45 protein-coding genes (2 of these 45 cut by a window edge) are annotated in these 57,671 nt (G+C 44.7%); 15 read left to right on the forward strand and 30 right to left on the reverse strand.

Translation table 11 applies throughout. The annotated features are described in order from the left end of the window. A protein-coding gene (locus tag PBAL39_RS19890; RefSeq protein WP_157274125.1) for a mechanosensitive ion channel family protein crosses the window boundary here: on the forward strand, nt 1–1,187 show its 3' portion. 1,171 nt of this gene lie to the left of the window's left edge; the window shows 1,187 of its 2,358 coding nt (coding positions 1,172–2,358); the start codon falls outside the window, past its left edge; it ends in the stop codon at nt 1,185–1,187. A 2-nt stretch (nt 1,188–1,189) separates the two neighbouring features. Here the strand turns inward: PBAL39_RS19890 and PBAL39_RS19895 are convergent, their stop codons facing one another. Genes PBAL39_RS19895 through PBAL39_RS19910 form a run of 4 tightly spaced genes read right to left on the reverse strand, consistent with a single transcriptional unit; the run spans nt 1,190 to nt 3,932 of the window. Continuing rightward, nucleotides 1,190–1,753, reverse strand: coding sequence for an NADPH-dependent FMN reductase (locus PBAL39_RS19895; protein ID WP_039867250.1), 564 nt, complete (start codon nt 1,751–1,753; stop codon nt 1,190–1,192). A 37-nt stretch (nt 1,754–1,790) separates the two neighbouring features. Beyond that, nucleotides 1,791–2,288 (reverse strand): DUF2314 domain-containing protein, encoded by a 498-nt coding sequence (locus PBAL39_RS19900; RefSeq protein WP_008244929.1) that lies wholly within the window; start codon nt 2,286–2,288, stop codon nt 1,791–1,793. A 50-nt stretch (nt 2,289–2,338) separates the two neighbouring features. After that, the gene (locus tag PBAL39_RS19905; protein ID WP_008244930.1) at nt 2,339–2,923 is read right to left on the reverse strand and encodes a hypothetical protein; all 585 of its coding nucleotides are present in this window, start codon (nt 2,921–2,923) and stop codon (nt 2,339–2,341) included. Nucleotides 2,924–2,930: 7 nt separating this feature from the next. After that, nucleotides 2,931–3,932, reverse strand: coding sequence for a hypothetical protein (locus PBAL39_RS19910; protein WP_008244931.1), 1,002 nt, complete (start codon nt 3,930–3,932; stop codon nt 2,931–2,933). Between the two features lie 359 nt (nt 3,933–4,291). On the opposite strand from PBAL39_RS19910, the gene PBAL39_RS19915 reads away from it, so the two are divergent. Further along, on the forward strand, nt 4,292–4,915 hold the full coding sequence (locus tag PBAL39_RS19915) for a hypothetical protein (protein WP_008244934.1): 624 nt from the start codon (nt 4,292–4,294) through the stop codon (nt 4,913–4,915). 83 nt (nt 4,916–4,998) lie between these two features. Here the strand turns inward: PBAL39_RS19915 and PBAL39_RS19920 are convergent, their stop codons facing one another. Further along, nucleotides 4,999–5,568 (reverse strand): hypothetical protein, encoded by a 570-nt coding sequence (locus PBAL39_RS19920; RefSeq protein WP_008244937.1) that lies wholly within the window; start codon nt 5,566–5,568, stop codon nt 4,999–5,001. A 508-nt stretch (nt 5,569–6,076) separates the two neighbouring features. Here PBAL39_RS19920 and PBAL39_RS19930 point away from each other — a divergent pair. Further along, complete coding sequence (locus PBAL39_RS19930; RefSeq protein ID WP_008244951.1) at nt 6,077–6,865, forward strand: glucose 1-dehydrogenase; 789 nt, start codon at nt 6,077–6,079, stop codon at nt 6,863–6,865. A 69-nt stretch (nt 6,866–6,934) separates the two neighbouring features. Here the strand turns inward: PBAL39_RS19930 and PBAL39_RS19935 are convergent, their stop codons facing one another. The 3 genes from PBAL39_RS19935 to PBAL39_RS19945 form a co-directional block, all read right to left on the reverse strand. Further along, on the reverse strand, nt 6,935–9,208 hold the full coding sequence (locus tag PBAL39_RS19935) for a GH92 family glycosyl hydrolase (protein WP_157274126.1): 2,274 nt from the start codon (nt 9,206–9,208) through the stop codon (nt 6,935–6,937). A 159-nt stretch (nt 9,209–9,367) separates the two neighbouring features. Beyond that, nucleotides 9,368–10,957 carry a SusD/RagB family nutrient-binding outer membrane lipoprotein gene (locus tag PBAL39_RS19940; protein ID WP_157274127.1) on the reverse strand — a complete coding sequence of 530 codons (1,590 nt, stop codon included), beginning with the start codon at nt 10,955–10,957 and terminating at the stop codon, nt 9,368–9,370. A gap of 23 nt (nt 10,958–10,980) precedes the next feature. Then, nucleotides 10,981–14,085 carry a SusC/RagA family TonB-linked outer membrane protein gene (locus PBAL39_RS19945; RefSeq protein ID WP_008244957.1) on the reverse strand — a complete coding sequence of 1,035 codons (3,105 nt, stop codon included), beginning with the start codon at nt 14,083–14,085 and terminating at the stop codon, nt 10,981–10,983. A 388-nt stretch (nt 14,086–14,473) separates the two neighbouring features. Between PBAL39_RS19945 and PBAL39_RS19950 the strand changes: the two genes are divergently transcribed. Genes PBAL39_RS19950 through PBAL39_RS19965 form a run of 4 tightly spaced genes read left to right on the forward strand, consistent with a single transcriptional unit; the run spans nt 14,474 to nt 20,948 of the window. Next, nucleotides 14,474–15,142, forward strand: a complete 669-nt coding sequence (locus tag PBAL39_RS19950) for an RNA polymerase sigma-70 factor (protein WP_157274128.1) — start codon at nt 14,474–14,476, stop codon at nt 15,140–15,142. A gap of 31 nt (nt 15,143–15,173) precedes the next feature. Further along, nucleotides 15,174–16,190 carry a FecR domain-containing protein gene (locus PBAL39_RS24850; RefSeq protein WP_008244961.1) on the forward strand — a complete coding sequence of 339 codons (1,017 nt, stop codon included), beginning with the start codon at nt 15,174–15,176 and terminating at the stop codon, nt 16,188–16,190. A gap of 60 nt (nt 16,191–16,250) precedes the next feature. Beyond that, complete coding sequence (locus PBAL39_RS19960; RefSeq protein ID WP_008244963.1) at nt 16,251–19,346, forward strand: SusC/RagA family TonB-linked outer membrane protein; 3,096 nt, start codon at nt 16,251–16,253, stop codon at nt 19,344–19,346. A gap of 6 nt (nt 19,347–19,352) precedes the next feature. Next, nucleotides 19,353–20,948 carry a SusD/RagB family nutrient-binding outer membrane lipoprotein gene (locus PBAL39_RS19965; protein WP_008244965.1) on the forward strand — a complete coding sequence of 532 codons (1,596 nt, stop codon included), beginning with the start codon at nt 19,353–19,355 and terminating at the stop codon, nt 20,946–20,948. Nucleotides 20,949–20,966: 18 nt separating this feature from the next. On the opposite strand, the gene PBAL39_RS19970 is transcribed toward PBAL39_RS19965, so the two are convergent. Beyond that, nucleotides 20,967–21,902 carry a hypothetical protein gene (locus PBAL39_RS19970; RefSeq protein WP_008244970.1) on the reverse strand — a complete coding sequence of 312 codons (936 nt, stop codon included), beginning with the start codon at nt 21,900–21,902 and terminating at the stop codon, nt 20,967–20,969. Nucleotides 21,903–22,078: 176 nt separating this feature from the next. On the opposite strand from PBAL39_RS19970, the gene PBAL39_RS19975 reads away from it, so the two are divergent. Together PBAL39_RS19975 and PBAL39_RS19980 are read left to right on the forward strand one after the other, a co-directional pair. After that, nucleotides 22,079–22,327, forward strand: coding sequence for a hypothetical protein (locus PBAL39_RS19975; RefSeq protein ID WP_008244972.1), 249 nt, complete (start codon nt 22,079–22,081; stop codon nt 22,325–22,327). A gap of 90 nt (nt 22,328–22,417) precedes the next feature. Continuing rightward, nucleotides 22,418–24,244, forward strand: coding sequence for a hypothetical protein (locus tag PBAL39_RS19980; RefSeq protein WP_008244974.1), 1,827 nt, complete (start codon nt 22,418–22,420; stop codon nt 24,242–24,244). Here the strand turns inward: PBAL39_RS19980 and PBAL39_RS19985 are convergent. Next, nucleotides 24,226–26,121, reverse strand: coding sequence for a gamma-glutamyltransferase family protein (locus PBAL39_RS19985; RefSeq protein ID WP_039867220.1), 1,896 nt, complete (start codon nt 26,119–26,121; stop codon nt 24,226–24,228). The genes PBAL39_RS19980 and PBAL39_RS19985 overlap by 19 nt on opposite strands. 129 nt (nt 26,122–26,250) lie before the next feature. Between PBAL39_RS19985 and PBAL39_RS19990 the strand changes: the two genes are divergently transcribed. Beyond that, nucleotides 26,251–26,832: an alkylphosphonate utilization protein gene (locus PBAL39_RS19990; RefSeq protein ID WP_008244978.1), complete on the forward strand. Its 582-nt coding sequence runs from the start codon at nt 26,251–26,253 to the stop codon at nt 26,830–26,832. 126 nt (nt 26,833–26,958) lie between these two features. Here PBAL39_RS19990 and PBAL39_RS19995 read toward each other — a convergent pair whose 3' ends face one another. Next, the gene (locus tag PBAL39_RS19995) at nt 26,959–27,828 is read right to left on the reverse strand and encodes a flagellar motor protein MotB (protein ID WP_008244980.1); all 870 of its coding nucleotides are present in this window, start codon (nt 27,826–27,828) and stop codon (nt 26,959–26,961) included. Nucleotides 27,829–28,283: 455 nt separating this feature from the next. On the opposite strand from PBAL39_RS19995, the gene PBAL39_RS20005 reads away from it, so the two are divergent. Continuing rightward, nucleotides 28,284–28,466: a hypothetical protein gene (locus tag PBAL39_RS20005; RefSeq protein WP_008244985.1), complete on the forward strand. Its 183-nt coding sequence runs from the start codon at nt 28,284–28,286 to the stop codon at nt 28,464–28,466. Here the strand turns inward: PBAL39_RS20005 and PBAL39_RS20010 are convergent, their stop codons facing one another. Next, nucleotides 28,467–29,447, reverse strand: a complete 981-nt coding sequence (locus PBAL39_RS20010; RefSeq protein WP_008244986.1) for an AraC family transcriptional regulator — start codon at nt 29,445–29,447, stop codon at nt 28,467–28,469. After that, nucleotides 29,447–30,103, reverse strand: a complete 657-nt coding sequence (locus PBAL39_RS20015; RefSeq protein WP_008244989.1) for a Crp/Fnr family transcriptional regulator — start codon at nt 30,101–30,103, stop codon at nt 29,447–29,449. The genes PBAL39_RS20010 and PBAL39_RS20015 overlap by 1 nt, the downstream gene beginning before the upstream one ends. Nucleotides 30,104–30,448: 345 nt before the next feature. On the opposite strand from PBAL39_RS20015, the gene PBAL39_RS20020 reads away from it, so the two are divergent. Continuing rightward, the gene (locus tag PBAL39_RS20020) at nt 30,449–31,030 is read left to right on the forward strand and encodes a hypothetical protein (protein ID WP_008244993.1); all 582 of its coding nucleotides are present in this window, start codon (nt 30,449–30,451) and stop codon (nt 31,028–31,030) included. Between the two features lie 151 nt (nt 31,031–31,181). Here the strand turns inward: PBAL39_RS20020 and PBAL39_RS20025 are convergent, their stop codons facing one another. The 10 genes from PBAL39_RS20025 to PBAL39_RS20070 all read right to left on the reverse strand — a co-directional run bounded on the left by PBAL39_RS20025 (nt 31,182) and on the right by PBAL39_RS20070 (nt 46,516). Beyond that, nucleotides 31,182–33,728 carry a zinc-dependent metalloprotease gene (locus PBAL39_RS20025; RefSeq protein ID WP_008244994.1) on the reverse strand — a complete coding sequence of 849 codons (2,547 nt, stop codon included), beginning with the start codon at nt 33,726–33,728 and terminating at the stop codon, nt 31,182–31,184. A gap of 158 nt (nt 33,729–33,886) precedes the next feature. After that, nucleotides 33,887–34,333, reverse strand: coding sequence for a protein-disulfide reductase DsbD N-terminal domain-containing protein (locus tag PBAL39_RS20030; RefSeq protein ID WP_008244996.1), 447 nt, complete (start codon nt 34,331–34,333; stop codon nt 33,887–33,889). Between the two features lie 213 nt (nt 34,334–34,546). Beyond that, nucleotides 34,547–35,953 (reverse strand): efflux transporter outer membrane subunit, encoded by a 1,407-nt coding sequence (locus PBAL39_RS20035; protein ID WP_369750749.1) that lies wholly within the window; start codon nt 35,951–35,953, stop codon nt 34,547–34,549. Nucleotides 35,954–35,986: 33 nt separating this feature from the next. Further along, the gene (locus tag PBAL39_RS20040) at nt 35,987–39,181 is read right to left on the reverse strand and encodes an efflux RND transporter permease subunit (RefSeq protein WP_008245000.1); all 3,195 of its coding nucleotides are present in this window, start codon (nt 39,179–39,181) and stop codon (nt 35,987–35,989) included. An 8-nt stretch (nt 39,182–39,189) separates the two neighbouring features. Next, on the reverse strand, nt 39,190–40,326 hold the full coding sequence (locus PBAL39_RS20045; protein ID WP_008245001.1) for an efflux RND transporter periplasmic adaptor subunit: 1,137 nt from the start codon (nt 40,324–40,326) through the stop codon (nt 39,190–39,192). 161 nt (nt 40,327–40,487) lie between these two features. After that, on the reverse strand, nt 40,488–41,087 hold the full coding sequence (locus PBAL39_RS20050; protein WP_008245003.1) for a TetR/AcrR family transcriptional regulator: 600 nt from the start codon (nt 41,085–41,087) through the stop codon (nt 40,488–40,490). A gap of 134 nt (nt 41,088–41,221) precedes the next feature. Then, nucleotides 41,222–42,580 carry a hypothetical protein gene (locus PBAL39_RS20055; RefSeq protein ID WP_157274129.1) on the reverse strand — a complete coding sequence of 453 codons (1,359 nt, stop codon included), beginning with the start codon at nt 42,578–42,580 and terminating at the stop codon, nt 41,222–41,224. A gap of 3 nt (nt 42,581–42,583) precedes the next feature. Then, nucleotides 42,584–44,572 carry a hypothetical protein gene (locus PBAL39_RS20060; protein ID WP_157274130.1) on the reverse strand — a complete coding sequence of 663 codons (1,989 nt, stop codon included), beginning with the start codon at nt 44,570–44,572 and terminating at the stop codon, nt 42,584–42,586. A 90-nt stretch (nt 44,573–44,662) separates the two neighbouring features. After that, complete coding sequence (locus tag PBAL39_RS20065; RefSeq protein WP_008245009.1) at nt 44,663–45,340, reverse strand: hypothetical protein; 678 nt, start codon at nt 45,338–45,340, stop codon at nt 44,663–44,665. A 54-nt stretch (nt 45,341–45,394) separates the two neighbouring features. Beyond that, nucleotides 45,395–46,516: a glycoside hydrolase family 18 protein gene (locus tag PBAL39_RS20070; protein WP_039867228.1), complete on the reverse strand. Its 1,122-nt coding sequence runs from the start codon at nt 46,514–46,516 to the stop codon at nt 45,395–45,397. Between the two features lie 116 nt (nt 46,517–46,632). Here PBAL39_RS20070 and PBAL39_RS20075 point away from each other — a divergent pair, with 116 nt between their 5' ends. Then, a complete protein-coding gene (locus PBAL39_RS20075; RefSeq protein ID WP_008245013.1) occupies nt 46,633–47,670 on the forward strand; it encodes a LacI family DNA-binding transcriptional regulator in 1,038 nt (345 codons plus the stop codon). Here PBAL39_RS20075 and uxuA read toward each other — a convergent pair. Both uxuA and PBAL39_RS20085 read right to left on the reverse strand, forming a co-directional pair. Then, nucleotides 47,667–48,848 (reverse strand): mannonate dehydratase, encoded by a 1,182-nt coding sequence (uxuA, locus tag PBAL39_RS20080; protein ID WP_008245014.1) that lies wholly within the window; start codon nt 48,846–48,848, stop codon nt 47,667–47,669. The two genes, PBAL39_RS20075 and uxuA, sit on opposite strands and share 4 nt — an antisense overlap. 313 nt (nt 48,849–49,161) lie before the next feature. Beyond that, nucleotides 49,162–49,500 carry a helix-turn-helix domain-containing protein gene (locus PBAL39_RS20085; protein WP_008245017.1) on the reverse strand — a complete coding sequence of 113 codons (339 nt, stop codon included), beginning with the start codon at nt 49,498–49,500 and terminating at the stop codon, nt 49,162–49,164. 310 nt (nt 49,501–49,810) lie between these two features. Here PBAL39_RS20085 and PBAL39_RS20090 point away from each other — a divergent pair, with 310 nt between their 5' ends. Then, complete coding sequence (locus PBAL39_RS20090; protein WP_008245022.1) at nt 49,811–50,068, forward strand: hypothetical protein; 258 nt, start codon at nt 49,811–49,813, stop codon at nt 50,066–50,068. A 21-nt stretch (nt 50,069–50,089) separates the two neighbouring features. On the opposite strand, the gene PBAL39_RS20095 is transcribed toward PBAL39_RS20090, so the two are convergent. From PBAL39_RS20095 to PBAL39_RS20110, 4 genes are all read right to left on the reverse strand, one after another. Further along, a complete protein-coding gene (locus PBAL39_RS20095) occupies nt 50,090–51,805 on the reverse strand; it encodes a GMC oxidoreductase (protein ID WP_008245024.1) in 1,716 nt (571 codons plus the stop codon). A gap of 9 nt (nt 51,806–51,814) precedes the next feature. Further along, nucleotides 51,815–52,312 (reverse strand): gluconate 2-dehydrogenase subunit 3 family protein, encoded by a 498-nt coding sequence (locus PBAL39_RS20100; protein ID WP_039867231.1) that lies wholly within the window; start codon nt 52,310–52,312, stop codon nt 51,815–51,817. Nucleotides 52,313–52,475: 163 nt separating this feature from the next. Continuing rightward, nucleotides 52,476–55,895: a DEAD/DEAH box helicase gene (locus PBAL39_RS20105; protein WP_008245027.1), complete on the reverse strand. Its 3,420-nt coding sequence runs from the start codon at nt 55,893–55,895 to the stop codon at nt 52,476–52,478. A gap of 62 nt (nt 55,896–55,957) precedes the next feature. After that, complete coding sequence (locus PBAL39_RS20110; protein WP_008245028.1) at nt 55,958–56,509, reverse strand: 5'-3'-deoxyribonucleotidase; 552 nt, start codon at nt 56,507–56,509, stop codon at nt 55,958–55,960. Between the two features lie 156 nt (nt 56,510–56,665). Between PBAL39_RS20110 and PBAL39_RS20115 the strand changes: the two genes are divergently transcribed. Then, complete coding sequence (locus tag PBAL39_RS20115; protein WP_008245029.1) at nt 56,666–57,415, forward strand: DeoR/GlpR family DNA-binding transcription regulator; 750 nt, start codon at nt 56,666–56,668, stop codon at nt 57,413–57,415. A gap of 52 nt (nt 57,416–57,467) precedes the next feature. Here PBAL39_RS20115 and PBAL39_RS20120 read toward each other — a convergent pair whose 3' ends face one another. Next, nucleotides 57,468–57,671 carry the end of an NADP-dependent glyceraldehyde-3-phosphate dehydrogenase gene (locus PBAL39_RS20120; protein ID WP_008245030.1) on the reverse strand. The gene runs 1,422 nt beyond the window's last position, so the window shows 204 of its 1,626 coding nt (coding positions 1,423–1,626); the start codon falls outside the window, past its right edge; it ends in the stop codon at nt 57,468–57,470.

Raw genomic sequence — 57,671 nt, forward strand, 5'->3', positions numbered from 1 at the left:
GCCTAAGCTCCGCTACCTATGGCATCCTGGTATGGCGGATGCTGGATGAGAAATCAAAGCGCTATAAAATGGTGCTTGCCACAGGCTTCATCTATACTATATTTGCGATCATTGCGACACTATGCAATATCTTCGGAAGATTTACCCTCACCCAGATTTTCTATTCTACCGGGGTCAGCTCCTTCCTGAATGCCATCTCCTTGACCATCCTCGCTAAAGTACTGGTAGAAGCATTCCTCCTCCAGATGAAAAGTAGCAGGATCCGCAAGGGCTATCCGGAGTATTTCGACTGGCAGCCGGTTACTTCAGGCCTGAAGAAAATTACCGGCATCGGCGCAACGCTGATCTGGTTTGTCATCTTTACCACCAACCTCAATATCTTTAATGGATTGTATGAGTCTGTGATGGAGGTGCTTGCTGAGAAACGCGTCATTGGAAGTTTCTCTTTTACGCTTGGTGGCATCGTCCTCTTCCTTGGAATCATCTGGACGGCAAACTTTCTCCAGAAGTATATCGCTTATTTCTTTGGTGATACAGGAGACGACAGTTTTGACGACAACAAGGGGGAACGCTCAAAACTGCTGGTCACACGCCTGGTGCTGCTCATCGGTGGATTTCTGATTGCCGTTGCCGCCTCCGGGCTTCCGATAGACAAAATTACGGTCATCCTTGGCGCACTAGGTGTCGGGATTGGTCTTGGTCTGCAGAACATTGTCAGCAACTTCGTTTCCGGGATCATCCTGATCTTCGACAAGACCATCCGTATTGGTGATGTTGTGGAGCTGAGCAGTAAAAAAGGAAGGGTAAAAGAAATCGGTGTACGTGCCAGCACCCTCCTGAGTGAGGAAGGTGCCGAGATTATCATTCCCAATGGATCCATATTGTCCAACAACATCATCAACTGGACACTCAGCAACAACCAGATGCGTGTAGACCTTACGCTGTCGATAGCGAAGCCCTTCAACTCCACTGAGGTCGTTGCCCTCATCAGGGAAATCATCGTGGAGAACAGCAACGTGTTCATCAGCAAGGAACCTGTGATCATGATCAGCCCTGTGACCAAGCTCAACAGCAACATCAACATCTACTTCTGGTGTAATGACATCTCAAAGGCTGACCTCACCAAGAGCATGATCAACGCACAGATCTTTGATGTTTTTGAAGAAAAGGGAATTGAGCTGATTTAGCGCTATTCCCCTGCGCTCATTTTTTCTTTCGCCTGAATGCACCAGATCAGCTCTGAAACAAACTTCTGCGCACGTTTGTCCGTCGCTTCTTTGTCGGCAGGACGACCAGTTTCATCGTATTGGTTCTGCACCTGCGGTACAGGGAACATTGCAGGTACTACCCAGGCACCGATCTTCCAAAGTGAAAAAACCAGGGAGGTGGTCACCTGTGCACCACCGAAAGGGCCCGCCGAAGCGGTAGCCAATGCAATTGGTTTACGCTGCCATTCTTTATACAACAGGTCAATGGCATTTTTCAGGCTTGCAGGATATCCCCCATTGTATTCGGGCGTAACCAGGATGACCCCATCCGCATTGTTGATCTTCTGCTGATAGTCCAGCATTTGTTCCGTAGGATGTTCAATGTATTGTAAACGCTCATCAAACACCGGAAACTGGTAAGCAGCGAGGTCAACAATCTCTACGGTTGCCAGATTGCGTTCTGCAATAAATTGCTGAAAATACAGAGAAAGCCTGTGACTGTTACGTCCCTGACGGACGCTGGTTGAAAGGATAATGATATGCATACGTAAAGATAAAGAAATCAGCTGATCCTTCAACCGCTTAATCTTCGATGATCAGACCGTTTTCCTGATCAAATGTTTTCTTTTCCTGATCAGACATCTGATCCCTCAGCACACGTATTGTGTAACCACCACGTAGTTTACCGTCTTCAACATACATCCAGTCACTGATGTCCTCATCAGGAACAAGTACGGTGTCCCCCAACTTCACGGCAGTGGTGGACGTCGGACTATTTCCAATCACACCATTGTAATGCCCATTTTTTTTGACCACATCCGTAAGCCATATGTGTTCTCCACCATTGGATGTGTCAAACCTCACTTTCAGAGCGATTCCCGTAATTAGTGTATCCTTACTGTCCAGGACAGCATCAAATAGCGACAATGTTTCATTTGCTTTTTTTATGGCGCCATTCATCCGGGCATCTGTACCTTCAATCTGCAGAACATCAGGCTCTCCTGCCCGTTTGATTACCTTTTGATCCGGGTTGCAGGAAAACAGAAAGATACAGGATATAAATAAAAATAGGTTTTTCATGTGTCAATTGATTTAATGATGTTAAAATTGGTCGGCCGCGGCCAGCACGTTTAATTAAGTGATGGTTGATCATAGAGCAGCGGGTACTTCAGCGGAGAAACGCAGCAAACACTTTTTTCCAGGTTGCGATCGATGAACTCCAGCCATCCCAGCTTGTCGAATTCCTTTTCAAGGATCAGGCAGGACTGGAAATCAGCATCAGATACTTCAAACCTATTGCCGTCCCTGGTACCTGACATGGAAATATGTATAGACGAGGTGATGATCCAGATATGTACTTCCTGATTGAATATGGATACCCGCCCGGGCTGTTCCAGATCCTTAAATTCCCTAATCTCATTTTTGAAAGCCTTAAATTCCTCATAAGAATAAGACTTGCCGATCACGGGCTTTTGAAAGTCCTCCGGGAGCATATTCAGCACGACACCGATCTGATTCATCTTTTTCAACAGGTCCTCACGACCAGAGAAAGAAATAGCAGCTTTAAACTCGTCGCCGTCATTGGCATGTCCCCCCCAGGCCCTGATGAAATGAAAATAACGGAGTTGCTGTACCCAAGATCTCAATTCGCTTTCCGCATGTGTTTCGAAAAGCCAGCTGTCAGGTAGTTTTTCTATAGTTGAGCTGTTTTTCATGGGTTTATTAGTTAACAGTATTTTTTTTATAAAACTTGTAAATTTTCCGCTGTGCATAATAAAAAAGTGTATCCCGATCTGATGCAGGCACATTCAGCTGATCAAAATAGGTATCCGAATAATGATACAATGACGATTTAAACATTACTTCACTGGCTTTTAGTTTCATTTTAAAATAATACAGGTAGTCTTTGTCGAACATCCCCTGCACACCGCTGTAACCTTCATTCTGCTCATAGCGTCGTCTTCTCGATCCGTCGTAATCTGAAGACGAAGATGGTGTACCCATGTGCAGCAGGCTCTTTACTTTAATACCGAGCACGGCCTGGTCATACAAGGTAAAATTAGGATGGCTGATTTCAGGATCTCCACCAATACGAATCGACACTTCGGTGTTGAAATCGCTGTTTTTTTGATATGGAAAGTGCTTGGAAGCTTCAATGGCCAATCCATTTTTCACGACACAATAGTGGCCTTCCTGGTCTTCAAAAAAAATAACAGAAGCAAGGCCGTTTGCGTGGAATTTGAGAACGCGCAGTCCATCCTTTTTCATTTGATAATTTTCTTGATTTAATTCCACGGCGGGAAACAAGGTACGCTTTGATATATTGTAGATCTCACAAGCAGCGTAATCATTACGCTTGCCTGCTGTATCGGCCAAACCAATAAACAAAAGACCAGAAATATGATCAAATGCATAGATAGATCCGCTTGGGAGGCTCCGTTCATAAATCGATTGAAATGACCTGTTCTTCAAACTGAGGCCGAAACCTGCAGCATCCCTGTTGTACTCTAACAGGATGTATTTTGATTCCGGATTGTTCCGGTACGCAGATACATTCATGCTGTCAACCGCGATGTTCCCAAAATTGCCGGAGTCTGTGATTTTCGGAAAAAATGGCACCTCGGGCCGCCTGTCTTTACCAGGTAACTCATATCCTGCCTTATAAAATCCAGCGCAGATTAAAATCAGGAATGCGGACACGATGATGATTATTTTCTTTCTCATTGGGAAGTTTTCGCTTTTGTCATTTCATTAAATAGAAAGCTAAGATAATATATTACCCCAGGCTATCGCACAATTATCATTATCTGCCGGATAACAATTGCCATCGACCTCTTTTTTTCCAGTATCCGCGTTAATACGATCCGCATTTCCAGTATTGGTTTTTCAATATTGTTTTCCAGCATTGTTTTCCAGCATTGTTTTCCAGCACTGGTTTTTCCAGCATACCCGTTTCCAATGGTCCTGGCATTCCGCAAATACTGGGTCAGAGCCGGCAGTTAAAAGGCCAGTTGCCACACCTACAATTTTTAAAAAAATAAATGCTTGCACTGACGTAATTTGCTGTTACATTTAAGTCAACAATGAAAACATTAACCTATCTCCTTTTCTGCAGCGTCATTTATCTTCAGGCCTGCGGCAGCAATACAGAGCGCAGCAACCCAGTAGCAGATTCCATAACGGTCGACTCGCTGGATGCAATTGGTAGTAAAGGAGACACGAACCAGGTGACCATTCAGATGGAAGACCATGACATCCAGCCTCCTGCTTCGGAAGCAACTGGATCAGCAAATGCAGAAGAAATCCTTCTGCTGGAAAATCAATCGGCCAGGGAACAGCTGCTGAAAGCTATTGACGCATGGCATCTTGAACATGAAGGAACTACAAAATCTGCAACTGATGATTCCATTATTCCCCTTACCGCCGCATATCTGGAAGATTTCGTAGCAAATATTGAATTCTCACGCATCCATACTGCAGGTGGAGCATACCGGCATTATCATTTTGAAACCAGTCAGGCCGACAACTGCAGCGACTTCATCAGGCTGACCTACAATGCTGATGTCAATCAATACCAATTACAGTTGAGCAACGGTTATCATGTAAAAACAGATGATCAGGACGATTGTATGGAATCAGATCATGTCATCAGTTTTATCATTAAAGACAAACAATTCGTCATTACAAACGTAACTTATGCCGGATAAATTCCGAAAAAGACGGGCTGTTTACATGAAGATTTTATGGGATTTGAAGATGAACTGGCCTGATGCAGGCCAGTTTTAACTGATCAAAATGTTGTTTTCAGCTGATTGGCCTTGGCGATGATTTCCTTCGCAAGTACCTTTTCATTGAGGGTAGCGCTGTCATCATCATATCGCAAATACTTCCAGGTGTTTTTTGTATGGGCATCCTTGATGGCCAGCAGATAGTCACGTCCCTTGATGCGGATAGTCTTGTCATCTACCTTATCCACGGTCTTACCTGCTATCGGTGTTTTCAGCATCATCTCCATCATTGCAGGTTGGGTAAACTCCATGCGCATGCGCTGGTCGTAGGCCGCCAGGCAGATCTGGGCCGCTCCTACTTTTTCGATTTTACTCATCTTCAGGTTGAGCGGTGCCTCCTCATAAATGGTTTTCATTCCCATGCCGGTCATCATGCCCGTGGCCATGGCCGACATTTGCGCTTTCGGCATCAGCTCAAACAGGCGTGGATACGTCATGTCAAGTACTTCGTCAATTTTGTTCTGACTGGTTTTGAGTACAATGGCTTCAAAATCTTTTTTAATGGTCGTTTGGTCCTGGGCGAAAGCCGTCTGAGCTGCCGCCATCAGCAAAAGCAGTAATAGTTTTCTCATAGCGAGCATACAGTTAAATATAATGCCAGATTTATGGTAGCAGACTAACATTAATCCCAGAATAATGTTAATACCAAAATAATGTTAATACCAGACTAATGTTAAATGTCAGCCTCAAATGTGATGGATGATAAAACATCGTGCAGGATTTTAATAGGTACAAGATTTCTCCTGATCATCAACAATCAGGTTGAACATTTATGATGAAAAAAACATTGATCACACACAACCCGAGAAAATCCAGTTCATTTTGACAAAACGATCTGGGCAGATCGCTGTTAATCCTGTAAAGAAGATTTATGAATAATTTTTTCAGAGGGATTATCGCAGCCTGGGGCGCGAAAAAATTAGGCGGAGGCTGCCTGTCGACGATCGTGATATTTGTACTGATCTATATGATGCTTGGAAAATGTAATTCTGAGCCCAGGGCAGCGGTTGTTCAACCGGTTAAGTCATCCCACATCGGCACATCCAAATAACAATTTCAAGGTGAATAAAATACAGCAACATGACGAAACTTAATAAAACCATAGTGGTCACGGGCGCCAGTTCAGGCATCGGACAGGGCATTGCAGTTGCTTTTGGTCAGCTCGGGGCTAACGTCCTCATCAACTACCATAGCGACGAAGAGGGCGCAAAGGAAACGCTCAAGCAAATCAATGATGGTGGAGGAACGGGTATCATTCATCAGGCCAATGTAGGTATTGAAGAAGAGGTGATCAGTATGTTCGACCGCGCAAAAGAGGAATTTGGTGGATTTGACGTACTGATCAACAATGCGGGCATCCAACAAGACAATACATTTTCAAAGATGAGCCTTGAGGAGTGGACTACTGTTATTGATACTAACCTGACGGGACAATTTTTATGCGCCAGAGAAGCCATCAGGCATTTTGAAGGAAAGCCAGACACTGGAAAGGTAAAGGGGAATGTAATCTTCATGAGTTCTGTGCACGACATCATTCCATGGGCAGGACACATCAACTATGCCGCCTCGAAGGGAGGAATCCTAATGCTGATGAAGTCGCTGGCACTGGAAGTGGCACCACAAAAGATCAGAGTAAATGCGATTTCTCCCGGGGCTATTGCTACCGATATCAATGAAGAGGTCTGGAGTGATGAAACAAAGAAAAAGGAATTGCTCAAGCTGATCCCCTATCAGCGTATAGGTGAAGCGAAAGACGTAGCTAAAGCGGCAATCTGGCTGGCCTCCGATGATAGCGATTATGTGATTGGAACAACCATCTATGTGGATGGCGGGATGACCCTGTATCCGGGGTTTGTAGACAACGGCTAGGACCATCTATTTACAAAAAAAGGAGGACTGGTCAACAGTACCTCCTTTTTTAAACTTTAATGGATAAAGCTATTTTCCGGGAATAGAGATCGGTCGGCTTTCGGGAGCAATTCCCCATGTAGCTGAGGGCTTGTTACCCATCGTGATCTCAAGTTCGCCGCCGGCAACAATGTCCTGATGCCTGATGTACGAATAGGCATAGTCTTTACCGTTCAGGTTGATTTTCTGAATGTACTTATTTTCAGGGCTATTATTCAACACCTTAATGTGGAACTTTTTTGTCCCCATGCTGATGGTTGCCTCATTGATCAGGGGGCTACCAAAAACATACAGTCCATTTGCAGGATTTACAGGGTAAAAACCCAATGCAGAAAAGGCGTACCATGATGACATCTGTCCGAGGTCTTCATTTCCACACAGACCATCAGGCTTTACCGTATACAGTGAATCGGCAATATGGCGAACGAGGTCCGCTGTTTTCCAGGGCTGACCGGCGTAGGCATACAGGTAAGGAATGTGGTGATTGGGTTCATTGCCCTGCGCATATTGACCCACCAGTCCACTGATATCCGGAGAGCTGCCTTCAGCCATTTCAGAGCTCATGCTGAACAGCTCATCCAGTTTTTTGCTGAACGGCTGATCACCACCAAAAAGCTGGATCAGGCCTTCCGGATCCTGCGGTACAAGCCAGGTATATTGCCATGCGTTGCCTTCCGTATAATCATCTTCACGGTGTTTCGAGGCTATCGGATCAAAAGGTTCACGCCATTGGCCATTGGCCAGCTTGCCACGCATGAACTGGATCTTAGGATCGAAATACTGTTCATAGAGTTTTGCTCTTTTGCTGAAATACGCAGCGTCATCAGTTTTGTTCAGCGATTTTGCCATCTGGGCAATACACCAATCGTCAATTGCATACTCCAGCCCTTTCGCCACCGATTCAATAACGCTATCAGCTGGAATATAGGTCAGCTTCTGTGCATAATTGATACCATCTGTCTGCTGCATGGCCGAATGTTTCACGGCTTCATAAGCCAGGTTCACATCGAAGCCCCGGAATCCCTTCAGGTAAGCATCAACAATCACTGGCACAGCATGATAGCCGATCATGGTGTTCGTCTCGCTTCCCATCAGGTGCCATACCGGAAGTTTTCCCTGCTGCTGATAAATAGCAAGAAGTGTATTTACGATGTCGTTTACCTTGTCCTGGTGTAACATCGTATATAGCGGATGGTAGGCCCTATAGGTATCCCACAGGGAGAACGTGGTATAATTGCTGAACTTAGCATTTTTATAGACCTTTTTATCCGTACCACGATAATCGCCATTGGCATCGTTGAAGATCGAAGGCGCAATCATGGTATGGTAAAGTGCGGTATAGAAAATCGTACTTGTATTTTTATCCGCATCGATTTTTACCTTCGCCAGCTCTTTGTTCCATTTGTTATCCGCCTGCACAGTAACGGCATTGAAGTCCCAGCCAGGAAGTTCTGCCCTGATGTTGGCCAGTGCATTTTCGTAGCTTACCGGTGATAGTCCTACTTTGATTTTCAGCAGCTGCCCTTTGATACCCGCAAAGTTAAGCACTGCTTTCATGCGTACGGCTTTACCTTCCTTACCCTTCATGACAACAGTGCTGTCGTATAATGACATGCTGGAAAGGGGCTGCGACAGTTTAATGGCAAAGTACAGACGTTGGTCTACAGACCAGCCTGTAGACATTCGGTATCCGACAATGGTGCGGTCGTCAATCTGTTTCAGGTAAGTGTCTGTGGGTTTGTCCCATCCGATGCCCTCATTCAGGTCGACAATAACATGTGGTGTTTTTGCTCCTGCAGGGAAGCGGTACTGATGGAAGCCAACGCGCTCCGTTGCAGTAAGCTCTGCTTTAATCTGGTATTTATCGAGCAGTACGCCGTAATATCCAGGTTTGACCACCTCATTTTCATGAGAAAAAGTAGACAGGTATCCCCCATCCGGATCCTCTTTTGTGCCCTTCTTCAAAAGCAGTTTACCTGTTGCAGGCATGATGGAGATGTCGTTCAGGTCGCCTATTCCCGTGCCACTCAGGTGGGTATGCGTAAATCCGACGATGGTGTTGCTGGAATAGTGGTAACCACTGCACCAGTCCCATCCTTCAAAAATATTTGTCGGTCCTAATTGCACCGCTCCAAAGGGCACATTGGCCCCTACAAAAACATGTCCGTGACCAGCAGAGCCGATCAGTGGATCGACGTACTGGGTTAGCGAACCTTGTTTTGAAGGAACAGTTTTTTGAGATCTTGCCGTTGTGCCTGTGGCTAAGGCAACAGCAATCGCAAGTCCGGTTATTACTTTATTCATATTCATTATTTTAAAGGAGACATCATTTACAAAACACCCGATTTTAAACGAGCTGTTGCTCCGGGTATTCATAAAAAAGGCGTTATCCTTGAGGGTTGCCCCATCAGGATAACGCCTGCTTACAAAATTAGAAATTCTATTTATTCAGCTTTGCTAATTTTAAAAGTTTGCCCTGTTTACATCCCACCATACACGAGTACCGCCATTGTCAGGACCGCCAAGTAGCTGGATTGCATTTTGCACTTCTTTGTTGTTGGTATTGTATTCACTTTGCGCATAAGGCAGTCGGCGGATTTGTACCTGCGTATCAATTGTTCCGGCACTTTTATTATTTACGACAGTAAACAACTTAGGATATCCCGTTCTTCTGAATTCTGACCATGCCTCCTGACCTTCAGGGAACACAGCAAGCCATTTCTGGGTCAGCACCTGCTCCAGCTTTTGCTCATTGGTACCACCAGCATTCCATTTTACCTTTACAGTAGATAGTGCAGGTGAGTTATTGGCGCTGTTTTTAGGATCCTGGTAAGCAGCTTGTGTACTCGTTTCGTCAGCTTTGTAATTACCGACGTTCACACCCCACTGCTGCATAGACACATCAATACCTTTCTCATAATTGGTTTGAGGATCACCGGCACCAGCCCAGCCCCTAAGTCCAGCTTCGGCTTTAAGGAACCAGCTTTCAGCGGCGCACATCAGTTGTTGCGCTTTCAGCTGTGTGAATGTATTGGAGGTGTTTAAAGTAGCATATGTCGCGTAATCGTCCTTTGCAGGGATGTTAATCCCGATGCGAATACCAATATACTGACCGGCGAAAGCTGCATCTGTAGCAGGTGAAGCGTATGCCGGAAGTCGTGGATCGTTAAATCCAGTCAGGTAGCTGGTCAGACTTGCATTCAGGCGGTTATCTGCCCAGTCTTTAGTAATCATATAAAGATCACTTGTACCATTGGTAACAGCAACAGCGGCATCATCAGCGGGGTCAGTCATCAGACCACCGGTATTTGCCATTGCCTTTTCACCCTGAAGCTGGGCGACTGAAGGTGCAACTTTTGACAAGCGCACAGCAAGGCGTAGACGCAATGAATTTGCAAACTTTATCCATTTTCTATAGTCACCATTAAAAAGTAAGTCTGCGCTTGCAAAAGGAGTCGCAGCCGGATTAGCGGCCACGTAGGTCTGTAAGGAATTAACAGCGGTATCCAGCTCCAGAAAAAATTGGTTATATACCTTTTCCTGACTATCGTACTCGGATGAAAGCAGCGACTGACCAAATTTGCTGTATGGGATGGGACCAAATTTATCAGTGATCCTGTGCATGGCCTCGACTTTAAGGATCAACGCTACCGCCCAAAAATCAGGGTTATTGGTTTTAGCTCCGGCAGCGGCCATTCTGCTGAGGGGGAACATCACGTAGGTATACATGTCTTTAAACCCATTTGAGTTCCAGCCGTCAACCATGCTATAGTTCAAGTTGTATTCCGTTCTGAAAGGCGTTGGAGACATCATATAACCTGCATAGGCATCTGCACTCAGGTTTTGTGCGGTCTGGTAATTGTGAAAGATATTGGACTGGATGGGCTTGAACAGCGAGATCACTTCCACATCTTTATTGGGAACCCCTGTAGGGTCTGTATTGTATTCTTCAAAATTCTTTGTACAGCCTGCGTTGAACATCAGGACTAATGCACATAGGGACAACATAATATACCGGCCCCGGGTGATGGTTTGTTTATATGAAGTGTTCATGGTTACTGATTTTAAATGGATCATTATAAGGTTACATTAAGGCTGAAACCAATGTTGCGTGTTGCTGGCTGGTTAAAGATATCTACACCAGACAAGCCGTTACCTGTAGACATGGTAACCTCAGGATCGTAAGGCGCTTTTTTGTAGAAGTAGAAAATATTTCTACCAGTTAGCGATAACCTCAGGTTTTTAACCACACTGTTTTTCACTGGAAATCCATATCCAAGCGCCGCTTCGCGCAGGCGTACCACGGTAGCACTGTAAATGTACTGCTCTGATACACCAGCTTTACCTCCGACAGAGCTATACCATACCTGAGGATCAACGCTGGTTACCGCATTGCCATTCACATCTACACCGTTGATGGTCACTCCACCCGCATTTCTCGCATCACCAGTAACCTTAGATACACCATATTCATCCATCAGCGCTTGTGTAGCCGACAACACCTGTCCTCCGAACTTACCATCAATCAGGAAGCTCAGGCTAAAGTTACCATAGTTAAAGTTGTTGCTCCATCCCATACTGAACTTAGGGTTCGCATTTCCAAGATATCTGAAACCTTCATTATCAATTTGAGGAGAACCATCTGCGTTTACGATGATGCGTCCCTGAGCGTCTTTCTTAGTGACCACACCATAGATATCGCCGAAAGAACCACCATTTACCAAACGGGACTCATAGTTGGTATTGCTGTTTGCGGTAAGTGTAGCGCGGTCAATACCGTTGGCACTACTTACGTCAATCACTTTGTTTTTATTTCTTGCAGCATTCAGGCCGGTAGTCCATTGGAATTTATCATTCTTGATGACATCATAACCCAATGTAACCTCGAAACCAGTATTCTGCACTTCGCCCCCATTGATGTAACCTTTAGTATATCCTGTAGAGGCAACCGGTACTATTTCAATGAACTGATTAGTGGTATTTGATTTATAATAAGTGAAAGCAAAATTCAGCTTGTTATCGAACATCCGCAGATCCAAACCACCTTCAAAAGTATTTGTCTTTTCAGGTTTCAAGGAAGGGAAAGGTGCTACAGGATTGAGTACAATTGAACCATTGTTAGGGTCCAGATAGTTGACCACATTGGTCACATATGGAGGTACAGTATTACCCACCTGTGCATAAGTACCTCTGATTTTCGCGTAGCTGATGACATCAGGAAGCTCAACCATTTGTTTCAGCAGGAACGATAAACCTACTGAAGGATAGAAATAAGATTGTGTAGGCGTAAAGGCCAGGTTCGAAGACCAGTCAGATCTACCTGTTACGGTCAGGAATGCCCAGTCTTTGTACGAAAGGTTGGCATTAGCGAAGATGGACTGCAGCTGGCTGTGGCGTGGCGCGAGTGTAGTCACATTGCTGACCGTACCTGCGATAAGTGTATTCTGCGCAGTGAAAAGGTTTGGAATGTTGAGACCAAGTCCGGAGCCAATGTTTGTTCCTACAGTTTTGTTGTCGGTGATACTTGTACCCAATACTCCATCAAGTTTGAAGTCTGCACTCAATGGAATGTTGAAGTTCAATAACGCATCCGCATATTTCTGCTCCATGGTCTGGTTGTTCAGAATATACTGACCATTAGGTCTTGAAAGTGTAGCTTGCGTACCGGAATATAACTTCTGGTCGTAGCTGTCAGTGATACGGTCCAATGTTCCCCTTACCTGGATGTTCAGGTATTTGTTGAAGTCGTATTTCACACTTCCGTTGACCAGCATCCTGTTACGTTTTGAGTTGTTCAGGTTCCTGTTGGTGATCCACCATGGGTTCTGTTGCAGATCCTGGTTGGCAATCCAATTCTGGCGCGCATATCCGACCTGATCAGCTAACTCATAGTTCTCTTTGTAAGGCGTAATGTCCAGTCCCCGTGGAAACAGGTAAAGACCTGTCAATGGATTGAAATAATAACCAAGTCCTGGAGAATTGTCAATATTCTGAGCGGTGTAATTTACACTACCATCAACGGTCAGTTTATTATCGAAGAATTTTGCTGTTTCGCGCAGGTTAAAGTTATGCCTGTCCAGTTTGTTTCCCGGCTGCACACCTCTTGCGTTGGTATTGGCATAAGAAAAGTACGTTTGTGCATTTTCTGTGCCGCCAGATAGGTTGATGGCATTCGTCAGGTTGGTTCCTGTCTGATAGAACTCATCGAGGTTGTCCTTGCTGCCGGTAGTGATTTTATCACCCCAGCTTTGAATAGAAGAAGAGGTGGTACGGCCGTAAGTATTTTGGAACTCCGGTTTAGATACGATTTGATCTGTAGTTAACGAAGAGTTGAAGTTTACCTGCATTTTGCCAGCTTTACCTCTTTTAGTAGTGATCAGGATGACACCATTTGCAGCCTGGCTACCATATAAGGCAGAAGCGGATGCACCTTTAAGCACACTCATGCTCTCGATATCGTCAGGATTCAGGTTGGAAATACCATCACCACCATCTACGTTTGTAGAGCCTCCGTAAGGACTGTTTGGTTGCTCTGCTTTGTTCGGGCTGTTGGAAATGGGTACCCCATCGATCACGTATAATGGCTGGTTATTTCCGGAGAAAGATCTGTTACCACGAAGGATGACCTTTGCCGAACCACCTACACCAGAAGCACTCGGACTGATGGTGATACCAGCGATCTTACCATTCAGGGAGTTCATCATGTTGTCGCTTTTCACACGTGTCAGCTCATCACCCCCCACCTGCTGTGTAGCGTAAGTAAGTGATTTTTCAGACCGTTTGATACCGAGGGCAGTAACCACTACTTCGCTCAGCTGCTGATCATCGGCGGCAAGGGTAACGTTAACAGTAGCGCTTGTACCCACGGTAACCTCCTGGGTTTTGTAACCGATATAGGTAAATACCAATACAGAACCAGGTTTGGCATTTAAGGAGAATTGTCCGGTACCATCTGTCTGCGTACCTGTTTTTGTTCCCTTGACGAGCACAGATACACCAATGAGGGTTTCGCCAGAGGCATCTTTGACCGTTCCTTTGATCACGTCCTGCTGCACAGGAAAAGCCGCGGCAGAAACAAGTACGGGATGGTTTGTATTAAACGTTTTAGCCATCACCGGAGTGGCGAAGGTACTGGCTGCGGCATAAAGCAGCAGACAGGTACATTGTAGTTGTTTTTTCATACAATTATGTTTACAATTGGTTTGTTCATACCCCCGAGCATTAGCACAAGCTGGCTGGGGCATATGTTGAAGAATCCCTTTTGTAAATAAATTGCCTACATGAAATTCATTTTTTTTTCATTTATCCTGAATCCGGCTTTTTCCCTGTGCTACAATCAGCTCTTCGCTAAACACCCAGGGCGTTAAAGCCTCCCCCTGATGCCATTCCGGGCGCTTTTAAAAGTTGAAGCTCATCAGTTTCATTTATATCGGTTTGTCATTATAATGATCCCTTTCAGTAGAAATGTGCTTAATTTTTTTTTCTATTTTTTAACTTCCAGATGAGATGGGTTTTCCGTTAATTCAGATTTTATGCTGTTATTTGTGCTGACTAATCAAATATTTAGTGGTGAAGCCCGATTTAACTGAACTATGGAAGCAATTCTGTGTCGACGACAATGTCAAGGCATTTGAGGGGTTTTACTATGCCATGTTCAATAAGCTGGTTAAGTTTTGCGTTTACTATACTGCGAATCAGGAAGCTGCCGAGGAGATTGTATCAGAGATTTTCGTGAAGTGCTGGAACAACAGGAAAAACCTGAGCAGCGTTGAGCGACCGGTGACCTATGTGTTTGTCGCGGTCAAAAATCAATCTTTAAAACACAATAAAAAACATGGTGCCGTTCATATGGTGGAGATCGACAGTGCCGAGGAGCATCATTTTGCAGACCTCTCCTCAGATCCCTCAACGATTGTGGAGCGCAAGGAGCTGCAGCAGCAGCTGGACCGTGCCATAGATACCCTGCCCATGCAGGCAAGGGTGGTGTTCCGGCTCATCAAAGAAGGAGGATTGAAATATAAGGAAGTGGCCGAACTGATGAACATCTCCCACAGGACGGTGCAGACCCATCTTTTCAGGTCTATTGCCAAGCTGAGGGAAGTATTGAAACCCCGGGGAGTTCCCCCTGCAAAAGATTCAAATCAGATGAGTGATAAACTGATGAACATCATTATGTTTACGGCTATTTTAAAGTTTATTTATATTTTTTACGAAACCTGTAGGCAATTTAAGCTGTAAATGGGATCTAACTAATTGTACACTACGCTAAATGAAAGACGAAAGATTTACAGAACTATTGGGAAAAAGGATGGCCGGCGAGCTTTCTGCGGAGGAGTCTGCGGAATTCAGCGGGTACATTTCTGCCAGCGCGTCCTATAGGAATGAGTATGAATCACTAAAGTCTTACTGGGTACAGGAAGATGCACCTGATGCACGTGCAACGATGGTGCTCGGCAAAATTAAACAACGTACCGATATTCCGGAGTTTGAGCGGCTACAGGCGGAGGACCGGGAAAAAGTCAAGCCACTTTACCGCAGCTGGAAGCGTTATGCTGCAGCGGCAGTGATCGCCATGATGGGTTATGGCGCTTATCAGTTTGCTTTTAATGAAACTCCTGCCGGACAACAGAATGTACAGAGCTGGAAGCGTTTTCATACACCAGACCGCAGTCGCGCGGAGCTGATACTGCCCGATGGCAGCAAGGTAACCATGAATGCCGCCTCCACGTTAAGGTATCCCGCAGCTTTTAAGGGCAACACCAGGGACGTTTACTTAACAGGAGAAGCTTATCTGGATGTGGCCCACGACAGCAAACACCCATTCGTGCTCCATACGGATAAAATGGACATTCACGTACTCGGTACGGCTTTCAATGTCAGCTCTTATGCAGCTGACAGCACCAGCGAAGCCACTTTGTTCCGTGGCAGCGTTGCTGTTACCTTCCCGGAACACCCGGATACCAGGGTGATGCTAAAGCCCTCAGAGAAGGTCATTGTCAGTCAGTCCGGATATCAGCGCGGCAACACCTCATACTATGACCATGAGCACCTGGAAACCTTATGGATGAAAGGTCAGCTGGCCTTCCGCGATGCTTCACTGGGTGTCATTGCAAATGGTCTGTCGAGGAAATACGGTGTTAAAATTACATTTAAGGACGACCGCAGCAGGAAGCTTAAGTTTAGTGGCTCTTTTGAAAAAGAAAGCCTGAACGAAGTATTGCATTCCCTCCAGCTGGTTAATCCTTTCCAGTACACCATTAAAGGAAATACCGTTTACGTTTATTAATCTGTTTTAATTATATTAAAACATGATAATGTTCAATCTGATCATATTAAGGAGTTTGTTATGAGATGGATAATCTTTTTTATCCTGATGATGGCAATGCTGCTTTGCCGGGAAGTTAAAGCGCAGACCCGTGTGAGCCTTCATTTACGGGGCGTTGGTTTCGAGCGTGTGATCGATGAAATCAAAAAGCAAACCAGCTACCGTTTTGTTTACAACCAGGAAAAACTGCCATCCAGGCCGATAAACATCAGCGTAAATGATGAAGAGGTGCTAACGGTGCTTAAACGAGTACTGTCTGGCACCGGATATAGATATACCCTACTATCCAATGAGCTGATCGCCATTAGCGCACTGACTATGGACAGGCCGAAAGACAGCCTCTCCGGATCCAATCAGCTCAACGAAGTGGTCATCACGGCGCTCAATATTCCCAAGGAAGAACGAAAAGTAGGCTACGCCGTAGCTACGGTACCTGCTGAAATAGTCGCCAGCGGCAGGGAGTCAAACTTTGTGCTGTCGCTGGAAGGGCGTGTTGCGGGGTTGAATGTAAGCGGTGCCAGTGGCGGCCCGGCCTCTTCGTCGCGTTTGCTGCTGCGCGGCGCAGCAAGCATGAATGCAACCTCCCCCCTGTTTGTGCTGAATGGCATTCCGATAGACAATTCGCAACGTGGCAGTGCCACGGAGTATGGTGGTGCAGATTATGGTGATGGGATCAGCAACCTGAACCCGGACGACATTGAGTCCATTACCATCCTCAAAGGGTCCGCAGCGTCTGCGCTGTATGGTGCAAGGGCTGCCAACGGGGTGATCCTGGTGACCACAAAATCGGCAAAAAAGAACGATCCGCTGAGTGTGGACTATCAGATGAACTTGTCCATCGACCGCGCAGTAAACAATACCGACTATCAGTACACCTACGGACAAGGCATACAGAACAAGCGACCTTTTGATGTAGAGAGCGCGATTGCCTCTGGTTTATCCAGCTGGGGCGAACCTTTGGACGGACAGCCCGTTATACAGCTGGATGGCAATATGTACCCCTACCTGGCAGTAAAAAATAACATCGCCAGCTTCTACCGGACTGCGCCCGCGCTCACGAACACTGTATCCCTGAGCGGGGGGAGTCCCAAGGCAGCAATCAGACTGTCTGCATCGAATATGGACCATGCATCAACGCTGCCACGCAGTGGACTGGGCCGCAAGACCATCAACCTCAACACCACCTATCAAATCCATCCGAAGCTCACACTCAACTTCAACGGAAACTACATCTACGAGCTGAACAAGAACAGGTCTTACCTGAGTGACGGACCGATGAATGCCAATTACGGGATACAGTTTATGGCCACCAGCCTACGGGAATCCCTGCTTGCTCCGGGGTACAATGCCCAGACCGGCATCGAGCAGCCATGGAGCGCCGACGAATATAAAACGAATCCCTATTTTGTCGTCAACAAACAGGTGAATGATTCCAAAAGAAATCGTTTCATCTCCTCAGCCACCGCCAAATACCAGTTTACGGATGACATTTACTTACAGGGCCGTTTTGGTTATGACATCAGCAATGACCACCTGCTGGACGTATTACCATCTGGAACATCCTTCACGATCAGTCAGCAGGGAGCTTTAAATGGCCTTTATCAGATTCAGACGACCGAGCTGAATACGGACCTGCTGCTGGGCTTCAGGAGACATCTGGGCGGTGATGTGGAGCTGAATGTATCTACCGGCGGGAATTTCAGACGTCGCAATGTAGAAAACCTGAGTTATATCGGTTCCCGTTTCATTACTCCGGGAATATATATCCCTTCCAACCTTCAGAGCATCAGCTCCAACTACTCGGTAAACCGGCTGGCTACACAGTCGCTTTATTACACTGCCGACTTGAGTTATGGCACGCTAAACCTTTCAACAACAGGAAGGTATGACATCTATTCGACCTTACCTTCCGGCAACCGCGGTATTTTTGTTCCGGGATTTTCTGGCAGCTTTGTTTTCTCTGACCTGTTTAGCATTCCGGCAATGGATTACGGCAAATTGCGGATGAGTGTTGCCGGCACAAGTGGTGAGCCTGTCCTGCCCTACACTACGCGGACCTACTATTCCTCAAATATTGCTGTCGGCGGCATTCCCCTGTCTGACTTTTCCAGGGTGCTGGCCAATTACAACCTGAAGCCATTTTCGCTGAATGAGTTTGAAGTGGGACTCAATACGCGCTTTTTTAACAACCGCGCTGGAATGGACCTGACCTGGTTCCACCGCATCACCAGGAATGAGATTACTACTGTTGAGCAGTCTGTGACTACCGGTTTTACCTCTTCCTATGCAAACCTTGGGAAAACCAGGAATATGGGTACGGAGCTGCTGCTATATGGAACGCCGGTAAAAAGTGATGCGCTGAAACTGGATGTATCGCTCAATCTGAGTCACATCAATAACAAACTGTTGTCCATTGATGGGTCGAGCAGGTATATCCTCACTGGAAAGTACAGGCCCCTGAATGCAAATACGGCAATGGTGACAGGCGAGTCGATCACGCAGATCATGGCATACGACTATAAACGGGATGCGCAGGGCAGGACAATTGTCGACGATAATGGGATTCCCATGCGTGGTGATTTTAAACCAATGGGTGGCACCCTGCCAGTGTATTATGGAGGGCTGAGCAGCAGCCTGCAATTCAGGAAGATGACATTGTCATTTCTGGTTGACTTTAAATTCGGGAATAAAGTACTGTCGGCCAGTGAGCATTATTCTTATGTATATGGATTGAATAAGGCGACACTTGAGGGGCGCGAAACTGGTGTTGTAGCCGATGGTGTACATTCCGATGGCAGCATCAACCAGACGAGTGTGCCGGCCTACCTTTATTACCCGCAGCTGGTGAGCAACATATCGGCGCTTTCGGTGCTCAACGGAAGTTTCATCAAGTTCAGGGAGCTTCAGCTGGGTTATTTATTTGGCACTCCCGAAAAGCTGAGGGCCCAGTCTTTATCAATTGCACTCTACGCACGAAACCTGTTCACGATACTGAAGTATACCGACAACATCGACCCGGAGTCACAGTTTTCGCCGAATTTGAGTTATGCAGGAATTGAAGGGGCTTCCTTACCGGTAAGCAAAACCTATGGTCTTCGTGTACATTTTAAATTTTAACCGCTGATGAAAAGGATCACTTTAGTACTCCTCGCCTGCTGCCTGATGTCATGCACCAAGTTACAGTTGGATCAGATCAATACCGATCCGACAAAATCTACAGATGAAAACTTTGATCCCAATCAGCTGCTTTCTACTGCACAGTTTAATTATGCTAACATCGGTTACTACCAGCTGTTATACGAAAGTACCATGATGCAGGTGCTTTCCTCTACTTATTACTATTACAACAACGGAGACAAATACATCAATACCGCGAATTTTACCGACTACCAGGGAAAGCTATTTGATCAGGGTTATACACAGGGTTCAACGATCAGAGAGATGCAGCGACTGGCGCGGCAGAAGGATGCTGCAGGCTACAGCAACCTGATTGCCATTGGCGACATTGTTTACATTCTTATCATGCAGCGCGTTACGGATATGTATGGCGATGTCCCCTATAGCGAAGCCAACCGAGCAGCTGAGGGGATCAAATATCCAGTATATGACCGGCAACAAGACATTTACCTGAGCATGCTGAACGACCTTGAAAAGGCCATTCTACAGTTGGATGTTGCCAAAGCGGGGCCTACTGCCGACCTGATCTATAAAGGGGATGTCAGGAAATGGAAACGCTTCGGTTACTCCCTGATGCTACGTCTGGCGATGAGGATGACCCGTGTGTCGCCTGAGCTGGCCAGGTTGTGGGCGGAAAAGGCAAGTGCCGGAGGCACCTTTGCGGATGTTGCCGACAATGCAATGGTGCCTACAGATGCGACAAACCACAACAGTCAGAATGGTACGGCCATTGCGCTGCGCACCCTTTCTGATTACCGGGAGGTACGCTGGAGCAAAACGCTCATCGATGAGTTGGTCGCTACCGGAGACCCAAGGCTGAATGTCATCAGCGAAGTCTCCCAGCCTGGGCTCAGCAACAACTTAAACACTTCATTACCTGGAAATAGCGACCCTTCAGTTCAACAGGGACTTCCAAATGGATACGACCTTCTTGGAGGAGCAACAGACATCAGAAATGCGACAGGATATCCGGGCGCTACAGGCAGTGGCAGTGACCTCGCCCCACTTGGAAAATACTCAAGACCGGTAACGGCAATCTACCTCAAGTTGGATGGTGCCAACTTTATCATGACCTACGCAGAGACCGAGTTGTTGCTGGCAGAAGCATCCATGCGGGGATGGGCAGTTTCCGGGACTGCAGATCAACATTACCAAGATGGAGTCAGTGCAGCCCTGGAGTCAATGTCGCAGCTCGACATACAGGCCACGATTACGCCTTCAAAGATTACCGCTTACCTGAGCCGACACCCATTGGATACTCAGGACTTGGAAACAGCACTGCGCATGATCAATACACAGTACTGGCTGGTTACAGGTACGACCTTCAACTTTATAGAAACCTGGTTCAACTGGAGAAGATCCGGGTATCCGCTGCTTCAGCCGGTCCGTTATCCAGGGAACAATACAAATGGCACAATTCCCAGAAGAATGATTTACCTGTCTACTGAAATACTCAACAATACGGACAATTATACTGCCGCTGTTGCAAGGATGCAGGGAGGCGATGCGTTGACTTCCCGCGTGTGGTGGGATGTGAATTGAGTTGTTGAAGCGCAGTTTTTAAAGGGCGGTAGATACCCCTAATCTCAGGTAACTGTATTTATTCCGGTAATAGATGTTATAGGGATCTTCACCATAATAACCTGCAGAAGCCATGATGAAGGCTTTATTCATAAATGGAAAGGCATAATGGAACGAAACTTCTGTATTTAACCGCTTGCGTATGGCACCCAGCGCGTATGCGGACATCTGGTTAACGGCATAGTTCATCCCTGCGTACAATCGCCAGTTCTCAATATGACCGTGGTGGTGCTGCATAGAAAAGTTATAGATCATTCTGGAGAAACCATAATCATCTTCGAGTGCAGCCTCATAACTGAACCACTTGTGCCATTCGAACCCTATCTGGTGATTGAAGCGGTTCCAGCTTCCTTGTTGTACAGCAGTATTGTCTGAAACGGTGACTTCCGTACCGGAGGCTGATTGTTCTTGTCCGAAATGGTAGCTGGCCGTGAGGTAATTGGTGCTGAAGTTTCCATCTCTCGTATTGATGGAGCCATCAGGATTGAGCGCGTCTCCATCCTGGCCATTGGAGTGGTGGGTGAACCGCAGTGAAGCATACCGATAGCGGCTTTTGGTGCTTTTTAAACGATAGTATCCAATGCCACCCAATCTGAGGCTCGGTGTCCTTACTCCTGCCGATCGCTCATCATTTACCTTTACCGTAAAATCAGGTACCAGGGCAAAGGAAACCGGGATCTCCGGTTTTGCAAGTAAAAAATAGGAAGTGGTGAGCCGCCCGATGATTACATATTTCTGTGGTGATCCCAGCTCACCTTTAGGCGAAGTGTAAGACAGGTCCGCATTGGCTTTATAGACCTCGAGAAAATCCCGCCGGCTGTTCAGTGTATCTGAAGTATTGTTCTGAGCAGGCAACACCTGCGCCTGGCAGCAATAACCATAAATGAAACATATAAAAAGCACTGGAACTTTCATGAATAGTGGTTTAACATGAGTTGGTCCTTTCAAATACGCAGCCTGACAACCGGCAGTTTCATTTTTGGCATTCTTTTTATTTTATTCATTTTTCATTTGATACATTATCGATGAAGTAATGACGGCAATACAGGGTTATCGTTAAAGAATGTGTTACCTTTAGTTTTTATACTACTATGAGCAAATATCAGCAAGAATGGAAAAAGGCCCTTAAAAAGGACTTGAACACCAAAAAATGGAAAGTGAAGACCAGTGGCGGGGATATTTTGATCCGTGTTGCTGAGGAGACAGATATGGAGGAGTTTGAGCAACGTTTTCCGGAGCTGATTGCCCCAATCTATCCGACCATTTTATCGCCGAAAGTACCATTCATGATGTATGTAGGCAATTCCGAACAAGCCGATTTTAAGTTTAAAGTAGAATAAGCCGACTCATACGGTTTGTTTTCTTCCTGTAAGAACGATTGTGGCGCAACCTTTGCTTGGTGAGCAACAGTTAATTATCGCCTATCCTATATGAAGAAAACAAACCTATTGACGCTCCTGATGTGTGTCCTCTCCCTATGCTCCTGCTCTCAGTCGCTGGAAGAAAAAATCAAAGCTCTCGAAAAAGAAAAAGACGCTTTCAATAAGAAAGTGGCGACCATTAAAAATGACAGTCTTCGTCAAAGTGCAAAGGAATTCGGCTCCATGTTGTTCTGGCTAAAGGAGATAGACCTTCAGAATCAGGAAGCCCCAAAAGATACCTCCTACCAGGAAAATCCATTCCTAGTAATTGACAATTATCCATCTATGGATATCCTAAGTAAAAGTTACCTGAACAGCATCATCGTTGAAACGAACAATGATGTCATCTCTAAAAGAGAACTCAAAATACATTTCCCTTTTGAACTCCCCTTTCAGCAGAAGATCAACTGGTCCAATGTGGGCTTCAGCGACAATAGTGTGGCGCCTGTAAAAGAAGAAGCCGAGGAGAACGTTGATGCGCTGCAGGTTGTGAAAACGAACTGGAATGGTGTGCCCGCTATGGACATCTATTACCCCGAGCGGACAGACATCAACAGTGTGAAACCGGTAACTGTAAGTGGAAACATCGAAGCACTCATCCCCAGAAAGGTTTTACAGTTTAAGTTCAGCGTCGGAGAATCCGGCGATACGAAGACTCAGGATGGCATCTCTGTAAAATTAAAAGCAATGAAGGGCCATATGGTGTCTGTGGAAGTCACCAATCCCCATAAGACTGATCCTGCGGTAAATGCCGATGAGACTCCCATGGTAAAGATCATGGCCATGGACCAGACGAAACAATACCTGTATCAGAATGGATCGTCTACGGGACCGGAAGACCTGATGGACTACTACGATAAGATACTCAATAAGATCATTGCCAACCCTGAAAATGTGAAGGTGCTGGAGAAAGAAGTAGAAGCAGAAGAGAAAAAGTTCGAAGAGAAACATAAAAACAAAGGATATTATACCACCTATTACAAGGGAACAGTTACGGATGTGGTCGTTTACGTGCTGGATTATTCCAAAGCGACGAAACTCAGCCAGGCCCTAAACCTCAAGGCTTATACCTTTGGCAACCTGTCCAATACCCCGATCGCGGACATCCCCATCCCCGTTACAGTATATGATCCTGCCATCGCTACCTTACTTAAACAGAAGCCGGAACTGAAGGAATCAGAACTGAAGCTGGTCAGCATCAAACAACAGGCCTACGAAAAGAAAACTGAAGCCCCTGCTTATGAAGAACCTGCAAAGTTCAGTTTTGAATATCCAAAGACACTCAGCACTTTATTTATCAACGACTTTGGCCGTTACGGCGAGTTGAAATCACTCACCTTCTTTGACGCTAAGGGAGGCAAAAAGATTGAGCTGCCGAAAGATTCACTGGATCTCGACAACGAGTACTTCGAAGGCCCCGGAAAACCATGGGTGGAATACCAGGTAAACCGGATAGAATACAATCCTTCCAAATTTCCCGTTACACCGAAGTTTGTTACCGGCAGCATTGAGATGAAGCTTGCTGATGTAAAAAAGAGCAGTTACACTACGGCACAACTTCCTCAGGGCATCACCATTGCCGGCAATAAACTGATCATCAACCGTTCACAGATCAATGATGACAGCCGTTTTTACGTAAAGGACAAAAAGGGGAAATACCTGAAGGAACTCACTACGATTTATCATTCCAATGGAAGTGGCTTTGACCTTAGCAAGACAGATGTCCACTACTTCTACGGCATCCCCCAAACGGTTGAACGGTATGAACCGGGAGAAGGAAGAATGGTAAACCACACTTTCGAGCTGGAGCTACTGCCTTACCAGCCGACACCATAATCTTCGCCATGGTTACTGGAGGCACCCCATAAACTGCCGTGCCTCCAGTCAAAATATACTGCATTAATGGGCCCACTGGTCCTATCGCCAACACTCAATTGATAGCCCATCTTCTTGAGTGTCTCTTTCACCTGATCATTTGTCTTGGTATTGATGAGCAGTTGTCCCGGCTTGGGCGCGCGATCCTCATTTTTAGTACCTCCCAGTGACAGCCACAATTGGTTGCTGTTGAAGTTCTCCGCTTCAGCGGCCTGCTGTGGGGTCATTCCGAACTCTACCACGTTCAGAAAATACTGCAGAAGGTTTTGATCCTGTGTATCTCCTCCCTGCACAGCAGAAGCAAGGAAAGGTTTTCCATCCTTCAATGCCAATGCCGGTGATAAGGTTACCCGCGGACGTTTTCCGGGAGCAACAACATTAAATGGGTTTAAAGCAGAATCGATCACAAAACTCTGCATCCGCTGGCTCATGCCAATCCCGGTATTCCCGGCGATGCATGCTGGTAGCCAACCGCCGCTTGGTGTGATGGAGACCACCCATCCTTCTTTATCGGCAGCCTCCACAGAGGTCGTGCCTCTCCACAGGCGGTCCTGATAGGCTTCATCGGTTGTTAAGCTGCCCAGGTCATGTTTCGGTGCAAAGTTCCGTTTCGTAGTGTCGAGCTCATAGCCACGTTTGCGGAGCAGATTGAGGTAGGGATTTGTCTTACCCTCAAATGGATATGGATCTCCGGGACCGATGTTGGGGTTATTGCGCTCTGGACGGATGAGCTTTGCACGTTCTCTCGCATAGTCTTTGCTGAGCAGGCCTGACATCGGTTCTGCCGGAGCAAAATATGGATCACCATAGTAAAAATCACGGTCTGCGAAAGAGAGGTTCATGGCCTGGTAAACGGTATGAATGTACTGAGCACTATTGTATCCCATGCCCTTGAGGTCAAAGTTCTCCAGGATGTTCAGGGCCTGCAACATGACCGGACCTTGTGTCCACTGTTTCATTTTATACACATCTATGCCTTTATATTTTGTAGTCAGGGCGGTTTCTTCTAAAGGTTTCCAATCGGCAAGGTCCTGCATGGTGATCAGTCCGCCCTGTTCCGAAGATCCCCGTACAAATTCTTTGGCAATGTCTCCCTTATAAAAACGATTATAAGCTGCCATCAGTGCGTCCTTTCTGCTTTTTCCGACTTTAAGTGCCTGTTGCTCCGCAGCAACCATCTTATTCAGCGTTTCCCAGAGGTCCTGCTGCACGAAGATCTCGCCGGCTTCAGGCGCCGCGCGCTTTTTATGGGAGGTGTCGGCCGCATCGAGATGCGGAAGAAAAACCTTTTTGCTGTATGGCCATTCACCGATCAGTTTTCTACCGCGTTCCATCGTATTGGCCGCTTGTGCTTCAATAGGGTATCCGGCAGCGAGCTCCATGGCCGGTGCCAGTACCTCTTTGAGGCTGAGCGTACCATAATTCATCAGCATATAGATCAATCCACCGGGCGTACCCGGAGTTGTAGCAGCCAACGGGCCATATTCAGGCGGAAATTCATATCCTTTGTTTTTGAAGAATCCGGGTGTGGCACCCGTAGGCGCTACTCCCATTGCATTGATGGCAATGACCTTTTTAGTTTTCGGATTATAGATGAGGGCCTGTGTTTCGCCGCCCCAGCTCAGGGTGTCCCACATCGTGCAGGCTGCAGCAAGCATGGCGCATGAAGCGTCGACTGCATTTCCTCCCTTTTGAAAGATCATGGCACCGGCGGTTGCTGCCAGGGGTTTACCTGTAATGGCCATCCAGTGTCGTCCGTGCAAAGGGGGTTTCTGGGTTTGCTGGGCACTCACTGCAGACCAGCCCAGAACTATAGTGATGATAATTATACGTTTCATAGTTAATCTCCTCACCGAAAATAACGATTAAAATTTACATGGCTCGTGTCTGTGGGAATGTTGCTGTGATATTCCTAAAATGGGTCAATGAAAATAATTACCTTCGCGCACCAGATTTAATTGAAGAATATGATACTTGAAGAACAGCTGCTTCAGAGAAGCGAAAACAAATGTGAGTTGTGCCAATCCGAAGAACAGCTAAAACTATATGAGGTGCCGCCGCAGTCTGCGAGAAATGAAGACAATTGCATCATGATCTGTGAAACCTGTGCATCGCAGATAGAGAAGCGTGCAGAGGTAGACAAAAACCATTGGCGATGCCTGAGTTCCAGCATGTGGAGCGAGGTGCCGGGTGTGCAGGTCGTTGCCTGGAGGATGCTGCAACGCCTGAGTAGCGAAGGCTGGGCCAGCGACAACCTGGACATGCTATATCTGGATGACGAGCGCCTGGCATGGGCAAAAGCGGTTACTGACGATGAGGATAACGTGATCAATGAGATGCATAAAGATGCGAACGGGATGCAGCTGCAAGCGGGAGATTCCATTGTACTTACCAGATCACTGGATGTAAAAGGGTCGCAATTGAATGCAAAAATGGGTACTGTAGTGAAGAACATCCGTTTGGTGGAGAACAATACCGATCAAATTGAAGGTAAGATTGAAGGACAGATGATTGTGATCCTGACCAAATACGTGAGGAAACAAGCCTAAATAAATGACAAAGCAACAACCAGGATGGTTAAAAATCTGCGTGTATCACGCTTTTCTTCCCTGGTTGTTGCTTCTGTTGATTTGCGTGGTCAGTTCATGCCGACAACACATTGTTGGTCTTCGGCACTATTCCGCTTTCGTAGCCTTCTCAGGCGCTTTTCCAATCAGGTCCATAAACTGATCAAGTTTCGGTGTGATGATAATCTGAGTACGTCTGTTTTTCATTTTACCCGCTTCAGAATCGTTACCTGCTACAGGATTATATTCACCTCTACCACCGGCGGTAAGACGCTTAGGATCAACACTGTACGTGTTTTGCAATGCCTGAACTACAGAGGATGCTCTCAATGCACTCAAATCCCAGTTGTTTCTGATGTTGGTCTGCGAAATCGGCACATTGTCGGTATTACCCTCAATCAGCACGTCATAACCCTGATAATCTTTGATGATCTTCGCGATCTTAGCCAAGGTTTGGCCGGCCACATCGGAAATCTCATAGCTACCTGATTTATACAGCATATTGTCAGACAATGAAATGTAAACCACCCCTTTCAATACCTGTACATCGACATCACGCATCTCCTCCCTGCTTAGGGAACGGGTCAGGTTATTGGTGAGCACCACGTTGAGTGAATCGCTTTTATTCTTCGTATTGACGAGGTGCTGAATGTATTTATTGGAGGTATTGATCTCATCCACAAGTTTAGAGATGTTCACATTTCCCTGACTACTGGAGTTTAAACATTTGTCCAGTGCCGCCTGCAAAGCTGCAACATTGGCTTTTTCGGAGGCAATCTGTTCTTCGAGGCTCTTCACCCTGCTGGAGGATCCTGAGAGGTCCTGCTGGCCGCTCTGATATTTCTGATTGAGTTCACGGCTTTTCTCCTGAAGCTGAGTATAACTGGCTTCTAAGTCTTTATATTTTTTGCTGCTCACACAGCCCTGGCTTAATAAGGCTAACACAAGCGCTAGCGAGGATAATACTTGGATTTTCATAATGTTTTAGAATTATATGGAGTATAACGTTTTAATGTAGCAAATGTTTTACATGATCCCTGTTTCTTAACAAAGGGTAAAACTTATTAGCTCCTGGTTAGGGGCCATTCTGACAACGCAGGCATTACCCTTACGTTTATGCGACAGTAACTGCCTGGTGCGGTATTTCAGGCCAGATCAGGACAGTATGGTAGCGGTATACAATTGATTGGTGGCTGCTAAAAAGAAACGGGACACATCACGCTCCGACATGTCCCGTTCATCTAAATTAACGCTCTCCATATAAAGACGCTTATAAAACAATTTTATTGTGGAGCTTATGATTTTTTTCATTTTTTCTGCGGATGTCAGGAACCGGCCTTGCACCAAAGATGACGCAGTTTGCTGAAATGTGTCATTAAAAGTGATGAACCGCGAATTGTTTATGTTAGATTTGATCATTAAAATGATGCAAAATGATAAGATTAAATGATGATACACCAGGTTCTGTACTTGACGAAGTGAAGATTGGCGATATGGTGACCGACACCTTTTCAAAAACAGGCCTTGTAGAGGACATTGAAATTACCGACGACGGTTTGTACAAGATTTATAGGTTTAACCTCGTGACCGGCAGGGAAATCGTAGTAAAGAAATGATCAGGAATCCATTTTTATCCATGGCCTGCTAATCATATTCGGAGTTACACCCATAAATTTTTTAAAGGCCCTGCTGAAATAATGGGCATCATGATATCCTGCACGAAAAGCAATCTCATTGATCGGACGATCTGTCGTCATCAGCAATTTAAGGCCATGGGTTAACCTCAGCTCGATCACTTTTTTGTGCAATGGTTGACCAAAGGCAAGCTTAGCAAGCCGCATCATCGTTTTCTCTGATAGCAGAAAAATCGCAGCTAAAGCCACCGTATTCTCTGCAATCTTCTCAGCGAAATGACATTTGATATAATCTTCTATTTCAGCGGCCTTACCTTGTTTATAGGCACTGTTTGCCAAGCTGGAATAGTGTCTGCTGCAATATTGCTTCAGGCAGCTCAGCGTCATGTTGTGAATCGCGGTATCCATCCTGAAGTCCGGCATTGATGCGGAGGCATTCATTTTATTTAATGCCGTGATAATTGACTTAGGAGCTGCATATCTGGGCATACTGAAAAAGAACGCATCGCGCTGCCGGTAATGATCCATCAGTTCGCTAAGTAACGGAAAACGACTTCCCTCTTGCGTGATCCATCCCTCTTTAAAGAAAAGAATGAAAGCAAGGTGTTTTCCTTCAGAAAAAAAGCGATGATAGGTTCCTCTGGGGAGGTAGCAAAGCTGACAGGTATTGGCAGTGTTGCTGGCCAGTTTTTGTTTCTTGTCATCATATAACTTACTGTCTCCCTCGAGCAGACAGTACATCATCATGACAGGTTTCTCGAATTCAAACTCTATCGTGATCTCTTGTTGAAAGTCGTACTCAATCAGCTCCATCCGCACCATATCATGTTTGATATATTGCCTGAGTATCACCCCTTGATTGAACGTACTCAGTCTGGATTCGGCACAATGCACCGCAATGCTACAGCATTCCGGAAGCTGGTTGATGGCCTTGGGTTCGATATGCTGAATATTGATGTTCATTATTTTTCCAGTTCAGGGTTGTCTTTTCCAATTTTCTTGAGCAACCTGCTAAAAGAAGGCTCAGTGATCATCAGATAGGACGCGCTCAATCTGTCCATCAGTTTAATCTCCTTATGCCTGACTTGCGGGAACAACTGAAAGAACTGCTGGATACGCTCCTTGCCTTTATAACGGAGCAGCGCATCCCTTCTCCTCACCTTTCCCATCTGATGTGCAATGATGAGCTTGGCGAGCCGTTCTGTTTCCGGAAAATGATCATGCATATGCTGAACCTGCTCACGACTGATTTCAATGAGCTGAGTATCCGGACAGGCGATCAGGTTATCTTTAGAAGGATTGTTGGTCATGAAGCTGTCCGGAATGAGCGCGATTTCCCCTGCTTTAAAGATGGTATGTGCTGCAATGTGCCTGGAGTGGTCGTAACTATACGCAATGACCATCCCCGAGTTGACAAACCAGCACTTCTGGCTGACATGCCCCTGCCGATGTATGATTGGATAGCCTACCGCAAAATGTCCGGTAAGCTTTTCCTTGAGCTGTTCAAAAATTACATGATTAAGATCAGTGATACTTTTCAGGTAGTCAAACAATTCATTAATATACTCAGGCTTGATATTCAGCTTTGGGTTTAATGAACTATTTTTAAAATCTTTCATGGTTTAGAGGCGTTAAGTTGATGGTTAATACAAAATTATATAAAAATATCTCTTCTTTTACTTAACAAATGTTATGAATTATTGAGTTTTTCAAAAAAATTGCTGGACCAAAGATGGATATCATCGGCATCAACCGGCGGTGAAGACCGTACCAGTACCAATTTAAAATCTATATTACCAGCTAATAACAAGCATTTTATAAACGAGCGTTTCCTGTCGGATATTCTGCAGGTCAAGAAAACCTAAAAAAACATCAGATCACCTGGTGACTAGTAAATACCTAATCTCTCCGTATATTTACCATAAATACCAAATCATTATGAATCAATTTTAACTTCATAATCAATGGACATAGAAAAATATATCCGAAGTGGCATACTGGAACTTTATGCGCTGGGACTAACCAGTCATGAAGAAAATCAGCAGATTCTGGTGATGTGTGCACGCTACGCCAGGGTACAGGAAGCATTGGACGACCTGATTGACGACATGGAGAATTTCCAAAGAGAGATCAATGGAAATCAGCAGGGCCTGACCAGACATTTCAAGGATCCTCAAACCTTGAGTATTCCTGAAATTCAAAGAAAAAGACCTTCAGGACGAGTGTATGACAACCTGGAGATGCTCATTCCAGGGCTGGAGCTGCATAGAGACAAGTATGCGGATGAAATTACCCTTGAAGAAGCGCTCGGCCAACCTTATGAAGCCAGGGAGGAATATCCTTATCAAATTATTGAAAAGGACAAGGATACGTATACCTGGGTAAACAAAACCTGGCTATGGGCTTTTGCATTGATCTTGTCCATCTCTTTACTGGGTTTGATCTTTATGTTTGTTTACTATGTGCAGCATGAACGGGCAGATTCAGAATTGCGAAAAATAAAAACTGAAAAATCGGGAAGTAGACCTACAACACACGGCCTGTAAAGCAGATCTTCAATTAACGTGTAACAACGTATCAGATCAAAATTCAAGTCCACAGGGCGTTGTTCTCCTCAAGCCAATAAAAAAGGCCAGATCAATCGACCTGGCCTTTTTTATTGGCTTTTTCACATGTGATCACTCACATCATCTAAAGTTATGACTTTGGATTCAGCGCGTTGTTAACGCGTACAAGTAAATCCTGCAGGTGGTACTTGCTCATGCCGGTAGCTGCCGGAATTGCTGCGCGGATGTCCTTTGCAAGCACCGACATTTGTGCACGGCTGATGCTGGACACGTCAGTACCCGTAGGATCTGCTGGTCTTGCCATTCCGGGGAAACCTGCCCCTTGTGGAGCTGCAGGTGCAGACATCAACCTGCTCAGGCTCTCGATATAGGCCTTCTGAAGATTTCTACGGTAAACATCAATTGTTTTATGACTATAAAGCTCCGACCAGATGCCTGTTTTAAGATCAGCAAACAGATTGGTCGCGGTATAAGCTTTGTTGCCATCCAGAATCTCCGCGTTGATCAGCTTGGCGATCGTTGGTGCGGACAGTAATCTGCCTAACACACCTTTCTGTACGTTTTGGAAGACGTCAGTCGGATTGATACCAGTACGCTGGATCAGCGGTTTGTTGATCAACCAGGTTGGAGTACTGAACAACTGTGCATTCAGGAAGTTCATCGCTTCCTTTTGTCTGGCAAAAGGAACCGCCTGAAACGAAACTCCGGTTTCTTCCACTGTTTTCGGTGTACTATAGATACCAGCTACATTTTTGACCACATGTCCCATGTACCTGCCGTACTGACCTACCAGTTCACTATATAATGTTTTGGCACTGCTATAGTCCTCATTTGCTTCCTTGCTCCAGGTAAGGATGTTTGGAAGAATACGTTTCAGGTTCTTGATGCCGTAGGTCGAAGCCAGCATGGCATTGTCTCCAAGATCTTCACTTTGGTTACGGGGATCATTTGGATCCATTTCCGTTCCGAAGGTCAGGCGTTTATTGGCCGATATCCTGTTGATGATGGTCTTGTTGGAATACGCAGCTTCATCCTGTGGAGCGGCATATTCAGGAAGCCATTTATAACCCCATTCTATCGCCCACATATCATAATCGCCGATTCGTGGAAAAATGCCTTTTGTGCCGATGTGGTCTTCAGGCTGGGCAACATAGTTGAACCTCGCATAATCCATGATCGATGGTGTATGTCCATTTTTTTCCACCCAGGCTTTGTCCCTCAGCTTTTCTACAGGCACGGTAGCAGAAGAGCCGAAATTATGACGCAGTCCGAGGGTGTGCCCAACTTCGTGAGAAGATACGAAACGGATCAACTCACCCATCAGTTTATCGTCAAATGCCATTTTCCTGGCTGAAGGATCGATAGCTGATGCTTGGATGAAATACCAGTTTTTCAGCAGCAACATGATGTTATGGTACCAGTTTACGTGTGTTTCCAGGATTTCACCGGTACGTGGGTCATGTACATGAGGACCGCTTGCATTTGGGATATCTGAAGGTTTGTAAACGATCACGCTGTGTCTTGCATCGTCAATACTCCAGGTAGAGTCCTTAGGTGCTTCCAATGCCACAATAGCATTCTTAAAACCGGCCTTTTCAAAAGCCACCTGCCAGTCGTTCACCCCCTGAATAAGGTAGGGTACCCATTTTTTGGGGGTGGCGGGGTCTATGTAAAAAACTATTTGTTTTTTGGGCTCGACCAGTTCACCCTTTTTATATCTTTCAATATCTTCCTCTTTAGGCTCCAGCCTCCAGCGGGTAATCAGGGAAACATTCTTGATGCCCTGAGGATCTGCATCAAAGTCAACATATCCCGTAGCAAAATAACCTACACGTGGATCAAAATAACGTGATTTCATTTGGTCCTTTGGCAGTAGTACCATAGAACTGTTCAGCTCATAGGTAGCAGGTACGGCGCTACCTCCGCCCCCACCCATTCCACCAGGCATTTGTGCAGGCATCTTGCTGTAGGTCTTTAACGTACGGATCTCAATATTCATCGGATAAGACCGGACCTCCTTAATGTAACTGCGATCTGCCATCAGTCCTCCCAATGAAAGCGCTTTCTTTGCTCCCGGATCAAAAAAGAAAATCTCATTATCTCCGTTCATGTATTCTGTGACATCGATAACAGAACCTTTGGCTCCCGAAACGGAATCCTTCGCATAAGCTTTAATGTCAAACGAAGCAACCAATGGCTGCAGGTTAGAGTTCATCACTGATTTATACATCCCTTGTGCAGTCGTATCTTTTGAACGCTCACCATAAGAGATGCTCTTCAAGAACAACTTATTTCCAGGACCTTTCTCAAAAGAAATGACGTTATCCCCGATCTGGTCGCCACCATATCCCATCATTGATGCACGGTTCCCGGCAGCCGCTTTGCTGATCCTGTTGACCGTAAGGATCTCACGAGTCAATAGAGAATCTGGAATTTCAAAGAAATACCGCTCCTCCACATTGTGAACTTTAAACAGCCCTTTGTCTGTTTTTGCTTTTGCTGTGATTACTTCGGCATAAGGTTTTGGCCCCGGGCCAGCGGGCGGCCTGTTCACTGCATTCGGATTTCCACCGGGAGCAGCGACAACAGGGGCACCTTTTTTAGGGTTTTTCTTTTGAGCATAGCCCTGATAACCGGCACATAGAAGTACCAGGGCGATCAAACTTAATTTTTTCATTTAGTTGTTCGTGGTTTTTAATTGATATTGTTTGGAGTTTTGTTCGGCGTGGTGTAAAAAACAAGGCCGGTATTCACCGACCTTGTTTTCAGCTCAGAATGCCAGTCAGGAAACCGGGGTTCTGAAATTCGCTGTAAGTAAATCCTCTGGTCAGAAGACTATTTTACAGGAATAGAGAATTCGATAGTTTCTGGCGGAAGACACTGTTTGTCATCACAAACCATAAACTCTAAGCTACCTTTTACAGTAGCCGTTTTTGCATTTAACTTCACCTTTTGCTGAAAGATTACCGATTTCTCAAAATAGGTAAGGTTCATATCAAAGGCTTTCTCAAATTTAACAATGCCCTTAGGCTCTACCGTTTTACCCACCAGTTTGTACGCACTCGAAGGCGTAAACTGGAATGATGTTTTTACCGGTCCACCATCAGCAATGTTTTGAGAGTAAAGGTGCCATCCCTCATCAACTGTTGCTTTCAAATACAAAACAGCTTCAGTAGCTGATGTTTTTTTTGCCGCATAGCTCCACTTCACCGGTTTGAGGATCTGGCTGCTTGCAGAAAAACTTAGGAATAATCCTGCAGCGAGTAAGAATAGGTTTTTCATTTATTGTTTTTTTATGTGTTACAAACTTATATAAAATTGCCGCAGCCTGTAGGCTGTTTTTTGTCAAATAAGACGACAAAAGCGTTGAATAGTTTAATTGCAAATGCAATAATATCGTCAGCCTTAATCTACAATTGACGCCAATGTTAGATAATTCCCTTTAAAATGGATAGTTTATGATATAAAAATTACAGTAGATGAAAAATATCCCCCTTAAAATCCCCCGCCCAGAGCTCGATATAAAGAAACTGCAGCAGTCAGTCTTTCGGTTCTGATGGTTGCCAGGTCAAGTTCGCTTTGCAACGAATTGCTTTGGGCAGTAATCACCTCCAGATAGTTTGCCATGCCATTTTTAAATAGCAATCCAGCGTTTCTCAGGGCTTGGTTTAAGGTCAGTGTTCTTCTTGATGCAATGTCAAACTGAAGGTTTAACTTCTCTATCCGCACCAGCTCATCCGACACCTCGCCGGCAGCAACGAGCACCGATTGACGAAACTGGATCACTGTTTTCTCCCGTTCGATCAGGGAGCGTTCATAGTTGGTGCGTAACATCCTGCGTTGAAAGATGGGCTGGGTAAGTCCGCCGGCGACTGTACCGAACAGAGAGGCGGGCATGGTAAACCAGTTGCTCGCTTTAAACGAATTCAGTCCACCGGCTGCGGTGATTGTTAATGAAGGATAAAGGTTTGCTTTCGAAACTCCAACCTCAGCATTTGCAATGTTGAGCTGAAGCTCGGCACTTCTTACATCAGGCCTTCTTGCGACCATCTCGGAAGGCACTCCTGCTGTCAGCGTTCCATCTAACGGAACCTCCGCCAGACTGCTGCTTCTTGAGATACTGCCAGGGAAATTTCCGGTAAGTATACGGATCCCATTTTCCTGTACCGCAATCTGTTGCTCCAGCGAGGGGATTAGCTGTGCTGCCACCATCTGCTGCGCCTCGGCCTGCTGGATCGCTAATGAAGTCACCTGACCTGCACTGTACTGCATCCTGATGATGTTCAGGGTGCTGTCATTCAGACTAAGGTTTCTTTTTGCAATTGCCAATTGCGCATCCAGCATCATCAGCCTGTAGTATCCACTGGCAATGCTGGCAACCAGCCTGGTTTGAATCGCTTTTTTTGCTTCTGTGGTTTGCAGATAGCCCGCAAGCGCAGCCTGCTTTCTGCTCTTTATCTTACTCCAGATATCAGCCTCCCAGCTCAGCCCCAGATTTGCGTTATAATCTTCGACGTGACTGGTGTTCAGAAACTGACTTGTACTGAGGCCATTCAAGCTATTGTCGGAAGGCCTGTTTGAATTGGCCGTAACCTGCAGGTTCAGCTGAGGCAGATTGCCCAGACGGGACTGCTTATAATTCAGCTCTGCAGACTCCATATTCTTCAACGCTACTTGTAAGTCGTTGTTTTTCAACAACGCTGTATCCAGCAACGACTGGAGGTGAGGGTCTTTAAAGAACTCCTTTACAGACAGCCTGGCGACACTTGATGTGTCGCCGGTAGTGTTTACATTCCTGAAAGTCTCAGGGATGCTGTCTTTGGGGATGGAGAGGTCTTTGGATACTTTACAACCTGCCAGAACTACCAGTAGCAATATCGGGACAAGTTTATGAACAGACATACTCATATTTTTATCAATTGATTTCATGATGTATTAAGAATAGATAATTGTCGCCTCTGGGTTTATTTTCACCTCAGGGCCGGATGCATTTTTTGTCGTTGGCTGACCGCTGATTTTCTCCTGCAGGTATTGAAAGATGATGAACAGTACAGGGATGATAAACAGACCCAGTACTACTCCAAACACCATCCCTCCTGCTGCACCGATACTGATGGAATGGTTCCCCAGTGCTGAAGGGCCTGAGGCACTCATCATCGGTACCAGTCCGACTATAAAGGCAAGTGAAGTCATGATGATTGGTCTTAACCTAAGCTTGGCTGCTTCCAATGCCGCCGAGGTAAGGCTCTTGCCATTTTTTCTCCGCTGAACTGCATACTCGACAATCAGGATGGCATTCTTGGCAAGTAACCCAATGAGCATGACAAGGGCAACTTGGACATAGATGTTGTTCTCTATTCCGGCAAAACCGATTGCTGCAAAGACACCGAAGATACCTGTAGGAATAGAAAGTACAACCGCCAAAGGAAGGATGTAACTTTCATATTGCGCCGATAGCAGGAAGTAAACAAACAGCAGACAAAGACCAAAAATAATCGCAGACTGCCCGCCTGAAGAAATCTCCTCTTTGGTAAGACCGGTGAACTCAAAAGAATAACCCAGAGGAAGGTGTTTTTGAGCCACTTCTTCTACAGCTTTAATTGCATCTCCAGAACTATAGCCTGGTTTTGCCACTGCATTTACGCCAATAGAATTGAAAAGATTGTATCGCGAGGCGGTTTCCGCTCCATAAACCCGCTTAAGACTTACCAATGTATTGATGGGTACCATCTCTCCCTGCCGGTTTTTTACAAAAACAGCATCCATAGCCGAAATATCGGCCCTTTCAGCCACATCGGCTTGCACCATCACCCGGTAGTATTTACCAAACCTGTTAAAGTCAGAGGCCTGTGCACTACCAAAATAGGCCTGCATGGTCTGTAAGATATCCTTTACACTCACGCCAAGTTGTTCCGCTTTGATGTCGTCAACCTGTAGCTCAAGCTGCGGATAGTCTGCTTTAAAAGTGGTAAATGCCACTGCAATTTCCTCCCTTTTCATCAATTCAGCAAGGAAGTTATTCGAGAGGTTGCTGAACTTATCCAGCTTACCACCGGTTTTATCCTGTAATACAATATCAAGACCGTCAACATTACTAAATCCCGGGACAGTAGGAAAGGTGAATACGAAGAAGCTGGCACCTTTGATTGAACCCAGTTTCATGCGTATATCTCCCATGATGTCATTGATGTTTTTTAACTTACCACGCTCCTCAGTCGGTTTCAGCAACACAAATGCTACACCTGCTGAAGGACTGGTGGATTGTGTCAAGATGTTGAAGCCTGAAAGGACGTTCAACAAACGATTGGATTCCATTGGCATCAGGATTCCCTCTGCCTCTTTTAATACGGCCGTGGTGCGGTCCAGCGAAGCTCCTGCCGGCATGGAAAGGGCGATCGCGATAAATCCCTGATCCTCTGAAGGAATAAATCCCGTAGGTGTTCTTTTCACCATCCATACTGTAGAGAGCGTAACCAATAACAATCCGGTTAGCCCTACCCATTTATGGCGGATCAAAAACCTCAGGGCTGACATATATTTACTGGTCAACCTGTTAAAGCCTGTGTTAAAACCCAGAAAGAAGCGCTGAGAAAAACTGCGCTGTACGGGCTTGCCATGACTCTCGTGATGGACATTTTTCAAAAATAAAGCGCACAATGCAGGACTCAAAGTCAGCGCATTTACTGCGGATATCACAATTGCAATGGCCAGGGTAAACGCAAACTGGCGGTAGAACACTCCTGTTGAGCCTTCCATAAAACCTACCGGTAAAAATACCGCCGACATCACCAGTGTGATGGAGATGATGGCTCCTGTAATCTCCTGCATTGCTGAAGCTGTTGCCTCCTTAGGGGGCAGATTTTCATACTCCATTTTCGCATGGACCGCTTCAACGACTACGATTGCGTCATCGACCACAATACCGATGGCAAGTACGAGCGCAAAAAGTGTCAGCAGGTTGATGGAGAACCCGAACACCTGCATAAAGAAAAATGTACCGACAATCGCTACCGGGACTGCGATGGCTGGAATTAAGGTAGACCTGAAGTCCTGAAGAAAAACGAACACCACGATAAAAACCAGGATAAACGCCTCGATCAGCGTATGCTTCACCTGATCAATAGATTGATCGAGAGAGACTTTTGTACTGTATAAAACGTGGTATTTTACGCCCTTAGGGAAATCCTTTGAGGCCTTTTTCATGAAGTTGTCAATGGATATCTGAATCTCGTTTGCATTTGAGCCGGCCAATTGTAATATGCCGATGTCTACCCCTGGCTTGCCATTGATGCGGGTAAGACTTCCGTAGGTATACGCGCCAAACTCGACGCGTGCAACATCTTTCAACCTCAGCACAGAGCCATCTGCATTTGACCTGATGACCATGTTTTCATAGTCCTTGGGCTGATTTAACTTTCCTTTATACTTGATGACATATTCAAAAGCGTTATTGCTGCTTTCACCGAATTTTCCGGGTGCAGCCTCCAGGTTTTTGGATTGTATGGCAGCCATGACCTCATTGGGCATGAGCTTGTAGGTGGCCATCTGCGTAGGATTAAGCCACACGCGCATCGAATAGTCTTTACTGCCTCCAAAAATTGAAGCTGACCCTACACCGGGGATACGTTTGATCTCCGGGATCAGGTTAATCTGCGCGTAATTCGCCATAAAAATCTGATCGTAGTCAGACGAATTTTCCGTATAAAGATCCAGCACCATGATCAGGCTGTTCTGCTGTTTGGCTGTTGTGATACCTGCCTGAACAACCTCAGAAGGAAGCTGGCTGGTAGCCTGCGAAACCCTGTTCTGGACGTTCACCGCCGCCTGATCCGGATCGGTGCCCAGTTTGAAATATACAGTGATGACAAGTGAACCATCATTACTGGCAGTAGAACTCATGTAGCTCATATTTTCCACGCCGTTAATAGACTCTTCAAGCGATGGTGCCACCGAACGAAGTACCGTTTCGGCATTTGCTCCGGGGTAAAGTGCCGTTACCTGTACCGCGGGAGGGGCGATATCTGGAAATTGCTGTAAGGGCAGTTTACTCAGCCCGAGTACACCAAATATGACCAGTAAGATAGAGATCACAGTAGCAAGGACTGGTCTCTGAATAAATATTTTAAACATGATAGATTTTAATTAACAGCTACTTTTAATGTTGATTCTTTTGAAATTTCCGGCTTGACGGCATCTCCGTCCTTTAACAAGTCCATACCTTTAGCCACAATGCGGTCTCCTGTTTTTAAGCCATTACTGATCAAGTAATTGGTACCGCTCATGCCAATTACTTTAACCGGCTGCCTGGACACCTTATTGTCTTTATCCAGGGTATACACGAAAACTTTATCCTGCATCTCAACGGTGGCCGACTGAGGGATCAAAATCGTTCCTTCATGTTGCAGGCTCAGTCTTACCGTTCCCGTGTTTCCGGAGCGTAGTACACCTTTATCATTTGAAAAGGTTGCCCTCAGCGTGATTGCCCCGGTGTTCTTATCGAACTGGCCATCTACCATATCGATGTGTCCTTTGTGGGCATAAGCCTGATTATCCGTCAACAGCAATGATACAGGCGGCAGTTTTTTTAAGTTTCCTGTAGATGCAGCATTATCATACTTCGCATTGAAAGCAACAAAGTCGGCTTCAGCAAGTGAAAAGTAAACATGAACCTCATGTACATCAGAAAGTTGCGTTAGAGGCATTGGGTCTGCAGCGGAAACCAGACTTCCTTGTTTTTTAGGCAAGCGGCCAATGTATCCGCTTACAGGAGCCTTGATCAAAGTATAGCCTAGGTTGATCTGAGCAGTGGCGACTGTAGCTTTGGCCTGCGAAACAGTAGCCAGCGCAATCTGGTGTGCTGTTTTCGCCGACTGCAGCTGAATCTCTGACACAACCTTATTTTGCACCAGTGGAAGGAGTTTATCGATTTCCAGCTGAGCATTTAATACAGATGCTTCCGCTGCGCGCAGATTGGCCTTTGCATTATTCAATTGCTCGCGATAGGGAAGCTCATTGATTTTGAATAACGGCTGACCAGCCTTAACAGCCGCACCTTCGTTCACATAGAGGTGTTCCAGATAACCGCTGACCTGCGGGCGGATCTCTACGTCCACTGCTCCTTGTATAGAAGCGGGATAATCAAGGAAAGTAGTTTCCGTAGAAGTATTGATGGCAATTACCGGTAGACTTTGCGCTGCCGGTGCAGCAACCTGCAGCTTTTCATTGGAGCAGCTGTACAGAAAAGATATGGCGATAAGTAGCGTTGTTGCTTTCATAACGTTATTAGATCGTTTAACAGTGTTAAGTGCTTTGGCGTAAAAGGGTAAATATTTCATATGATTTGTTTGTATGTGCGAATTGTATAACGAGTTTAAGTCATTTAACAGTGTTAAACGACACTGTCAAAAAAACCAGGGCTTTCCCTGGCACGTGTTATTTAATTATCTATAAATTTTATGATGCCCTTAAGGGCGTCACTAAGAATATGTTGATTGGTTTCATTGTCGGTACCTTTCCTGACGAAATTAATGGAGATCAATCCATGCACAACAGACCAGAATGTAAAATACTTTCGGTTGACCAATCGCTCATCCGGTGGATTATCAGTCATTAGTTCCTTAATGGCATCACTTATGATTCTTTTGCTGGCTTCTGCTTCCGGAAATGTCTTCATCAGCTCACAACAGTTCATGTCCACACCGTACATCAACTGATAGAGTTCTTTGTATTTAAATGCAAAATTCCAATAAGCCATCCACATCTGTTCCAGCTGATCTTCAACGCGTTCATGTTTGCTTTTTGCAGCTGTTAGTTCTTGATTCAAAATCACATAACCTCTTCTGGTGAGTTCGAGAAGAATCCCCTCTTTATTATCAAAGTACTCATAAATGATAGGTGCGGTATATTCGATTTTATCCGCAATCTTTCTCATGCTCAATGCCTGCCACCCATCTTCTTTCACGATATCAAGTGCCGCATCCAAAATGTTCAGGCGGGTCTCATCTTTCAATCGCTGTATCCGTTCTTTACTTCCCATTATATGATGTAAATAAGCGTAAATAATCTAACACTGTTAAGCAAAGGTAAATACTAAAAGGGATTAAACCATCATCCCTTTGTCAAAGAAACAAATGCTGACCAACCATTTGATTGTAGAAACGTATGAAACAGCTAGTTACAAGATTCATAACGAACCATCTGAAGAAATGAATTCACATCTTTTTTGACAAAAAGCAACTCCGCATATAGATTGGCGCGTTGCCCATCGAGCTTTTCTGCCTGGACAGTAAATGTACTCAGCAGTTTTGTAACCTGTTCCGGAACCGGAATATTTTTCCATTTTTTAATCGCCTGAAAATTAATGTCCGCTGAAAGAAAGTAAGGATTAGGACGACGTACGGCTTTGGGTATTTTCCTTTGAAACGTATTCATCGTCATCATTCCCGGATCAGAATCATCAAAAAAGACTTTGAATAAAGGAAATAAGCGGGCATTCAGTTGCGTGTTGTCGTTAATGATCCCAGTTGCAGATAAGTAGCGGGACATTCCTGGAGCAGCGCCATCTATGGAGATGGAAATCTCAGGTACTGCTACATCTTTTACAACCGTTTTGGCCACCTTTTCAAAATTTTCATCATATTCATAACTGATAATATTTTCTTGCTGGCTGACCATCCCTCCCACATAGAAATCCATGTAATTTCCATAATGACAAAGCAGGCTATCCGTATTTATTTTATTCCCTTGCCAATTGATATGCCGATTGCCAAGCAGCTTATGCAGATCGCCGCTAAACCAACCTCTCAATACTGCATTGTCGGGAAAATCAGATCGGACGTTCGGTTTCGCTGTAATGCCCAGGCCACTAATGGGGATACTGCCCTCAGCGGTGATTGCACCATCGCTGAATTGCAACTTACCGCTGGTCCCCGGGCCAGACCAGGATACATGCGCCTTACTACTTTTTAACGGCGACAACAACGCAGAATTGCCTGTCAACATCTTTCTGTGTAAAATCAGGTCTTCCAGAATATCCACGACATTTGCCCTGGAAAGGCTATATGATATGGCAATATCGTTTTCATTGAAAAGAACTTTGAATTTGTTGTCTTTACTTGACGCCATAAAACGCGCTTCCGCACCTGGTACGGCAGTGATCTGGAAATGCAAAACCTTAGTCAGGTAACTTTTTAAGGCGTCAATGTCTGCAACAGGCAGACTGCAGAAATACGTGGATGCAGATCGCCCGGACACGTTATAAATGAAAGCATTTGCGGGAACATGCAGACCATTCCCGGCTCCCGACTTAGTTGCAGGGCCACAACCCGAACCGAGATAATCAGAGGGATTACTAAAAAAATCGGCTGCCATAGTTTTCAAAACGTTGTCCAGATTGAGCCTGAAAATTAGAGCGGCCTTTTCATGTATCCTGTTGTGGTAGGATCTGTGCTGTCTCCATTCCAGATAGCCGTATAAACAAAACATCAGCAATATTGCTATTGCTGATGTGAATAACCATTTTCTCTTCATTGACTATTTCAGACTTGTGGAAATGACATCAAACAGGTACCTCAGTGCGTTGGGTTGCCCTTCGGGAATATCCATGCTCATTTCTCCTGAAATCAGGTTTCCATTGATTTTGTTTGATTTTAAGCGGATATCACCCAAGCTGCGTAATGTTTTCTGTGTTTTATCCTGAGCCTGTCCAAATAAACCAGCCGGTAACCTTGCATCTAATTTCTTAGGACTAAAATACCCGCTGAAATTACTTGCGAGCAACATCTTTCTATCAATGGCATTGATTTTAGATTGATAGGTATTTGAACCAATCTGCGACAGCTGCGCCTCATCTGTGCCCATAAATACGATTCCATCTTTAATGGTAAAGTATAAAGCTAATGGACTTTTAGGAATCGCCAGCTCATAATAAGTATTTTTGTTTTTCACCATCTCCTTTTTAACACCATAGGCAATGAGTTTTTCAGTGAGCCTGGTATCATCAGAAGAATACATAAATAAGAAATCAGGAAGCGTCTCCTGTTTTGTTTTGGTGACCTCAGTGGTTTCAAAATTCTCCTCATTATAGTCGTAGGCCTTATAGCTTACTTCCTTTGAGCTGAGACCATTGAATACGAACAAGGCGTCTCCTTTAACCACTTTTCCGATCGCTTCTTCATCAAGCAATAAGGAGAACAGGTCGGTTGCCATTTCCACTTCATCCTTAAAAAAGGTGCCGTAAACCTTGGAGATCAGTTTAGGGTATTCCTGAAGGTAAGCCTTAGTGTCTACAGAATAACCCATATAGCCAATCATTTTGTCCTCATTGACATAATTCAAAAACTTTTTATTGAGCTTTCTCTTGTGTATTTTCTTAACAGCAGCTACCATTTCATCGTTAACTACAAGGCCTGCGCTCGTACGGATGGTTTTTTCCTCCAGGAAAACCTTAAAATTCAGACTACCATATCCACTAAAAAAGTCCATGCCTTTAAAGTAATTGGTAGGCATATAAGCTTCGGTCAGCTTGTTCAGTCCAGGGATCCATACACTTACTTCCGCAGCGTTGTCTATGTTTTTGACAAAATCTTTATTGCCTGTTATAGATGGCAGATCATTACGGTCAAAGACCTCGGCGACCATCGCCGCAGCCCAGCCACCCACGATTGCTTTTTTTATTTTTTCATTTTCGAAATAGGCATTGTTATAACCGGAATACTGGTCGTCAACAGCATACGCTGTGTCAGCAACAATCTCTTCCGCTACGGGATATTCTTCCACCACCTCTTCTTTTACCGGTACCTCAACCACAGGGGCAATTTTCTTTTTAGCTGTGTTTTTGTGAACACCTTTTCCCTTGCCTTTTTGCTTGTTGCTGGCGTTGGCTTTTTTATTTTTAACAGAAGGTATTTTCTTGGCCGGTGGCGGGGGTGGCGGCGCAACAACAACTTCTACGACGTCATCCGCCTCGGTATAGTCCACAGTTGTAGTGGAGTCGATCGTAACTTCTGTTCCTGGTAATCCAGGATAGGATTGCAGGCCAAGTCTTGAAGAAACATCCGGAAGGGCAAAATAACTGCTTTTGCCTTCAGCTGCGACAAATAGTAAAAATTTGTCATTCCAATAGGTAATATTTGTAGAGTCACTTTCAAAAGAAGTCCGTAGACTGCCATTGGTATTGAACTTTTTCCCTGACAGGCTAAAAATCTGGTCGAGCTTCCCTGCATTTTTCACCGGTGCAAGAAAACAATTGTAGCTTACACTGTCATTACTCTGATGATAGTAGTAAAAGTTGGCAGATAGGTCCAGCCCTAGATCATCAATAGATTTAAAGCTACCATTCGATTCCCTGGAAAGTTTACTGATAATTTCCTTTCCAATAAAAGTGGTGTCAAAATCCTTTATTGCCATCAGTTCGGTAAGGTTCCCCCCTTTTACCGTAACTACAGCGAGTGCATCCGCAGGAATTTTTCTGGATAAGTCCTGCGCCCCGGCAACAGTACAGAACATAGTAAGTCCTGTCACAAGCGTGCATTTGAGAAAGTTGGTCATGTTGATCATAAGATGTTAATTGTTCAGATGTAATTTTTTAAGGTGTATTGAAAAAACGCAGCATTATTTTGTCAGCGTGACGGTGTTGGAGATATTGGCTTTACCGTAAATCAAGGGAAGAATTCCAACATTTAACATCACCGCTTTTTTTGTCTTAGATACTTTTGCCAGTGGATTAGTTACACTGGTCACAGGATTCTGAAATCTGTAGATGCTGGTATAAGTCGCTTCTTTGAAAACATTTCTCACCTCAGGTTTCAATTTGTTATACTCCGACAAGGCTTGCCGGTTGTAGAGGTATGAACGCTGAAAGCTCTGCTTAAGGGAGTTGAACGTGTAAGATGAATTCCCCATCGTCTTCACCTTCATTCTTTTCAATATGTTATCGCTAAGATGATTGATGTTTGATATGTTATTAAAAGCAAAACTCACACTTACAATGTAATTCTCCAGGTCTACTGATTTGTTGACATTGCTGATTCCCGGTGAATTTTTCAGATAGGTTACCACTTCATTCATCTCCTGATGAATACGCTGGCTGGAAGGAACTTTATATCCGTTAATACTATCCATCAACATTATTGAGGCGACTTTCGTTTTGCTGGCACTGAGGTTTACCGTTAAATTAACTGTTCCGGTACCATTTTTATTGAAGTTAACCTCTTCAATAATCTGAAAACAGGAAGAAAACAGGCAAAGGATAGAAATTAATAATAAATAGGTAAATTTTCTCTGAGGCATAAAACGGGATAGATGGATGCGAATCAATTTACCAAAGATAGCATATCCGTTTGTTTATTTTATTGCTTTCACAATTTCATTCAAAAGATATTCTTTTGGATCGGAATCGTACTCCCAGAACATTACGCCGCCCAATCCATGCTTTTGTACATATTTGCATTTTTCCTGCACAGACCACTCGCTATCGTAGGTGATCAGCGAATTTGTTTCCGGGTTAAAGAGGTACTCCGCTTTGGCCGCCTCGTCTCTGAACTTACGATAACCTCCTTTGTTGACTAAACTATCCTTAATTACGGTATATCCTTTTCCGAATGAACCAGAAAGATATTGGGCACCGATACCGCTTACAGAACCTGACGCCACCTGCGAGTTCCTGCCGTAAAACGCAATACCCATCACTAACTTTTCAGCGGGCACCCCTGCAGCAACAAAAGCAGAAATGGTCTGGTCTGCAGAATGAACACTTGGATAGGATTTGGAGGCATATAAGTTGGTATGGTGTCCTGCAATTTTTCCGGAATACATATCATAAGTCATCAGGTTGATAAAGTCGAGGTAAGCTGCCGCTTTTGGCATTTCTGTAAAGTTGAGAAACTCCGCGAAGCCGCCGACGGCAGTGGTGAGGAGCTTATGCTGACCTTCTTCTTTTTCCAGGACATCAAGCTCCGTACGTAAAGACTCGAACATGAGTGTAAAGTTTTCCTTATCCGCTGCCCGCACAACATTCCCCTCCTCGCCAGGTTGCCCCGGATATTCCCAGTCAATATCGATCCCATCTAAATGGTATTTCCTGATGATGGCAACTGCGCTGGCGGCAAAACCAGCTCTTGAACTATCTGATAATACTGCATCTGAGAAATGCTCACTCCAGGCCCAGCCCCCAATGGAAATCAGGACCTTAAGCTTTGGATTCTTCTTTTTCAAGGACAATAATCTCCTGAAGTTAGTCGTATCCGTCTTCTCATTAGTCAGAAATGCCCTGTTACCCTGTACATCAACAAAGGCATAGTTGATGTGGGTCAGCTTTTCGGCCGAAATTTTGTCGGTGTCAATCAAGCCCCGGAACCCACCCACATACCCAATGACCACTTTTCTTTGCTGATCCTTTCTCATTGAGGAGAAAAGCACCGACGAAACCAATAAAACACAGCTGCATAGGAGGAGATTATTTTTCATAAAATAAAGTGATTACCGTAACAAGACCATTGTAATTTATGAAATTATAGAAAATATGTTAAATATATCCTTCATTAATTGCAATTTAGCTTAACCAAATCCGTCAATATACAAGCATGAATCACAGTATTACCCTTAGAGATATTGCCCAGGCACTGAACTTGTCGACCTCCACGATTTCCAAAGCCTTAAATGACAGTCATGAAATTGGTGAAGCAACAAAAAAGAAGGTGATGGCCTATGCGGCTCAGCACCATTACGTCGCCAATAGAATGGCAAAGGGTTTAAAACAAGGTAAAAGCCGTTCGATTGGGGTCATTGTCTGCTCGCTCGACAATACCTTCGCAGCCCAGATGCTTGACGGTATCGATAAAGCCACGACCAACAAATCGTACCAGGCGATTATCATGCAGAGTAAGGAATCTCAGCGGAAAGAAATTGACTGCATGGACTTACTGTATGCCGGTGGCATTGACGGATTGCTGATTTCACCAGCGTGTGAGACCAACGATTTCAATTATCTTAAGGGGCTTCAGGAAGCCGGTCTGCCGGTGGTATTGTTTGACAGGCTTACCGACGAGATCGATGCATATAAAATTGGAGTGGACAATTTCAAAGGTGCTTACGAAGCTACCAGTCACCTGATCAACAGGGGCTACAAAAAAATTGCTCACCTCAATACACAGACAAATCTCAGTATTTCCACAGACAGGTACAATGGTTTCAGGCAAGCCTTGTCGGATCATGAAATCGATTTCGATAGTTCGTACCTCAGGTTTTGCGATTACACAGATAAGCACAAGCTTAATGCTGACCTGGAGGCTGCCTTGTCTGATTTTATGGCGATGCCGGAGCCTCCGGATGCTATATTTACTGCGACAGATCAGATTACTACACGATGTGTGGCCCTGATGAACAAATTAGGCTATAAAGTTCCACAGCAGTTGGCCATTATCGGATTCACCAATACGGACCTGGCAGATGCAATGAACCCTGCATTGAGCACAATTCATCAGCCTGCCTTTGAAATGGGAAAAATGGCAGCGGAAACATTGATCAAACTCATCGAAAGGAAAAATATCGATCAGGAGGATAAAACGGTCAGGCTACAAACAGAAATTCAGATCCGGTCATCCACAACGGCAAAACCTTAGTCGGATGCACCACTACCTGACAAGCCCAACTCAAGGCCCCTCAACTCTGCCAGCCCACGTAACCTACCAATTGCCGAGTATCCTGGGTTAGTGACTTTATGCAGGTCATCCAGCATTTGATGCCCATGGTCGGGCCGAAAAGGAATAGGTGTTGCCCTAAGTCCATTTTCCTTGACAACAGCCTTCATGATCCCATACATATCAACATCTCCCTCCAAATGGTCCGCCTCATAAAAACTTCCTTCTGCATCTTTGATCACATTTCTGAGGTGAAGAAAATACACACGCGATTTTACGCTTTCAAATATCTCCGATAGATTGTTCGTTTTACCCGCACCTAGAGAGCCTGTACAGAAGCAAATTCCATTGAAGGCCGAGTCCACTCCATTCAAGATCCATTCAAGATCTGCTTTTGTGCTCGCTATCCTGGGCAATCCCAAAATAGGATATGGCGGGTCATCCGGATGGATGGTCATTTTGATCTCTTCCTGCTCGCATGTTTCCCGGATCTGGCTTAAAAAGTAAAGCAAATTCTGCCTTAAACCTTCAGTTCCGATTTCTGAGTATACGTCAATGCTATGCTGCAACACCTCAAGCTCAATCTCCTGTTCATTTGGAATGCCCATTAAAACATTTGTCTTCAGTAAACGCAGCTCATCTACAGTCATAGACTCATATCTACGGACCGCCTGGATTTTAATGGACTCATCGTAATCACGCCCGGCATCAGTCCTCTTTAAAATGTAAAGGTCAAAAATTGCCAGATCAATCCAATTGAAGTAGAGCGCTTTAGATCCGTCATCCATCATTTTGTCCAGTTGTGTCCTTGTCCAGTCAAGAACAGGCATAAAATTGTAACAAACGGTCCGCACTCCACAGGATGACAAATTACGAAGCGTACTGATATAATTGGCGATATATACATCCGCATCGGCTGCCCTTGTTTTAATGGATTCGTGAACAGGGACACTTTCCACTACAGACCATGTCAATCCAGCTGCTTCAATGATATTCTTTCGGGCGATGATGTCTTCAACCGACCATACTTCACCATGTGGTACGTGATGCAGTGCGGTGACAATTCCCTTTGCTCCGGCTTGTCTAACATCCTCGAGTGTCACTGGATCTGAAGGACCATACCAACGCCATGTCTGTATTAGCTTTTGATTTCTATTCATTGTTTAATGTATATTCAATGTTAGACAAATTTTAACATTGTATAATCAGACAAAAGACTAAAAATTTACGATAACGTTTTCGATGACAACCGGCCTTGAAAAATTCTCAGGAAAGGAGAATTTTAGCATACTGATGTAGATTTTAACTGGGAGACCGTATTAAAAACCAAAGTCCTTAATAGGTAAAAGGAATTACCAGAGGCTTAACAAAATTCACCCTCACATCGTTTCTATGACTACATATACAGACATAAAAACTTATTAAAAGTAAAGCTTACAAAAGCCTCTGGTTTAACTCTTTAAATTAATTAAGTTAAGCGTTTTTATTCCGTTGATCTTCCTTATCATACAGGTCGATCAATTTGCTTTGTAAGCGAATAACTGAAGCTTCCAATTGACTTATTTTGTCTTTTAGCTGCTCAATAATCTGGATGTGTTCACTCACTCCTTCTTCCCCAACATCCAGAAATTCACGTAATGACAAACCATGAACTTCAGCAATTTGATTTATCCTGCTGAAGTTAGGATCCGTAATACTTGTTTCTAATTTTGAGTAAGCTGGAATCGAAATGTCCAACAGATCGGCCATCGCTTTTTGGTTAACGCCCTTCTTCTGGCGTAAGATTCTGAATTTCTCCCCTAATGTTTTCATAATGATATTATATTTAAAAACCCCTATTTGAAATAAATTTAAGAAATATTAAATATAATATTATCATATTATTACAAAATTTTGAAAACACTCACCAATCGCGTTCATTTTCAGCCAGAAAAAAATAGGAATCATTCTCAAATTTGAGTAAATGAGAACTTTATATTGTTCTGAAATCCACGGTGATTTGTACCAGCGATCTTGTTTTTTCTTCCTGACCAAAAAGATGAGAAGAAAACATTCATAAGTCTAAAAGACAATTAGTTAAAAAAACTAATCCTTACTTTGCCTCCAGATAAAAGCACCCAACATGATCGCCACCGACAATCCCGAGAAGCCGGGAAAACTTATGAAAAGAAAGAAAATACCTGCCACAATCACCAGAGAAAATAAAAATAAAAAACCTTTCAAAAAAGATTCCATTTTGAAAGCAGCGACCACTGCAAATAGTAAAAATGTTAAAGCGAGTACTTGTAGAAACATGGTGGATTTGAGATTATTCAAAGTGAAGTTAGTGTTAACAAACAACAATACCATATTTTTCAAGCTAAAAGTTCCCTGCCCCTGAGACTAGAGGACAGGGTACCCCTCAAAGTTCATTCTTCCTCATCATCGAAACCGCATAGTCAACAGCGCGTGCGGTCAACGCCATATAAGTTAAAGATGGATTCTGTGTAGATGTAGACGTCATACACGCCCCATCGGTGACAAAAACATTCTTGCAGGCATGTAACTGATTCCATTTATTGAGTATTGATGTTTTGGGATCATATCCCATCCGGACACCCCCCATCTCATGAATATCCAGTCCCGGAGCCTGAGAAGAAACATTCGGTGTAATATTTTTGAATCCAGCCTCAGTAAACATTTCGGTCATCTGCTCAATGTAATCCTGTTTCATCTTCGCATCATTATCATCATAGTCAACCGAGATCTTCAGCAGCGGTATTCCCCAGTCGTCTTTTTTACTGGCATCAAGTTTTACATAATTGCTTTCCTTAGGAATGGTTTCGCCCATCATATGCGAGCCCACACGCCAGGGTCCCAACTCCTTATTCAACAACTGCGCCTTGAGTTCAGCACCAAAACCTGAAGTGTCACGCAGGGGACTTCTTGACGCATTAAAGCCTGCCGCATAACCTCTCTTGAAATCTGTCTCTTGTTTTAATAGATTTCTAAACCTTGGCATATATCCGCCATCGGACGGATTTCTCCCATCCTTGGTAAATTCTTTTAGACCATCATATTCTGCACTGATCCTGGCGCTATAGTTATGAAAAGCCACATATTTACCAAGCACCCCGCTGTCGTTGCCCAATCCCTGTGGGAAGCGCGTTGATGTCGAGTTGAGTAAGATCAAATTGGTATTTATTGCCGCAGCGTTCACAAAGATTACCTTAGCATAGTACTCGGTCACTTCTTTTGTGTTGGTATCCACCACACGCACGCCCGTCGCTTTCCCCAATCTGTCATCATAGATGACTGATTCTACAACAGAAAAAGGTTTTAGTGTAAGGTTGCCGGTCTTTTCAGCCCAAGGTAATGTAGAAGAATTACTGCTGAAATATCCACCGAAAGGACAGCCTCTCTGGCAAAGCACCCGATTCTGGCATTGCCCTCTCCCCTGATCAAAATGAATCTGCTTCGGCGCTGAGAGATGAGCACACCTGGAACTGATCACATGGCGGTTTGCATACTTGCTCCCCACCACCTTTTTGAAATAGTCTTCTACAGCATTAAGGGGGTATGCTGGCAAAAAATCTCCGTCCGGCAGGGCCTGAAGCCCATCCTTATGCCCGGAAATACCAGCAAACCGCTCTACATAACTGTACCATGAGTCGATGTCCCGGTAACGTATCGGCCAGTCCACAGCAAAGTCGTCGCGTTTAGGCCCCTCAAAATCAAAATCACTCCAGCGTTGTGTTTGCCGTGCCCACAATAAGGATTTCCCGCCAACCTGATAACCCCTGATCCAATCAAACGGCTTCTCCTGAACATAAGGATGTTCTTTATCCTTCACAAAAAAATGCATCGCATCCTCCCTAAACGCATAACACCTGCTGGCAATGGGACTTTCCTCACGAACCGCCTGCGTAAGTTCTCCGCGGTGTTCAAATTCATAGGGGTATTTGTTCGTTGTGGGATAATCTACAATATGTTTCACATCCCTGCCCCGCTCAAGAACAAGGGTTTTTAATCCTTTTTCTGTAAACTCCTTTGCTGCCCAACCACCACTGATTCCCGACCCCACCACAATGGCGTCAAAAGTATTTTTCTTTCTGCTATCTATATTGATATTTGCCATCTCTTTCGTTTATGCTGTTTTAACAGGAAAATATCCATTATACCTTCCGGGAACAAGTTCCCAGATTACCAGATTACTCATTACATACTTAGAATTGAGATAGCCCCCAATCACACGACCTTTCATGATGCGGTAAAAATCTACCGATGCTTCAGGAATCCCCGGCTTGCCGGAGTTGACTTCTGCAATACGATTTTTTAGCTCGTCCGCGTTAAGCCCTTCAAAATAAGCCAGCCCCTTCGTAAACTTAAGCTGATCTTCAGGTGCACTGCAGTCATCTACCATCTTTAATACGAACAGATGCAGCTTTAAATCCTTTGCCCCCGGAGTATCGGTTTTTGGAATCATTATTTCTGCGATATCAGCCAAAAGCTGCTCCTGACTAAGAGATATATCGAGATTTGAAAGGCTTAAAGTTGATTTGCCTTCATTTCGAAGACATGATGGCAGCAAAACAACTCCTCCTGCAAGTATCAATACTTGTTTTATTGCTAAACGTCTATTCATTAGTATGTGCTGTAATGCTAATGTATTAAATTTAATTTATTTCCTGATGGACGTAGGCCTTCATTAACGCATTTTGTGCAATTTTTTATAAAAAGATCACCACAGTTATTAAAAAAAATCAATAGGAATCCCTGATCTGAAAATTCCTGCAGTGGATAAAAACTTAAATTTTGTCTGAATTGCTGAACAAAGCCAATAGCTCCTTTTTAGTCAGGCGCTTGGATATAGAAGTATCCGTTTTTACCAGGTCTGTTACCAGATCCCTCTTGTGCTCCTGCATTTCCATGATTTTCTCTTCCACAGTATCAGGACAGATCAATCTTACCGCAACCACATTTTTATGTTGACCAATCCGATACGTCCGGTCGATCGCCTGATTCTCCACTGCAGGGTTCCACCAGGGGTCAACAATGTACACGTAATCGGCCTGCGTAAGATTCAGCCCGACGCCACCTGCTTTAAGGCTGATTAAAAATACACGGATACTTTCGTCATCCTGAAAGCGATCTACCACAGCCTGCCTATTCCTGGTTTGACCAGTAAGCATAGCAAACGACACTTGCCTTTTTTCCAGCTCTGCACGAATCAGGTTCAACATCCCTACAAACTGAGAGAAAACCAATATCTTATGCTGTGGGGATTTTGAAAGAATCTGCTCCAGCAGCACTTCCATTTTTGCCGATGAAGCACCGTAGTATTCATCGTCACTCAGCAACGACGGCGAGTTGCAGATCTGGCGGAGTTTCATAATCCCCTTTAGCACGTTCATGGTATCACTTGCGATTTCAGCATCGGTCTGGTTGGTAAGGTAGTCCCGGATTTCTCTTTCATAAGCATCATAAACCTTCCTCTGGTCCTCTTCCATTTCACAGTATATCACCATCTCCGTCTTATCGGGCAGCTCCGTTGCCACCTGACGTTTTGTTCTTCTCAGAATAAATGGATTGATCCGCTTTTGTAGCTTGCTGGCGACTTTTGCATCCTTAAACTGGTCAATCGGGGTGGAGTAAATAGCCCTGAAGTGCTGCTTGCTCCCGAGTAGCCCCGGACATGCAAAAGACAATTGTCCGTATAAATCAAAAGTATTGTTCTCCAGGGGCGTACCTGTAATCACAACTTTATTTCTCGACTGTAACATCCTTGCGGCCTTGTAACGCTGTGACTCCGGATTCTTGATGTGTTGTGATTCATCAAGAAAAATATAATTGAAACGATATTCTTTCAGGTAACGAACGTCAGTGAGCAGTGTGCCATAAGAAGTCAACACCACCTCATATTCATCGAAATCATCGGCAGATGTTGTTCTGTCGGCTCCATAAATTGTCTTTATCTTTACCGAGGGTGCAAATTTAGCAAGCTCGGACTGCCAGTTAAAAACCAGGGATGCAGGAACGACAACCAGATTGGTGTTCTTCTGCACCTTCGTCCGCTGCGAAAGTATAAAAGCAATGATCTGCACCGTCTTACCCAATCCCATATCATCTGCCAGGCAAGCACCGAAGTTAAAGTCATCCAAAAAATTCAACCAGTTTAGCCCCTCATGCTGGTACCGCCTCAAACTCGTATTCAGGCCTTCAGGCACCGGCACCTCAACAATGGTGTCTCCACCAGAAAATTTACCCCTGTACATCTGCAGTTCCTCCTGCAGAACCTCATCCATTTGTTGCGTCTCATACAGTTCTTCTAGCGCACTGAAGTTAATCTTGGACATCTGAATTTCATCATCGACTAATTCGCCTGCGTTAAAATAATCTGAAAACTTTTCAATCCATTCATCAGGAAGGATTCCTAAAGTACCGTCATCAAGTTTGATAAACTTCTGGCGGTTACGGATAGCGCGCTGCAAATGCCTTAAGGCTACCGTTTCTTTGCCGTAAGTGATCTTAATGGCAGTTTTAAACCAATCCATACCACTTCTTACCGCAATTTGCACGTTGGCTTTGTAGGCGCTCAACTTATTGTTCTTGAGCTTATTGAATCCCAATATAGTAATACCCTGCTTTCTCCATTGCTCAAACGCCTCCAAAAACCAATTGTCTTCCAGCAACCGAGATCTGTGTAAATAGAAGTTATCCGTCCTTTCCAGTTGCTCCCCAAAAAACGCGTGCTGCCTGCTGATGTTGGCGATAAACTGAAGCTCTGCATGTTCATCCCTTGCCACAATGAACCCACGGCCATTCCGATCTTTGGAGCGGATCTGCTTTCTTGATAATACCGGTACTTCAACATCCCCGTAGCGGATCACCGGATTAAACAGCACAAACTCGCCGGATTCAGACAAGTAAAGTACCGCTTCGTTGTCGAGATCAAACCCCTTCTCTTCCAGTTGTTTTTTTGATGCAGTTTTGAGATAACTATAATCAATCCTGATGTTCTGTTCGATCCTGGACAGTACCTCTTCCTGGAAAGCTTCAAATTTGGAACGATGAATCAGCAACCTGTCATGATGCCCCTTAAAAAAGTTGATCAGCCGAAGGAAGCCTTCATTTGCAATCAAATGATAACTGTCCTTCAATACCACAAAACAATGGTGCTTTAAGACCACCTGATCCAAAGAAAGTACACTGACGTCCAGGTTAAGCTTTCCAGAAATCTCATAAAAGTCACCCCTAACGTCCACCACCAGGTTAAGATCAGGGTTTAACAAGGTTAACGTAATCGGAGAAAGCCCATTGGCAGTAATGCTGTTGTGATTTCCAGAATCCTGAATATACACCTCAAGCTCCAAGGGATTCCTGGCTACAGCTTTAAAAGCATCAAGATCCGCAGTTGATCCACCAGGCTCGTAATTATTCTGGAACCTGGATATGCCACTATAAAACTTGATGACTTCGGGATCCACGGTGTTCCAGATCAGGTCAACCGGGTTCAGCGTCTGAACGGGATTTTTCAGTTTCCCATCCAACGCCCTGGCGCCCTCAACCAGGCTTAATACAAGATGGCCGTAGAAACGATGTTCACTAAACACAAGCGCCATCGCGGTACCGCCCGGCTGGCCCATAATTTTATGCTTATCCAAATCAGCAAAAGGCAGCACGGGCAATAATGCAGCGGCCAACTGGGCATTGGCCTTATCCGATGAAGCATACATCCCACTGATTTTCGAAACTATAGTCGTCTTGCCGTCCTCATACCGCAAGGTAAAGAAGTCACTCAGGATCGGCTCCTGCTCCAAACCATATTCAGCGGCTTTCAGCCGCATCTGCTCCTCGCGAAACCGGGCATCAAAAAAAAGACGTAGTGATGGGCGCTGATGAATATTATAAAGGGCACGCACCTCATGTTCACACAACTTCAACGCGCCATTCATACAGCCACAAAAAAGCCTGGTTTCATCACCTACCTGATGAATGGTCAGTGAGGGAAGGCCGGGCAGCGAAGATACATAACTAAAACAAGCACTGTTTAACTTAAGGTTATCTACTTTCATTTCGTAAAAACCTTTCGAACGGGTATCCACCTCGCCACTCAGGTGTTTCATCAGAAATAAGCTGAGGTGCTCAGAAAAATCTAAATTTAAAATGGTATAATATAAATCTCTAACTTCCTCAAAATCTGTTAAAGCATCTTCTCTGTCATCCATTCGCAGCAGCAGTCATTATTATTCAAAGCTTTAAAGATAATCAGAAATTGACAAAGCTGTCCCTAAGCCTCGATTAAATTCTCACGCCCCATCAACATCAGTACCTCAGCCCAGCTTTTCACCCTCACATGATGCGTTTTCTCAGAATTATGAGGCGCATCAAACATAATCGCCTTCCCTTTACAGAAATCAAGATTTTTACAATGGTCGTCAATCATGTAATCGGTATCAATAACAGACTTGTCGCCACAGAAAATGATATTCCTCCAGTCAATAAATGGAAAATACTCATCCAGCCACTCCCGTTTTTCAGAAAGACACTGCGGAAATTCCATTGCCGCAGAAACTACATACACTTCATAATGCTCCATCAGCTGTTGTACAGCCTCAACCGCTCCTGGCATTAATGGAATAGTTCTGAAAAACCCGGGTGTGTATACAAACTTTCTCACAGCTCCTTTATCGGGAAACCCCTCTGACTCCGGAACACCAAGACGTGCAGACCGCTCAATCTTCAGTCCATAATCCCGCTCATACCACAATTCAAACTGGGTCTCCACATCTGCCAGCACACCATCCATATCTATTGCAATTGTTTTCTTCTTCTTCGTCATAAATTAAATTCTTAGTTGCAAATATAGCAACAAATTGCAGAATTATGCGATATACATCATTTAATATTGCAATTAAATGCAATTATTACCTATTTTTGTTTGCAAGATCAAGTCAACCCTACAATAGATTGCAATATTTAAATATCTTTATAAATTATGATTAAAGCCGAGCGACTGCAACTCATCACAGAGCACATTTACAAGGAAAAAAAAGTATTATTGGCGGACCTCAGTCGTCTGCTCGACGTGTCAGAAGATACGGTTAGACGTGACATCAAAGAATTGTCAGACCAGGGATTACTTAAAGCCGTCCGAGGTGGAGCCATATCCCGCTCGTCAACACCTCATCACTACAGGGAGCGGGAACATTATGACGTCAGCCATAAACAAATCATGGCTGAAAAGGCAATCAGACATATCAAAAATGGCCAGGTTGTCTTATTTGATTCCGGCACCTCCGTTCTCGCAATTGCCACCCTCCTGCCCAGAGATCTGGAAATCACCGTCATTACCAATAGCTTTCCGGTCGCAAATGTACTGGAAGACCACCCCTCTGTCGAAGTGATCTTTCTCGGAGGCAGGTTAAACAAATCGTCATTCTCCACTGCAGGTCATGAAGTCATCCAGACCATCCGCGGCATCCGCCCCGACATCTGTTTCCTTGGAATATGCAGCATCGACCTGACCTCCGGAATTACCGGGATCAGCTATGATGATAGCCAGGTAAAAAAAGCGATGGTAGAAACTTCCAAACAGATTATCGCACTCGCAACATTAGAAAAACTGGGTACAACAGAGCCTTATTACATCACAAGTATGAATGATATAGACATCATCATCACAGACATCACACCAGAGCACGAAAGCCTTAGCTTATATAAAGATGCCGGTATAAGAATGGAATAACTCCTTTCTCAATACCGGCACTATTAAAATGTATACCTGATCATACCAGTCTCTAAAAAAGATATCTGGTACTTAAAAAATTCGAGCTATCACTCTTTACAATCTCGTTAATCAGTGCTTTGTTATTTTCATTGAGCTTGGAAGCGACCAGCGACCTGATTGAGAAAGACCGCAGTGCATCGACAACCGATAAGGTTCCTTCCGCACTATCTTTCCTTCCTGTAAAGGGAAAAACATCAGGACCACGCTGACACTG

This window comes from Pedobacter sp. BAL39, assembly GCF_000170795.1.
GTDB lineage: Bacteria > Bacteroidota > Bacteroidia > Sphingobacteriales > Sphingobacteriaceae > Pedobacter.

Coding starts and splice junctions, on each gene's coding strand:
- PBAL39_RS19895 (WP_039867250.1), bottom strand. CDS start 1,753: ATGCATATCATTATCCTTTCAACCAGCGTCCGTCAGGGACGTAACAGT.
- PBAL39_RS19900 (WP_008244929.1), bottom strand. CDS start 2,288: ATGAAAAACCTATTTTTATTTATATCCTGTATCTTTCTGTTTTCCTGC.
- PBAL39_RS19905 (WP_008244930.1), bottom strand. CDS start 2,923: ATGAAAAACAGCTCAACTATAGAAAAACTACCTGACAGCTGGCTTTTC.
- PBAL39_RS19910 (WP_008244931.1), bottom strand. CDS start 3,932: ATGAGAAAGAAAATAATCATCATCGTGTCCGCATTCCTGATTTTAATC.
- PBAL39_RS19915 (WP_008244934.1), top strand. CDS start 4,292: ATGAAAACATTAACCTATCTCCTTTTCTGCAGCGTCATTTATCTTCAG.
- PBAL39_RS19920 (WP_008244937.1), bottom strand. CDS start 5,568: ATGAGAAAACTATTACTGCTTTTGCTGATGGCGGCAGCTCAGACGGCT.
- PBAL39_RS19930 (WP_008244951.1), top strand. CDS start 6,077: ATGACGAAACTTAATAAAACCATAGTGGTCACGGGCGCCAGTTCAGGC.
- PBAL39_RS19935 (WP_157274126.1), bottom strand. CDS start 9,208: ATGAATAAAGTAATAACCGGACTTGCGATTGCTGTTGCCTTAGCCACA.
- PBAL39_RS19940 (WP_157274127.1), bottom strand. CDS start 10,957: ATGAACACTTCATATAAACAAACCATCACCCGGGGCCGGTATATTATG.
- PBAL39_RS19945 (WP_008244957.1), bottom strand. CDS start 14,085: ATGAAAAAACAACTACAATGTACCTGTCTGCTGCTTTATGCCGCAGCC.
- PBAL39_RS24850 (WP_008244961.1), top strand. CDS start 15,174: ATGAAAGACGAAAGATTTACAGAACTATTGGGAAAAAGGATGGCCGGC.
- PBAL39_RS19960 (WP_008244963.1), top strand. CDS start 16,251: ATGAGATGGATAATCTTTTTTATCCTGATGATGGCAATGCTGCTTTGC.
- PBAL39_RS19965 (WP_008244965.1), top strand. CDS start 19,353: ATGAAAAGGATCACTTTAGTACTCCTCGCCTGCTGCCTGATGTCATGC.
- PBAL39_RS19970 (WP_008244970.1), bottom strand. CDS start 21,902: ATGAAAGTTCCAGTGCTTTTTATATGTTTCATTTATGGTTATTGCTGC.
- PBAL39_RS19975 (WP_008244972.1), top strand. CDS start 22,079: ATGAGCAAATATCAGCAAGAATGGAAAAAGGCCCTTAAAAAGGACTTG.
- PBAL39_RS19980 (WP_008244974.1), top strand. CDS start 22,418: ATGAAGAAAACAAACCTATTGACGCTCCTGATGTGTGTCCTCTCCCTA.
- PBAL39_RS19985 (WP_039867220.1), bottom strand. CDS start 26,121: ATGAAACGTATAATTATCATCACTATAGTTCTGGGCTGGTCTGCAGTG.
- PBAL39_RS19990 (WP_008244978.1), top strand. CDS start 26,251: ATGATACTTGAAGAACAGCTGCTTCAGAGAAGCGAAAACAAATGTGAG.
- PBAL39_RS19995 (WP_008244980.1), bottom strand. CDS start 27,828: ATGAAAATCCAAGTATTATCCTCGCTAGCGCTTGTGTTAGCCTTATTA.
- PBAL39_RS20005 (WP_008244985.1), top strand. CDS start 28,284: ATGATAAGATTAAATGATGATACACCAGGTTCTGTACTTGACGAAGTG.
- PBAL39_RS20010 (WP_008244986.1), bottom strand. CDS start 29,447: ATGAACATCAATATTCAGCATATCGAACCCAAGGCCATCAACCAGCTT.
- PBAL39_RS20015 (WP_008244989.1), bottom strand. CDS start 30,103: ATGAAAGATTTTAAAAATAGTTCATTAAACCCAAAGCTGAATATCAAG.
- PBAL39_RS20020 (WP_008244993.1), top strand. CDS start 30,449: ATGGACATAGAAAAATATATCCGAAGTGGCATACTGGAACTTTATGCG.
- PBAL39_RS20025 (WP_008244994.1), bottom strand. CDS start 33,728: ATGAAAAAATTAAGTTTGATCGCCCTGGTACTTCTATGTGCCGGTTAT.
- PBAL39_RS20030 (WP_008244996.1), bottom strand. CDS start 34,333: ATGAAAAACCTATTCTTACTCGCTGCAGGATTATTCCTAAGTTTTTCT.
- PBAL39_RS20035 (WP_369750749.1), bottom strand. CDS start 35,953: ATGTCTGTTCATAAACTTGTCCCGATATTGCTACTGGTAGTTCTGGCA.
- PBAL39_RS20040 (WP_008245000.1), bottom strand. CDS start 39,181: ATGTTTAAAATATTTATTCAGAGACCAGTCCTTGCTACTGTGATCTCT.
- PBAL39_RS20045 (WP_008245001.1), bottom strand. CDS start 40,326: ATGAAAGCAACAACGCTACTTATCGCCATATCTTTTCTGTACAGCTGC.
- PBAL39_RS20050 (WP_008245003.1), bottom strand. CDS start 41,087: ATGGGAAGTAAAGAACGGATACAGCGATTGAAAGATGAGACCCGCCTG.
- PBAL39_RS20055 (WP_157274129.1), bottom strand. CDS start 42,580: ATGAAGAGAAAATGGTTATTCACATCAGCAATAGCAATATTGCTGATG.
- PBAL39_RS20065 (WP_008245009.1), bottom strand. CDS start 45,340: ATGCCTCAGAGAAAATTTACCTATTTATTATTAATTTCTATCCTTTGC.
- PBAL39_RS20070 (WP_039867228.1), bottom strand. CDS start 46,516: ATGAAAAATAATCTCCTCCTATGCAGCTGTGTTTTATTGGTTTCGTCG.
- PBAL39_RS20075 (WP_008245013.1), top strand. CDS start 46,633: ATGAATCACAGTATTACCCTTAGAGATATTGCCCAGGCACTGAACTTG.
- uxuA (WP_008245014.1), bottom strand. CDS start 48,848: ATGAATAGAAATCAAAAGCTAATACAGACATGGCGTTGGTATGGTCCT.
- PBAL39_RS20085 (WP_008245017.1), bottom strand. CDS start 49,500: ATGAAAACATTAGGGGAGAAATTCAGAATCTTACGCCAGAAGAAGGGC.
- PBAL39_RS20090 (WP_008245022.1), top strand. CDS start 49,811: ATGATCGCCACCGACAATCCCGAGAAGCCGGGAAAACTTATGAAAAGA.
- PBAL39_RS20095 (WP_008245024.1), bottom strand. CDS start 51,805: ATGGCAAATATCAATATAGATAGCAGAAAGAAAAATACTTTTGACGCC.
- PBAL39_RS20100 (WP_039867231.1), bottom strand. CDS start 52,312: ATGAATAGACGTTTAGCAATAAAACAAGTATTGATACTTGCAGGAGGA.
- PBAL39_RS20105 (WP_008245027.1), bottom strand. CDS start 55,895: ATGGATGACAGAGAAGATGCTTTAACAGATTTTGAGGAAGTTAGAGAT.
- PBAL39_RS20110 (WP_008245028.1), bottom strand. CDS start 56,509: ATGACGAAGAAGAAGAAAACAATTGCAATAGATATGGATGGTGTGCTG.
- PBAL39_RS20115 (WP_008245029.1), top strand. CDS start 56,666: ATGATTAAAGCCGAGCGACTGCAACTCATCACAGAGCACATTTACAAG.